This is a genomic window from Kocuria gwangalliensis, assembly GCF_039544365.1.
Taxonomy (GTDB): domain Bacteria; phylum Actinomycetota; class Actinomycetes; order Actinomycetales; family Micrococcaceae; genus Kocuria; species Kocuria gwangalliensis.
Genome location: NZ_BAABLN010000005.1, coordinates 1 through 55,306 on the forward strand (window position 1 = coordinate 1; position 55,306 = coordinate 55,306).

Sequence of the window (55,306 nt, forward strand, 5' to 3'; positions counted from 1 at the left end):
GCCATTCTTCCCGGTCAGACGGGCATTTCGTTCTTAATTACGTACCAGTACCAAGCATGCTCATCGGTGGATCAAGGCTTAGTCATCGACATCGCCGTCCCAGCCGTCGTCCAGGTCCTCGTCACCGGGGACCGGCACCGGGTGCGGGTTCTGCTGGACCTGCTGCGGGATCTCACCCACGTGGGGTACGGAAACGTCCGGGGATGCTGATGCCACCGGTTCGGACGGCTCGCCGGAACCGCCCAACGGCACGGTGACGGTCTCCTGCGGCAACCGCGGTGGTTCCGCGGTTGCCGCAAGGGACTGACTGGCGAGGGCCAACGCGATGGGGACGCACATGACGCCCAGCAGCATGAGAATTTTTCGAATCACACCCCCAGGCTCGTTGCACCGGGTGAGACCAGCGTTAAGAAGCCATTAGAGAATTCTCATGTAACGCAGGGGCTTTTGGGTCACGACGTCGATCACGGCCCACCGCTCGGGCCGCCACCAGCTGTCGATGAGGCCGGCACCGGACCGAGCGACGTCGTCGACCGTTACCGGGAGATCACCTTGGGCGCGGCCACGGACTTGAGGCCCTCCACCCCGAACTCCAGGCCGTAACCGGAGCTCTTGATGCCGCCGAACGGCACACGCGGATCCACGGCCCCGTGCTTGTTGATCCACACCGTACCGGCCTCGATCCGCTGCGCCACCTCGAACGCGGCGTCCGGATCGGAGGACCACACCGAGGCGCCCAATCCCACGTCCAGGCCGTTGGCCATGGCGATGGCCTCGTCCAGGTCCGAGTACTTGATGATCGGCAGTGCCGGACCGAATTGTTCCTGCGCCACCAGCGGATTGTCGTTGGGCAGGTCCGCGATCAACGTGGTCGGGTAGAAATATCCTGGCTGCTCGGCCTGCGGTTCGCCGCCGATCAGCACCCGGCCGCCGCCATTCTTGGCGTCTTCCACGAGGCCGGCCACGATGTCGTACTGCTGCTTGTTCTGCAGCGGGCCCAGCACGTTCTGCTCCTCGAGGCCGTTGCCCATGGGCATCTGCTGGGCCACCGCGACCAGGGCGTTGCACACGTCCTCGTAAACGTCCTCGTGGACGTAAAGGCGCTTGAGCGCCGCGCAGGTCTGGCCGGTGTTGATGAACGCACCCCAGAACAGGTCGCCCGCGATCTGCTGGGCGTCCACGTCGGGCAGCACGACGCCGGCGTCGTTGCCTCCCAGCTCCAGGGTCAAACGAGCGAGTCCGTCGGCCGCGGAACGCATGATGGCCTGGCCGGTCTTGGTGGAGCCGGTGAACATGATCTTGTCGATCCCGGTGTGCTCGGTCAGTGCCTGCCCGATCTCGCCACCGCCCGGGACCACGTGCAGCACGTTCTCCGGAAGCGCCTGATGGAGCACGTGAATGAGCCCCAGCACGGACAGCGGTGTGTACTCGGAGGGCTTGACCACCACGGTGTTACCCATGCGCAGGGACGCCGCAACCTGCCACACGGTGATCATCATGGGCCAGTTCCACGGGCCGATCGCACCCACCACTCCCAGAGGCACGTAATGCAGTTCGGCCTTGCCGGATTCATCATCCACGAGAACTTCCGGCTCCATGGGCGTGTCCGCATTGGCGCGCAACCATGCGGCGCACGCACCCACCTCGAAGGCCGCGTTCGGGCCGTTCTTGATCGGCTTGCCCTGCTCACGGGAGAGCAGCTCCGCGAGCGCCTCAGCATTGGCCTCCACCGCATCCGCCGCGCGATGCAGGTACTCGGACCGCTTGGCATGGCCCGACGCCGCCCACTCCGGTTGCGCAGCGCGGGCCGCCTCGATCGCCCGGTTCAGTTCCGCGACCGTGGACTCGTGGGCCTTGCCCACCAGCTCCCCCGTGGCGGGGTCGAGAATCTCGCGACCGGAGGGATCTGCAATGGCTGGCAACAGTTCTTGATACGTGCTCATGGGTGCTCCTTGGATGCCGGTGCTCCGCCAACGGCTGGCGAAGGCCTCGTTCTGCATCCATTGTGGCTTGTGTCACGCCGCTCATGTTGTCTGCCCGTGCAGCCGTCTTGCTCCTCGGTGCAGGCGGGGGCTCCCGGCCGGGTTCGGGCTGAATACGTCAGGACCCGGCCAGAATGCGCCGCCGGTAGGCGGACGGTGTTTCGCCGAACTCGGCCTTGAACGACTTGCTCACGTGCGCGGGATCCAACAAACCGTATCGGCCGCTCACCGCCTGTACGGTCTCGTCCGCGAGCGCGGGATCCGCAAGATCACCTCGAATGGCCTCCAACCGCTTCAGACGAATGGATGAGGAGACCGTCAGGTCCTGGGCCGCGAACCTGCTGTGCAGCTGCCGGACCGACACGTACAGCGCCTTGGCAATGGCGCCGGGTGTTAGCTCAGGATCCCCCAGGTGGTCGTCGATGTAGGCGGAGGCCTGCTGCACCAAGAGATCATCGGACTGCTCCGCGCTCAGTTCCAGGACGTCGGAGGACAGCACGCTCACGAGCATTCCAAGGGCACTGCGAACCAGGCGCATCGCGTGGGGTCCGTGCAGGACATCCATATTTTCCGCCAGATCACGGAACATGGGCGCGGCCACCCTGCCCAATCCGTGATCCTGCGTGACTCGCCGAGCGGTCACCAATTCAACCTGCGCCGGTGTCATGTGCACCACGGAGCGGGGAAACGTCATGACCATGGAATGTTGAGGTCCGCGGTACTCCAGCTCGTACGGCCGATACGCCACGTACAACCCCAGGTCACCGGGGCGCAATGTGCACTCGCGCCCGTCCTGTCGCAGCAGGCACTCACCGTCGAGCTGCAGGCTGAGTTTGAAGTACTCACCCTGGTCCTGTTCCACCAGCTGCGCCGTACGGATCACTCGATGAGCGTCGGTGGTCATGTCGAACAGGTGAACGTCATCGAGTTCCACGGCGCGCAGGTTCGCGCGGAAGCGTTCCTCGTCCGGGGCCCTGATCTCCAGTGCCGCGAATGAACGGCGAATCACCGTCCGCCACTGCTCCATGGTCAGATCAGTGTGCTGACCAGAATCTTTATGTGCCGTGTCGTTCGACATGCGCATTGTCCTCGCTCGCTTGCTGACCGGGTGACCGCATCCTACGGACAATCGGCCACGACAAACACCAGGTGCCAATCACCGCAAGCGGGACGGGGCGGCGTCGAAAACCCGGCGCCACTCATGCGTGAGCGACGCCGGGTTTTCTAGATTCCGTAAAATCAACAGGAGTCGCTCACAGGCCCTCCCCCGAAGGGGACACCAAGATTTTGACCGCCGTCTCATTGCGGTGAATGAGAGTGTCGAACCCTTCATCCACCAGACCTTCCAACCCGATCTTTCCGGTGATGAACGGTTTCAGATCGATCTTGCCGGACTCCACGAGCTCGATGGTGGCGGGGTGGGAATTCACGTATGCGATAGTGCCGCGCAGGTCAATCTCCTTCATCACCAGCTTGTGGATATCGAAGTTGGACCGCTCAGCCCAGATCGATACGACCACCAGCACTCCAGTGGGCCGAAGCGCGTCCATAAGGGTGTCCAACACGACCTGGACGGAGGTGCACTCGAATGCAATATCCGCGCCCTTGCCGTCGGTGATCTCCTGGACTTCCGCAGCCACGTCCACTTCGCGCGGATCCAACGCGTAGTCGGCAACGCCAGTCTCCAGTGCTTTCTCGCGGCGCAGCGGGGAGAGCTCCGATACCACCACGGTGATATTCAGCGCCTTGAGCACAGCGGCCGTCAACAAGCCAATGGGGCCGGCGCCACCCACTACAGCTACGTCACCGGCCTTCGCGCCGGAGCGTTCGACCGCGTGATACCCCACGGACAGGGGCTCAATCAAGGCTGCCTCATCCAAACTCACCGAATCGGAGATGGGGTGGACCCAGCGGCGCTTGACAGCGATGCGCTCTCCCAGGCCACCGCCACGTCCGGCGAGGCCGATGAAGTTCATGTTCGGGGACAGATGGTAGTCCTTGGAATCAGGGCCGGTGTCGACATCGTCACCAATGATGTAGGGCTCGACCACCACGTGCTGGCCGATCTCAAGATCCTCCACTCCTTCACCAAGCTCATCGATCACTCCGGAGAACTCGTGCCCGAGAGTAACTGGAGCAGTTTCACCTGAGATGGGATGCGGAGTGTCATGGGTAGGACAGAATACCGGCCCATCCTTGTACTCGTGCAGGTCAGTGCCGCAGATGCCGCACCAGGCCACCTTAATTCCTACTTCACCAGGAGCCACCGCAGGCTCGGGGATCTCCTCAATGCGAATGTCGCCTTGGTCGTAAAACCGTGCTGCTTTCATCATGGGCCTCCGGGGCGCTCATGGGATCGGGAACGGGGACTCGATCCCTGTGGTCTGACCATAAGCATGTTGGGCCCTAAAAATAAAGCGTTCTGCGAGCATTGACCGCATTTTCTGGCCCAGCCCCACAACGACGAGGCAATGAAGAAGTGGAGGACCAGGCCCATGCCGTTCACGAACGTGATGATGAAGGGTTTCATTGCCCCTGCCTCACATTCTCGTGGCCCGAGGGTCCCCACATCGAGCCGCCGCATCTACAGTGATAAAGAGCTTTGCTACTTCTGATCTTCCCGGAGGCTCCACATGCACGCTGACCCCAACGATATGCCCGCCATTCGCGACATGCTCCACGACATCTTGCGCAACGACCCCGCCCCGCAGCACCTGGGCATTCAGTTGGGGGACATCGACCAGGGGCGCGTGGTCATGACCATGCCGATCGCCGATCACATGGCCAACAGCCATGGCATGAGCCACGGCGGCTACCTGTTCACCCTGGCCGACACCGCCCTTGCCTACTGCTGCGCCACCGCCGGAACCCGGGTGGTCACACGCAACGCGGAAATCACCTTCGTGGCCCCCGCCCACTCGGGCGAAGCTGTCACCGCAACGGCCACGCGGCGGGTGAGTTTTGGCAGGAACCAAATTTGCGACGTCGTTCTGGAGGCCGACGGGCGAGTGGTCGCCTATTTCACGGGTCAGGGCACCACGCCCCCGACACCGCGCGGCGAGGAGTCCTAGGCGCCGGTGTCCGGGTCCACGCGGACGGCTTCCAGTTGGGCCCGGCGCGTGGACATCTTGTGGTCCACGTACAACAGGATCCCCACCGCAATGCCGCCCAGGGCAGCGACCAGCAGCAGTAGCGGCCAGTTCGCGCCGGGCGCTTCGAGCGTACGGTCGTCCCCACCTGCCACGGCCACAGTGCGCGCAGTGCGCCGAGCATCAGTCCGGCCAGGACCACCATGGTGGGGCGGTAGCGGAAGGCCAAGAACCACTGGAGGCCCTTGACGATGACCGCCATGCCCAGAACGGCACCGAGCATGAAAAGTCCCAGGTGCCCCAGGTTTAATTCGTCCACGGCCTGCAAGGTGGGCTGGTAGAGACCGATGGTCAACAAGATGAAAGATCCGGACAACCCCGGCAACAGCAGCGCGGAGACGGCGATGGCGGCCGCGAGCACGATGATCACGGGGTTGGGCTCCACCGTGGTGGGCGGGATCGAGACGATGAAGAACGCGAAGAGGAACCCCGCTAGGCCCATGAGCCAGTCGACGGCACGCCAGTTCCTCCCGGCCAGACGAATGGGAACGGCCACCGACACCAACACCATGCCGAAGAACAAGGCACGCATGACCTCCGGGTGAGCCTCGACCGCGCGAGACATGGGGCCCGCAATGATGAACACGGCCAGCACCATGCCCAGCATGACGGGAATGATCATTCGCCAGTGAACCCGGGCCAGGTTTTCTTTCACCCCGGCCACCCGGTCCGGGCCCACGATGGCCCGTTTGCCCGCACTGACCACGTGGGAGGCGGAGTCGATGAGCTCGTCGTAGATCCCCACGACCAGCGCGACCGTGCCGCCGGACACCCCGGGGATGGTCTCCACCGTGCCGATCAGAGCACCGCGGAGCAGGTTTCCCGGAATATTACGGTGTTCGGTGATCCGATGCGGTTCCGTGGTTAGTTGCGCGGTGGCACCCATGCAGTCGTGTTCCCCTCGTTGGCGGCTGAAGGGGCCACGGTACCCGGCCAACCCGTGCGGGGCCTCAGACCGTCAACGGTGGTGGGCAACCCGCAGTCTCAGTGGTTGTTCTCCGCTTCATCGCGGTAAACGACCCGGCCGTCACACACGGTGAGAACCGGTCGGAGGTCCTTGAGGTCCTCGGTCTCAACACTGAACGGATCGCGGTCCATGAGCACCAGGTCTGCCAGGAAACCTTCCGTGACGCGGCCCAACCGGTCTTCTTCAAAGGACGTGCGTGCGGCAACGGTGGTGAACGCGGCAATGGCTTCCGCCACGGAGATGTTCTGGACGGTATCCAGAAGCCTGCCGGAGGAGGTCCGCCTGGCCACGGCGGCATACATGCCCAGCCAGGGATTGGGTGTGGTCACGGGGAAGTCCGAATTGATGGGCGCTTGGATTCCGTGGTCGATGAATGTGCGCATGGGATAGGTGCGCGCAATCCGTTCGGGACCCAAGTTGTTGAGGTAGCTGTCGCCCAGCTCGTAGAGGAACGCCGTTGAGGCCGCGGCAATGATGTTGCCGTCCCGCAGCCGGTCCAGTTCGTCCTGATTGGGTAACCCGCAGTGTTCCACCCGGTGCCGCCTCGAACGGACCAGGGTGTCGTAGTGACCATGCCCCGCAGCTCGCCCGCCGGCCTCGATCAGATCCAACGCCTGGGTCACGGCGCGCTCACCGATCCCGTGCACGGCCACTCGCTGACCCGCAGCAATGGCCTGGGCCACGAGTGGTTCGATCTCCGAGGTGTCGTAGTAGAGGATTCCGCGCGAGCTGCTGCCCTCGAACGGCTCGGCGAGCGCGGCGGTGCGACCGCCCACGGAGCCGTCGAGCACGAACTTGAGCCCCTGGTACCGCAGCATGTCGTTGCCGAAACCGCTGCGCAGGCCGGTGCCCAGAACGGCGTCGTAGCTGCCCGGGAACTCACCCTGCGCGAGCGCGAAGTACCACGGCCGGAAGCGCACCGTTAGTGCGCCGTCGGCGAGCAGGGTTTGGTAGACGCCCATCTCGATGGGCCCGGAGCTCATGTCGTGGACCGTGGTGACGCCCTTGCCGGCGAGGTCATCCAGAGCGAGGCGCATTCCCTCGGTCATCCCTTCGGGGGTGTCCGTGGGGAGGTCGACCAGGGACATCGCTTTCTCCTGGAGCAGGCCCGTGGCACGGCCCGAGTCCGGCTCACGCACGATGCAACCACCGGACGGATCCGCGGTGTCATCGGTGATACCGACCCGTTCCAGCGCGGCGGTGTTCACCAGCGCCATGTGAGCGCACGTGCGGCGCAGAAACACGGGATTCTCGGGCGCCGCGCGATCCAGATCCTGCAGCGTGGGGCCGGGGCCTTCCATGCGGTGTTCGTCATAGCCCCAGCCCGCGAGCCACTCGCCGGGCTCAGCGCGTTCGGCCTCGTGAGAGATGGCGGACACGATGGTTTCGACCGTGGGCGTGACGGCCGGGCGGCAATCCACCTGCAGCAGGCTCCTGGCGTACATTCCCGGATGGCCATGCGATTCAATGAGCCCCGGCATGAGAAAGCGCCCATCCGCATCGATCACCGGGGCGCCCGGGGCGCTGCGCTCGCGCGCTTGCGCCGAGCTGCCCACAAAGGTGATCACCCCATCGCGCACGACGACGCCGCGCGGTGCGGTTTCGTACGCGCTGCCGGGATCGTACACCACGGCGTTGATGACGGTGAGGTTGCGGGTGGGACGCTCCAAATGTGTCTCCTCCGAAGGTTACGTGCGGTTGAGCAGTTCCCCGCCGATGTGATCGATGCCCTGGGCATCGTCTCGCCGAATGAGGATCCTCGCGATGATGGAGGACACCAGGGAGATCACGGCGATCGTGAACAACAGGATCGCGGGACCGAGCGACCCGCCACCCGTGGCGGAGAGGATGGTTTGGGCCAGGGCCGGCATGAAGCCGGCCACGATGCCCGCGAGGTTGGCCGAGAGCGCGATGGCCGAATAACGGATCTTGACCGGGAACAGCTGGGTCAACACGGTGCCCACGGTGGCGTAGGCGATCGAGGCGAAGCCCAGGCCCAGGATCAGCGCCACCGTGATCATGGCGGCGGAACGGGTATCCACGAGCCAGAAGATCGGGAAGGCCACGAGGGCGGCAATCACATAGCCGACCACCACCACGGCGGAGGAGCTGGTCTTGTCCGCGACCTTGCCGGCCACGAACATGCACACGATCTGCGCCACGGCACCCCAGGTGATGGCGTTCAGGATCACCGTGGACGGCAAATCCAATTCCATGACCACGTAGCTGATCATGAACGTGGTGAGCATGAAGAAACCGGCATTGCCGAACAGGTACGTGCCGATGCCCACGAGCAGGCGACCCGGGACGGTCCGGATAATTTCGACGACGGGTGCGCTTTCCTTCTCGGCGGCCGAGGCGGCCCTGACCGCTTCGGCTTCCTTGAAGTCATCGGTCTCGTCGACCTTCAACCGGATCCACACGCCCACGGCGACCAGCAGGATGGAGATCAGGTACGGGATACGCCAGGCACCCTCGAGGAACTGCTCACCGGATGCGGCCACCACGGCGGCCACGATCACACTGGAGAGAATGGTTCCGGTGGGTGAACCCAGCTGCACCACGGATCCGTAGAAGCCACGCTTGTTCTCAGGCGCGTTCTCCACGGCCAGCAGCGTGGCACCACCCCATTCACCACCGGCGGCCATGCCCTGCACGAAACGCAACACCCCGAGCAGGATGGGCGCAACCAGTCCCGCGGTCTCATAGGTGGGCAGCAGGCCAATCAGGGTGGAGGCCACTCCCATGGCCACGATGGTGATCATCAGAATGGTCCGACGGCCAATCCGGTCACCGAAGTGACCGGCGAGCAGCGCACCCACGGGGCGGGCGATGAAACCGACACCGAAGAGCAGGAACGAGCTAATGGTGGCCAGCGCCGGGTCGTCGCCGCCGAAGAACAGCGGGGCGAACACAATGGCGGACGTGGTGCCGAACAGGAAGAAGTCGTACCACTCGAGGGACGTCCCCACGTAGGCACCCATCAGGGCGCGGCGGGCCTTCTTGGGGTCATGGACTCGGGCCGCCGGGCGGTGCGCAGTGTGGTCCACGGGGCCACCGGCAGTGCTGGACATGAGAACCTCCGGGTCAGAACGTATTGGCCGGGTTCGATGGTGTTGACACATGACCCCGAACGAGTAGTCCTTCTGATGTGACCAGCCTCTCATACGATCACATCCGTCGGGGGCACACCCCTTGCTCCTGGTCGCAGCACCGGGGACAGTCCGGAATGGAGCGGAGCAACCAGTTTCTTCCAAACGGTTGTCATGTCCCGTCCCAAGTGGTCAAATGTGGGCATGAGTGAAAACAGCATCTGGAATGCCCTGGAAACCGCACGCGACAAGGCCAAGGAACGCGAGGATGAAGAAATGCAGCGCGTTGAAGATGCCGACAACAACGAACAGCAGCGCGCCGCGAGTTCTCGCGTGGCGGCCCGCCAAGCCGTGCGCGAAACACTGGACGACATCCTCGCCCAGCGCGAGGACTGAGACGTGGGCGGCCAGAGCGAGGCGGGCCGGGACTCGGGGCAACCGGCCGAGGAGCGCACCGTGGGAATGACCCCGGAGCAGGAACAGAAATTCCTGCGGGACGGCGGCGCACAACACCAGCCCGCGGACGGCGGGATCGGTGCCATGACCGATTCCCAGGGCCGCGACCCGGACACGCCCAACTAAGGTGGGCAACGAGCGCCGTACCCGTGACCCGCGCCCGCGTCACGGATGCGGCGTCAGCACGAACTCCCACAGCTTCTCCGCACCCACGGTGAGGTTGCGGGCAAACCCTTCCAGATCTTCGGAAGTGTCCCGGCGGTAGTTGATGCAGTACTCGTACCCTCCCGGCAGGCGCGTGTAGGTCATGCCGAAGCCCTCGGGTGTGGTGGGGGCAAAGGCGTAGCGCACGATCTGCTCCGGGCCGCCGATGGACGTGGTGGACAGGAAATCCCGGCGCATGGTGGCCAGCCCGGGGTTGGTGAAAAAGTCAGTGTCCACACCGTTGCGCTCGGACACGTACTGCAGACCCAGTAAGTGACGGTCGATGCCGTGCGCGGATTTACATGTCTTGATCCAGTCCCGGTGAGCGTCGAGGGCGGCCTGGAACCGTTCCAGGGTGGCCTCCCCTGCCTGCAGCGCCGCAATGAATTCCACGGCCTCAGAGGTCACCGGGCGCAGGCATTCCGTGCGGCCGGCCTGATATTCGCGCATGTCCACGGCCTCGTACACGCTGCGCACCCGGTTGTACGTGGCCAACTGGGCGTAAAGCATGATCAGTTGCTGAGCGGCGTCGTCGCTGATGCGGAACGGAAGTTCGGCCTTGTGCGGCCGCGGCACGAACACCCGGTGCACGCCGTGCAGGGCGGCCTCGCGGCGGTAGGCGGCGAGCTCGGTCAGCAGTGCCGAGCGCAGGGAGTCACTCAGCGCCCAGGTCAGCAGCTCCGGCTCCGGCCGTTCCAAGGCGACCGGCTCCTCCGGAATGGCTAGCTCCTGCATCCGAGCCACCGCGGCCAGGATGGTGGCGCCGTCCACCGTGCTGTGTTCCACGTGGATGGCCAGCCATTCGTCGGCCAGGCACACCTCGTAGGTCAGGGGTTTGTAGGCCCACGCGTGACCCACTTCGAAGGCCGAGCGCTCGAGGTGCTCAACGACCTCCGCCTGAGCGTCCAGCAGGTTGACCATGAAGATCATGCGGGTGATCCGGTCGTAGATGTCCGCGTTGTGGGGGTTCTCGGTCAGCTCTTCCAGCAGCGGCGCGGCCTTCTCACTGCCCAAGTAGGACAGCGTGCCGAACGGGGGCTCGGGCTCGGCGGTGGCCTCGGCGCCGTCGATGACCGAACGCAACGTTTCGGCCAGGGTACGCAGCGACAGCGGCTGCCCGTCCGCATCACTGATGGGCACAGCATGCAGTCGGCCGCGGTGGATCACGCCGATCTCGCGCTCAGCCGCGGACAGCTCCGGACGGATGATTTCATCGATCTCCGTGGCCGGGTGCCTCAGCCCGCCTTCCAAGCAGCGCCACTGCTCCATGCTGATGTCGTTGCCGCGCGGATCCACCTCCTGAGGGGTCTCACCGCGCACCTGCTGCAAATGCACCGACGCCGCTCGGTACACCAGTTCCGCCGCCCGCCCCAGGCCCGGAGCGCCAAAGTCACCGGTGATCTGGAAGCCCACGTTGGAGGTCAATGGCAGGGACGTGCGGGTCATCAGGTACCCGCTGAGCCAGTCCTGGGACAACCAGCTGTTGCCCGCGGCGTTCTGATCGCGGGCGAATTCTTCCAGGCCCGCCTGCACGCTGGGGCCGTGCTGCGTGCGGAAAACCTCGGTGGCCTCGACGGTCTCGCCGTAGGTGACATCGTCCACCAGGGGACGGACCGTGGTCAGGAAACGGTCGAGTGTTGCGTCCAGCTCGGGAACGGGCAGCGGCTTCACGGACATGCGGGATCCTCTCAACACGGCACACCGAAACGCACGGGCACGGCCGCCGTCGATGCGGTTTCACCCTCTATCTTGCCGGAGAGCACTGCGACACAGGCTAAAAATCCGCCCCGTGAACAGCGCGTCATAACTCACACGCGCTGTCCCCGGGGCGATGCGGTTACTCCCACGTGGCGGTGTCCGGGTTCACGCCGTGGACCCGAGCGTTCTCGGCCGCCGCGCGGTACAGCCAGTCCGCGAGCCCCGGTTCGAGCGTCTCGTAGTACTCCGTGAACCGCGGATCCTGGGTGTACATACCGGCCAGAAGCACATGCATCGAGTGGGTGCAGTCGTAGAACCGGGCAATGGATTCACGGTGCCGTTCGGCCAGCTGATTGGCCTGATCCGTCCCCGGTTCCACACCGTCCCGCGCGGCCTGAGCCAACTCCTGGTTGAGCCGGTCACCGTCCGCCTTGATCCGCCGCCAGTCCTCCTTGGACATCGTGGCGGCTCGCCGTTGCGACTGTTCCCACTGGTCGGTGTCGCCCCAGCGTTCCTCGGCCTCGCGCTGGTACTCGGGGTTCCAGTCCTGGCCGAAGATCTCGCTTTGTTCCTGTGGAGTGAGTTTCTTGTTCATGGCTTGCGCCTCCATCATGTGATCCACTGCGCAGACCATCTGCTGCAGGTGATCGATGCGTTCGGCCAGCAACTCTCGCTGCCTCTCGAGGTGGGTGGGCCCTTTAACGGACGGGTCGTCCAGAATCTCGCCCACCTCGGCCAGCGAAAACCCCAGCTCCCGGTAGACGAGCACGCGGTGGATCCGCGCGACGTCGTCCGCCGAATACAGGCGATATCCCGTGCTCGTGCGGCCGCTGGGGCTCACCAGGCCCACATGGTCCCAGTGATGCAGCGTCCGCACGCTCACGCCGATCAACGACGACGCCGCCCCCACCGTCAGCAGCTCGTCTCCCGTTGGTTCTTCGGTCACTTCGGGTCCGCGCGTCATGGCTTCAACATCTCTCACAACCCCCACTGTTCGCCCTGACGTCGCGTGAGGGTCAAGCCCTAATACTTGGCCAGCGCCCGGCCCAACCTATCGAGCCCCTCGTCGATGACCTCGGGTGAGTGGGTCACGAACGACAAGCGCATGGTCGAGCGGTCCGGATCGTGGGCGAAGAACGACGCGCCGGGCACGAACGCGACACCCTCGTCGAGCGCGATTTCCAGCAAGCGGGCGGTGTCGATTCCGTGGCCCAGCCGGACCCACAAGAACATGCCGCCGTCGGGCTGGGTGACCTCGGCGCCGTCGGGAAGAATGCGTTGCAGGCTCCGGTACATGGCCTTGGCTCGCAGGGCGTAGACGGGACGGACCTTGTTCAGATGGGCTTCGACGTCGGCCGTGGCGAGATAGCGCGCAACCGCCAGCTGGTCCGGGACCGGGGATTGCAGCCCGATCGCCTGCTTGGCCACGGTGAGCGTGAATTGGATGGGGCCTTCCGAGCGCATCCACCCGATACGCACGCCCGGGGCAATGACCTTGGAAACCGAGTTCAACAGGATGGTCTGCGCGGGCATTCCCGGCTGGCATGCAATGGGCGGCAGTGGGTCACCGTCGAAACACAATTCGCCGTACGGGTCGTCCTCCACAAGCGCGGCGCCGGTACGCAGCAGGACATCGGCAACCGCCGCGCGACGCTCCACCGACATGCACACGCCGGACGGGTTCTGGAACGAGGGAATCAGGTAGACGAACTTGGGTGAGTGCTCCGCGATGAGCTTCTCCAGCTCGTGCGGAATCACCCCGTTCGCGTCGGTGGGCACACCGATCAGGCGCGCACCGTTGAGCTCGAAGGCCTGGACCGCGGCCAGGTAGGTGGGGCGTTCGACCAGCACCACGTCACCCGGGTTCACGAGGGCCTGTGCAACCACGAACAATCCCTCTTGCGATCCCGTGGTCACCTGAATTTGTTCAGGGGTGGTTTCGAGATAGCGGCTGATCCGGAGGGCGGCCTGCTCCCGGAGCTCCACCTCGCCCTCGCTCGACGCGTACTGCAGTGCGCGCTGGGCGTGGTTTGCGAAGACCCAGTCGTAGGCCGCGCGGATGTCCTCGACCTCGAAGTACTCGGGGTCAGGCACGCCGCCGGCAAAGGAGATGACGCCCTCCTTGGACACCGCGTCCAGCAGGTCCCGCACCGGTGAGGAATCCACTCCGTCCAAACGGTCGGCCACGCGGAATCTGAACTCACCCTGTGCACTCATGGAAGTGAGTATTTCACGACGGCGCTCGGTCGCCTTGAGAAGCCGAAGTTACCTACCCCCGCCTCCCAGGGGCGCGCAATAATTATTCGACCAGCGCTGGCGGGGACCATGCCCGGATAAGGGACCGCATGTAACGTTCGAATGCTTCATCCGAATTCTGGCTGACCAGGGCCGGCCGAGTGGCCTCCATGGAGACCCACCCGTGCACACTTGCCCAGATGGAATACACCACTTCGTTGAGCGGGAAATCCCCCAGAACGCCTGCTTTCATGCACTCGTCCACGCGCCGAAGCAGAGTATCGATAGCGGCCCTGGAGGATAATCCGTCCGAAGGGTCCTCGGTGAAGTTCTCAAGATTGATATTCGGGCGTTTCCCGCCACGGCCCATCATGACGTTGTACAGAGCGGGAAAAGAAAGGGCCCATCCACGGTAAGCCCGGCCGAGATCCAACAGGTCGGCCAGTGGGTCGTCAGTGACCGGGACACTTTCCTGGGACTTGATGAAGCTGCGGACCGACTCATGGATGACGGCCCCGATCAGGGCGCCACGGCTCCCGAACATGGTGTAAATCGCCGTGGTAGAAAAACCATGCTTGGCCGCCAGCGGACGCAAGGACACGGACTCAACTCCGCCGGTCACGATTTGATCTGCGGTATCACGAATCAGCGCGGCGCGGGTTTCGTCGTCAAACTTCTTGGGTCTAGCCACCCCGTCATGCTACTGGTCAGAAGCATAATAACGGTGTTATATATAGTCAGACGTGTCTACGCACCCTCCGGCGCCTAGCTGCTGCGGAGTGTCTTGGGGGCACTCCGCAGCACGTCACATCAGCGACGTCCGGAGAAGATCGACTGCTCCTGGTTGGCGTGTGCTCTGGACGCGGCTGCATTTGCCTTGATCGTTATAGGAACTGAACCCACAAGTACCGCGCCGTAGCCCAGCGCAAAGACGATCATGGTGACGGCTGGCGGATTTTCTTGTTGCCACACGAATCCCGAAAGTACGAGTGCCGCTCCAAAAATGAGCGACGCAATCCCCACCGTGCGCATGAGCGGCGCCGCGGCACGATGCGCAGCGTCCCAAGCAGCATCGGAAGCTTGAGTCTTTCTGGTGCGAATTCCGATCGCACCATTGCGCCCGATCAGCCCGAGCGCACCCTGTTTGGCGATCATGAGATGAAAACCTCCGATCATGAAAAGACCCAGGCCTCCCAGAATACCCATGAGATTCATGGACTTACCCGCTTTCTGCTCGGACCGGGTCTCTGCAAGATCAGTGCTCTGCCGCTCGGCCTCTCCGGTTACGGCGCACACGACGCACAACCCACCAGATCAGGAAGGCCAGAACGGCGATAACCACGATGCGGGAGAAGACGCCGGCGTACTGCTCCGCAATATGCCAATTCTCGCCGAGGAAGTACCCCGCGACCACGAAAATAGTGTTCCAGATCAAAGACCCCGCCGCACTCAGTACAACGAAGAGCGGGAAAGACATGCGTTCGATACCGGCGGGGATGGAAATCAATGACCTGAAGATCGGCACCATCCTGCCAAAGAACACGGTGGCTTTACCGTGCCGCTCGAACCAGGCTTCGGTGCGATCCAGATCCTCGAGATCGACCAGGGGCATCTTGTCCACAATGACGCGCAGCCGACGGCGGCCCAGTGCAACACCGATCCAGTACAGGGCAATGGCGCCGACAACCGAGCCCAGGGTGGTCCAGAAAATCGCTCCCGCCAGGGAGAAGTTGCCCTGACTCGCGGTGAATCCGGCCAGCGGAAGGATGACCTCGGAGGGCAGCGGAGGGAACAGGTTCTCAAGCGCTACCAGCAAACCGGCACCCGGGGCGCCGATGGCCTCCATGACGTCGACCACCCACCCCGCAAGACCATCAAGTTCAGTACCACCGGCTGCTTGGGCAGGCAGAAGGACAGAGGCAAAGGGCATTGTGGATTCACTTTGTGTGGGGTTCGGGAACGCTCCCATGATACGCGAGGGTGCTAGGAGCTTCCCCGAAATGCCTGGCGGACAAGTGCGGACGATCGAGCAGGCACAATGGGTTCATGAGACTTTGGTCATTGGATCCCGCGCTGCTGGACCGCCGCGCGTTGGTCGCCGGCTGGCGGGAAACCCTTCTGGCCCAGAAGGTCCTACGAGGTGAGACCAAGGGATATACCCGCCACCCTCAGCTTGAGCGCTTCCGGGACCGGTCGGATCCTCTCCAGTCAGTTGCGGATTATCTGCACGCAATTGCGGACGAGGCAGATCGACGCGGGTACTCCTTTGACCGCGGCCGCGTCTCACGTGCTCGTTCCGCCGACCCGGACATCATCTCTGTGACTTCTGGGCAACTCGACTACGAGCTCACCTTTCTGCGAAACAAAGTCGAGGGCCGTGACCCTGAGTGGGGTCGCGCGCACCTGGACGACACCACGATTGCCGAGCCGCATCCGCTCTTTGCCGTGGTCGATGGACCCGTTGAGAGGTGGGAGCGCGTCAAGCCACGGGACGAATAGTGCCGCAGTGAGCGAACTCCGCCGGCCTCGCCGGGACAACCGTTGATGACCCACGTAAAGTCGCAGGTAATCCCTTTCCCCGGCTTGGAGACTCATGAAGTGCAGCGTGGTCATCCCCACACGCAACGATTCCGGGCACCTACATCGGTGCCTGCGTGCCTTGAGCCGTCAGACCCGCCTTCCGGATCAAATCATCGTGGTGGATAACGGCTCCACGGACGACATCGCCGCAGTCCTCGGTGAATTCCCCGAGGTCACGTGTTTCCGCGAAGACATCCCCGGTGTGGCATACGCGGTCCGCTCGGGGTACGACGCCGCTCGGCATCCCGTGATCCTGCGCTGCGACGCGGACAGCATTCCCTCACCGCAGTGGGTTGAGCGCATGATGACAACCATGGAGCGCTGCGCCTCCTCCACTGGGGCAAACCAAGTGGTCGCAGTGTCAGGGATCGCTCGGTTCGGACCCCGGTACCCCGCGCTGGGGAGATTGGCGGGGGCCCTGTACTCGTATACGTACCGTCTCGTGGCTGGGTTAGCACTGGGCCACGTGGCGCTGTGGGGGTCCAACATGGCCATGACCGCTGCGTGGTGGCATTCGGTTCGGGACCGAGTCCATTTGTCGGCGGACATCCATGACGACTACGACCTCAGTTTCCAGCTGGGCCCGAACCAGACAATCCGGTTGGATCATCGCAACGTGATGTTGGTGTCCTGGCGGGCGGCCGCCTCACCCTCCCGAATCGTGCGACAACTTCGCATGGCGCGCAGCACCATGAAAACCAACTGGGCGATCCAAAAACCATGGGCTCGGATGCGAGACCGGTGGAGCGCCTCGAGTGGCTGATCGGCGACCCGTGGGCGAATATGGCGCCTCAAGTATGTGCTTCTCGGCCCTGCTCTTTGCCCTGCTGTACAGCATTCAAGAGCGGTGGATCGATGTTGCCGTCCTGCTCCTGGCCGGGCTCGGCCAGGTGGTGGCCTTTCTCTGCTTCCGTAACGGGTACGCGCGGGGCGTGTCCAGTTTGGTGATGCTGATTGCCGGGGTGAGTGCCGCGGAACAGCTCTACATCAGAATCTCGTGGTGGGATCTTTTGATCCACTTCATCTGCATGTACGTGCTGGTATTGATCGTCTGGAATCTCGTGCTCCACCGCGCCCCGAGTCGGGGTGCCCTCCCCACTCGCTGGAGGATTCTGATGGGCTCAGGCATTGGCCTGGTGCTGGCTTTGGTGTGGGAGCTCATGGAGCTCGTTGGGTTCCTGTTCGTGACCCCGGACATCCATATTCCCCCGCTCGACACCCTCAGTGACGTGGCCGTTGGGGTCCTGGGTGCTTCCCTGGCGGGACTTCACAGGAAATCTCTTTAAGAAAGAAGGCGGCAACCGTGAAACCTCACCCGGTGCAGCGATCGCCGCTTTGAACCCCGGAAAGTAAAAACGTGGGGCACCCTCGGTGGGTGCCCCACGCAGCGTCGTCGTCCTGGAACAAACTATGCGGAGATCTCGACGAGCACTTTGCCCTTGGAGCGCCTGGACTCCAGCTGTTCGAAGGCGTCCCTGAACTGGTCGAATGGATATCGACTGTCGATTGTGGCCCGCAGTTCACCCTGATCCACCAGCGAGGCCAGCTTGGTCAGGCCCGCGCCGTCCGGGTGCATGAGAAAGAATTCGTACGTTACCCCGGCCTTCTTGGCCAAACGGCGCATCCTAAAGCTCAGTAGCTCCTCGACGCCTCGCACCAGCGCGGCCTTGGACCTGGAAAGGTCTGTGTCTCCGGCCAGACTTCCGGGGGTGGGCGGACCAGCAATGCTCACCACGGCTCCCCCGCGCTCCACAGCGGCCATCAGATCAGTCACGGTGTCACCGCCCACCAGGTCCAGGACCTTGGTGAAACGCTCGACGCCGTCGGATATTTTCCGTTCACGATAGTTGATAACGTGGTCCGCCCCGGCCTCGCGCACCAGCTTTTCACCCGCCGACGACGCCGTGGTTGTTACGTGCGCGCCCTTCAGCTTGGCCAGTTGGATGGCCAGAAGCCCCACACCGCCGGCCCCACCGGTGATCAGCAGGTGTTCGCCCGCCTGAAGGCCGAGGTGCTCCGGACCCAGGGCCTGCTGGGCAGTCAGGCCCGCCAACGGGATGGCTGCGGCATCCGACAGTGGGATGTTCTGGGGTGCTCGTGCCACGAAATCCTGGTCCACCGCGACGTAATCGGCCAGAGCACTCAATTGTTCCGAACCGGTGCGGGTCATGACATGGTCACCCGGTTGAAATTCGCGGACGAGCGAACCAACAGATTCGACCACTCCGCTCAATTCGTTGCCTGCGATCTTTGGGAACGTGTAGGGGTGCGCCAGCCTGAAAGTTCCCTGCCGCTGCAGTGCGTCCACGGGATTCAACCCGGCGGTGACCGCGCGGATCAGAACCTGATTCGCTTCCGGGACCGGTTGCGGCAAGTCTTGTAGTTTCATGACATCTGGGCCGCCGTACTTGGAAAAACTGATCGCGCGCATGACTTCTCCACTCAATGGTTAGGGGTTAAGACCCTATATGGGTGCGCAAGGGCTGGTGAGGGCTTGCGCTGAGCGCATATGGAACCCGCGTGCGAATCATGACAACTGTCAGTAGCGCCGCCCGCCAGTGGTTGGGACACTCAAGTCATGAAACGGCAAACTCTGGCTTTCATTGCCCTGGTCATCACCATTCTCTACGGGGCGGGCTTTGCAGCCTTTGACACCTCCCAGGCCTATGCGGCCCTGGGCGGTGCCATTGTGGCCATCTCGTGGATTGCGGTGGGCGTGTTCGGTCGGGACACTCCACGAGAATCCCACCGTCCATTCGACAACTGACCGATCCCTACTTCGCGCCCGTGTCCGAAAACCGCTAGTCCCACGTCCGGAAGCATGTCACTGTGGTGACATGAACTTTCAGGACATGAGCTTTGACCAGCGGTACCGCGCCGTTCAATCGCGCGATCGCCGCTTTGACGGTCAGTTCGTCCTGGGCGTGAAAACAACCGGGATCTACTGCCGTCCCAGTTGCCCGGCGCGCACCCCTAAACCCGAAAACGTGCAGTTCTTCCGGGCGAGCGCCGCCGCCCATGCCGCGGGGTTCCGGGCATGCAAACGCTGCTTACCCGAGGCTGTCCCCGGCTCACCGGAGTGGAACCTTCACGGGGACGTGGCCGGTCGGGCGATGCGACTGATCAACGATGGTGTGATCGACCAGCAGGGCGTTTCGGGCCTAGCGCAGCAACTCGGTTATTCGACCCGCCACCTCACCCGCATCCTCCGCGAGGAAACGGGCGCCGGACCGCTCGCGCTCGCCCGGGCCCACCGCGCCCAAACGGCCCGGGTGCTCCTCACGCAAACGGCCCTGCCGATTTCGGAGATCGCGTTCTCGGCAGGGTTCAGTAGTATCCGCCAGTTCAACGACACTATCCGCGAGGTGTACGACCTCTCTCCACAGCAGGTCCGGGCGCACGGTCACCGCACTGCACAGACCGACACCGCCATGGTGGACATCGGCTTGAGCTATCGGGAGCCCATCGACCTGCCGGGCCTGTTTGCCTGGTTTGCAGCGCGCGCCATTTCCGGCCTCGAACACGCGGATGCTTGGTCCTACGCGCGGGCCGTCAACCTGCCCGGCGGGCCCGCGTGGTTCAGGGTTTACACCCCGCCCGATTCGCGCAGCGACCTACGCCTACAAGCCCGGGTCACCGAGATGCAGGACCTTCCCATTCTCATGGCTCGCGTTCGCCGGCTCTTCGATCTCGACGCCGATCCGGTCGCCGTGGACACGGTCCTCACCTCCCTGCCCGCCATCCGTCCGCTCGTGGCAGCGGTGCCTGGGATTCGTGTGGCCGGCTGCATGGACCCGCATGAACTCTTGGTCCGCACCATGATCGGCCAGCAGATCTCGGTCCCTGCCGCGCGCACAATCCTCACCCGAATCACCACCGGATTGGGCGAGCCCGCGCCCGAGTTCGCGCTCGGGCTCACCCACATGTTTCCCACCATGGAGGCCATTGCGGAGCGGGGCAGCACCGTCTTGCGGGGCCCGAAAGCCCGCCGGAACGCCGTCGGCAATGCGGCCGGAACCATGGCCACGGGACAGCTGCGCCTCGGGCTCGGCGACGATCCCACCGAACAGCGCAAGGCCTTACTCGCGTTGAAAGGCGTGGGCCCCTGGACCGCCGACTATGTGCGCATGCGCGTCACCGGCGATCCGGACGTGTTCCTGATCGACGACGGCGCCCTGCGCGCCGGAGCTCGCCGGGCCGGTTTGCCCGCGGACACGTCCGACCTACTCGCCTGGTCGACCCACTCCTCGCCGTGGCGCAGTTATCTGACCACCCACCTGTGGAGGGCGCCCACCGTGCCCGCACAGCCGCCCGAAGGAGACCCCTCGTGACCGCCACATTCCAGACACTGAACACGCCGGACGGGCCGTTCACCGTGATCACCAACGAGGCGGGGAAGGTCATTGCCTCCGGGTGGACCCCGTCCGTGGAAGACACCGCCTCGCGGATCCGTCCTGTCCATCGCCCGGACGACATTGCGGAAGGGCCCGGGGATGCGGCGTCCGCCGTGGAGGCCTTCTACGCGGGGGATGTGCACGCCGTCGAGACTGTGGAGGTAGAACTGCACGGCACCGACGGTCAGCTCGCCGGGTGGAAAGCGCTGCGCCGGATCGAGCCCGGACAGCCACTGAATTACTCACAGTTCGCGCGTGCCCTGGGGAGTCCGTCAGCCGTGCGCGCGGCGGCGTCCATTTGCGCGCGCAATCCCGTAGCCCTGTTCGTGCCCTGCCACCGCGTGCTACGCACGGACGGTTCTCTGGGCGGCTTCGCATGGGGGCTCGACATCAAACAGAGCCTGTTGGACCGTGAGGCAAACGCCTGACGTACTCCGTTATGGCTCAGACGGCGCGCTTCCCGCAGCCCGCAGCAGTTTCTCCCCCAGCGCCGCTACCGCAACGCGAACCTCTGAGTCCTCGATCACCGTGAACTCGCAGGGCAGCAGGATCAGCCACTCCGAGGCCTGCTGGGGACTGTCCGCGCCGGTGATGAATTCGCAGACCCCAGGTTCGATTTCTCGCAGTTCGCTGCTTCCCCAGCGCATGTACTCCGGCGCGTCCTCCGCCGCCGATTCTGCGTGAATGACCACGCGATGCTTATATGCTCCCAATGGCATGGGCTCGCGCAGAGACTCCAGCGCCTCATCTGCATCCGCCCTGCGGTGAAAATTCCAGTCACCCACCCGCACGTCGGCCATGCGATCGAGGCGGAAGGACCGCCAAGCCTCGCGAGCGACGTCGTAGGCGGCCAAGTACCAAACGCGCCCGCGACACGAGACCTGGTGCGGCTCGACCCACCGCTCCGTGAGGGCCCCGTGCCGGTCCACGTAGCTGAAACGAAGCCTGCGCCGCCGCCTGGCAGCGTCCGCGCAATCCGCCAGGACCTGGGGATCCACCGAGGTCGACACCCTGGACACATCTGTGGATGCACGCAGTTCGCGTGCTTTCAGCCGTGCAGCTGGAGGCAAAATGTCGTCAATCTTGGCGAGCGCCCTGGACACGACCTCAGCGTTGGCCACGTGACCCGTGGCCCCGGTGAGCGCGAGATTGACCGCGAGCGCTTCCTCCTTATCGAGCGATAGCGCGGGCAGCGCCTGGCCGCGACGTAACGCGTAACCGCCGCCCTGACCGGGCTCGGCATCCACGGTGTAGCCAAGATTCCGCACGCGGTCGACGTCGCGGCGCAACGTTCGCGGCGTAACGCCCAATTCTGCGGCGAGCTCGGGCCCGGACCACACGGTGCGATGGCCGAGCAAGCTCAGCAGTTTCAGGGCACGCGAGGTCGGATCCGTCACGCACTCAGTGTGACTGCGGACAGGATCTGACCGCAATGGGGTCCACGATGCTCCCACCAATAGTTGAAGCACTCGAGAGAGGCAAGATCATGGGTTTCCTGGTTCCCCAGGCACACGGCGAAAAGGACGTTCTGATCACCAATGTCCTTCATCAGCTCGCGCAGGTGCGCACCAGCGTCTACGGACTCAGCAACGAGCAGGCGCATTCCGCGCCAACGGCGTCGTCGCTGAATCTCACGGGTTTGTTGCGGCACTGCGCGCTGGTGGCCGCGGGGTGGTCCACTATGGCCGCACAGCAGATCAACATGCCGGATGTCCCGGGGGACATTGGTGAAGACATGGATATGGAGGATTGCGTGGCCCACCCCGCCACGGTGGATGAGACACTCGAGTTCTTCGATCGCTGCGTGACGTACGCATCCGGGCAAATGGAGTCCATTGCCGATCTGAGCGCTCCCATGCCCATTCCGGACGCACCGTGGTTCCCGCCCGAGCTCGAATTCTGGGAGGCGCGCTGGGCATTGACCCACGTCATTGGTGAACTCGCGCGCCACGCTGGGCACGCGGACGTCATCCGCGAGTCGATCGACGGCAAAGGTTCCTACGAGTTGAACGATTTGGTGGACGGGTTGGACCCGAATCGGGAGTGGTGATGCGTGTTGGTAGAGCCACCGGCCGGACGTCTTTTCATAATTCGGAAATCATAATTAACATTCCGGAAAGATAGAGTGTTGTCCGGCAAAGTCCCACACGGCTACGCTCAACAGCACAACCGCCACGGCGAGTCCTTTGACAAGGCTGTCTACCGGGCACGAATCAAGTCACAGCGCGAGCCGCAAGGCGGGTACGTGGACCCGTGCATTCCGGGTCTCGTACGCTTTGCGGGCTGCCTCCGCACCGACAAGCCGAACCCCGTGATCCGGAGAGCCTCGTGAAAAACCGACATGCGTCAGCCGCTACCACCGCCCCGCAGCGCCCCGAGGACGAGTACCTGGGCATCGGGCGGTCACTGGCCTATGGCCTCCAGCACGTCTTGACGATGTACGGCGGTGTGGTTGCGGTGCCACTGATTATCGGAACCGCCGCCGGTCTGGACGCCGCCGGAACAGGCATCCTGGTGGCGGCCGCGCTATTCATCGGTGGCCTGGCCACCATCCTGCAGAGCATCGGTGTTCCCTTCCTGGGTGCCCAACTGCCACTGGTGCAGGGTGTGTCCTTCACGGGCGTAGCCACCACGCTGGCCGTCCTGCAGGGCACACCCGGCGAAGAAGGCCTCCGCATCATCTTCGGGGCGGTGCTGGTCGCTTCCGCGCTCGGTTTCATCCTGGCGCCGTTCTTCGCGAAGATCATTCGGTTCTTCCCACCGGTCGTCTCCGGAGTGGTCATCACAACCATTGGTCTAACGCTGATGCCCGTGGCCGCGGGATGGTCCCTGGGGTCCGAAGGCGATCCGTCTCACGGCTCCGTGGCCAACGTCGGTCTGGCCGCGTTCACTCTCTTGGTGGTCCTGGTGCTCTCCAAAGTGGGTTCGGCCGGGATCTCACGCTTGTCTATCCTGCTGGCCATCGTGATCGGCACGGCCGTGGCGGCCCTGCTGGGCCGCGCACACTTCTCCGGCGTGGGTGAAGGACCCGTGATCGGCTTGCCAACCCCCTTCGAATCCGGCGCGCCGCTGTTCGTTGCATCGGCCGTCCTGGGCATGCTCATCGTGATCATCGTTACGATGACCGAAACCACCGCGGACATCGTGGCCGTGGGGGAAATCGCCCAAACCGGTGTGGACTCCAAACGCATCGCCAACGGTCTGCGCGCGGACATGCTGTCATCCACGGTGGCCCCGCTGTTCAACACCTTCACACAAACGGCCTTCGCGCAGAACGTGGGTCTGGTGGCGATCACGGGCATCCGCAGCCGCTTCGTCGTGGCCGGGGCCGGGGTGATCATGGTGGTGCTGGGGCTGCTGCCCGTGCTCGGACGCGTGGTGGCGGCCGTCCCCTCGCCCGTGCTGGGAGGTGCGGGCATCGTGCTGTTCGGGACCGTGGCGGCGTCGGGAATCCGCACCCTGACCGGCGTGGATTACCGGTCGGGTCTCAACCTGATGATCGTGGCCGTCTCGCTGGCCATGGGCCTGATCCCGGTGGTCTCGCCCACTTTCTATGATCAGTTCCCGTCCTGGGTCCAGGTGGTTCTGGGATCCGGAATCAGTGCCGCCGCGCTCACCGCCGTATTGCTCAACATCCTGTTCAACGAGCTCACCTTCGGGTCACGCCCCGGCGCGTCCACCTTTGCCGCGTACCCGCCGCGCGTGTTGCCCAAATCCGTACTCCAGGGACTCCGAGAAGGGGACACCCTGGTCAATGGGCGCCTGATCAGCGCGGACGGCCATGAAATCGCCGCGGTCGATGACCACCTGGCGGACGAGGTCCGTCGTCGCGTGGAGACCGGCGAACTCACGGACACCGGTCAAATCCGCAGGATTTACAAAAACGACTCCCGGTGATTTTGCGACCACCGCGCCGCACAACGATTGAAAGTGAGCATCATGACTCCGACATCCAACGCATCGGCCCCGGATGAGGCGACCATTCAAAAATACCTGCGGACCGCCATTGAAGCGGCCGCGCAGAACGCCTCCGTTGACGGCGGGCCCTTCGGGGCGGTGGTCGTCACCGCGGACGGCCAGCATTTCACGGCCGTCAACCGCGTGACCGCCGACCACGACCCCACCGCCCACGCCGAAGTCTGCGCCATCCGGGCCGCGTGCAAGGCGCTGGGCACGCACGATCTGTCCGGCGCGGTGCTCTACACCAGTTGCGAACCATGCCCCATGTGCCTCTCATCCTCCCTGTGGGCGCGCCTGGACGCGGTCTACTTCGCGGCCGATCGTCACGACGCCGCGGAGGGCGGTTTCGACGACGCCGTGTTCTACGAGTTCTTCACGGCCACCCCCGCCGAACGCGACAGGTTGGTTCCCGTCCGCCACATCGCAGTGGATAACCGCAAGGCGCCGTTCGAAGCGTGGGCGGCAAACCCGGTGCGGGCCGAGTACTGACCATCGCCCTCTTGATCGTGGCGGTGTCTGAGCATGGGCGGACACTAGAGGTCCACACATAGCTTCTTTTGGAGGTTTGACCCCATGTTCATCTTCAACACAGCCACCACGGCCAATGGATTCCTGGCCGATTCCCATGACTCACTTGAATGGCTGTTCCAGGTCAAGAGCGAGGCTCCGGACATGGAGCCTTTCACCCGGACCGTCTCCGTGTTCGTAATGGGTTCGTCAACCTATGAATGGTTGCTCAACACCGAGAACATGCTCAAGCACCCCGAGAAATGGACCGGATTCTTCGGGGAGCGACCCAGCTACGTATTCACGAGCCGTGATCTTCCCGCGCCTCCCGGTGCGGATGTCCGGTTCCTGAACAGCTCCGTCCCCGAGGCGCTTCCCACGATCACGGAAACCGCCGGCCACGGCACTGTATGGGTCATGGGCGGTGGGGACCTGGTCGGCCAGTTCTTGGACGCCGGCGCTCTCGATCGCATCATCATGACGCTCGCGCCGGCATTCCTCGACAGTGGAAAACCACTCCTTCCGCGCACCGTGTATCCCAACCGTTTAACCCTCAAGGGTGCGCGGACAGTCGGCCAGTTCGTGGAAATCACGTACGACGTCGTGGGGTCGAGTCCCGGCGCATAGCCACCGCTCGCCCTACGCAGAAGATGTTCGTGTATCACCTCATGGATGACGACCCTCACGGTTTCGATCCCGCGGACTATGTGATGCCACAAGATGTTGCCCGGTACTTCACGCACCCAGGTTGGCACATCCTGGTCGACGATGTCCGCGAGCGCCACGTGTCCGGTGCCGCCGGGGCACATCATTCACTGGACCGGTGATTGTGGCTCGCAAGCCGGAATAGATTTTGAACTCGACTCCAACAGCAAGCCGCCACACCGGTCCCGCCAAGAACCACGAGAGTGCTCATGGCGGGACCATGGCAGCGTCGACCAGAATTAGTTCTCCGTGGCCGGGTCCACGTCCTTGTTGTCCGTCATGGCACCAACGCCCTCGTCTGCGGGCTCGGCGTCTGCCTCAGTCCGGCTGCTCAGTTCTTCTCGTTCTTCCTCGGGGCTCATCTTGATTGAATCTTCACCCGGCTTGCCGTTGTTCTGTGCCTGCATGGTGCCTACCTTTCAGTGTCCGTATCCCTGGGAGAGATCCTCTTCCCCCGTTTGACCTTCGTAGAATTCCCGCTGCTCCTCCGAGTCAGCCTGGGCTGCAGCCTTATCCCGTTGCTCCTGGGCATCAACCTGGTTGACCGAATCCGGGTCCTCGTTGCGTCCTACCTCACTCATGGATACTCCTCCAGCTAGCGTTTTGACGTCTGTGAACCGTGTATCCCAACTGAGGATCCTCTCCCATAAGGGTGCTGTCAATCACTTAGCGGCAGGAACACGTGGTGACTCGGAGAAACAGGAAGGTGCACTCTCATCTGGACCCCTTGGCAAGAACGCGGTGCCGATCTACGATTCAAAGTGTTGAGATTTTTTTAATATCAGCACCCATACCAATGCCGGAGTCACCCACTCCGACAACCGGGTGGACCCCCGTCCGGGGGCTACCGCAACACCAAGCAGATCGAGGCAAATTCATGATCATGAAAACGCTGCACGACGTCGGGATTCGCTCAGAGCACGCATACGCCGCAGGTTTGGGAACCATTGGCCTGTCTTTCCTCTCGTGGGGGATTTCCCGCGTGAAGCCCGATGACTCCAAGGCCCAGTCGGATCGATGGGGTATTTTCATCGGCCATTGGACGCCCACCTTCATGACGGTCGGGCTCGCCCTGGCTCAGTACGAGCAGAGCCAGTCCAAGAAGTAATCAACAACGCCAGATTCTCCTAGCGCCATGAGATGGCCCTCGCCCCGGTTCACATCGGAGTGGGGGCCATCCTCCGTCTTGTGATGTTCCACAGCGCAAGCATCCAGATCACGACCACCAGGGCGGGGTCGAGCCAGGAAGCTCGGGGCCATGCGGCGTCGTCAAGAATTGCGGGATCCATGATGTCCTGAGTGAGAACCGCGGCGCTGAGGAATACCGAGAAGGCAAAGGTGACTCCGAGACCCGCAAGGCGCATGGGCGTGGTCAGCCCTGGGGTATGGACTTTCCACACCTCAGCGCAAGAAACACAATGAACACCAGCGCCCCGGCAGCCTGGGTGAGGTGGCCATGAGATGTGCATGACTTCCGGTTGTGGCTGTGGACGCCCCGCACGCGGATCGGCTCCGCATGTACCAATCGGGCCACTTGCTCCGGTGGCAGCACACGTTCGAGAACCGCGAACAGTGCTGTCAGGATCGCCACGGTGAGCATCGCTGCCACGACGGCTTTCGCCGCCGTGATCACGATCAAAGCCCCGATGACGGGCGTAGGTTCGGTGGCCAGGTACACCGCCGCGTTCACCACGGCTGCGCCAACCAGCACCGTGGGAAGCATCCACCGCGTGAGCCCGGTGAAGGCGGGATACAGCTGGGGGCCAATGAGATATTGCGGAGAATCGGATAGTGCACTCATCACGAATCATCCCTAACGGATGCGCGGGGTCGGCCCCTTGCGAACGGAGCTGACCGCTTGGTCGAATTTTAGACCTATCGGTCTAATTGAACAATGGTTGGTCTCTTCGGGTGAATGTGACATGGATCGTCCCGCTCTCGGCCACCTGCGACGCCACGCTGTGGGTGAGTTCCAGTCCCTGAAGTCCGTCATACAGCTGAGTTCCTCTACCGAGGACGATCGGTGCGACCATGAGGTGCAACTGGTCCACCAGGCCGGCGCGCAGGAATTCCCGGGCGGTGCGGATTCCCCCGCCAATACGTACGTCCAGCCCGTGTGCGGCCTCGGTCGCTTCGGCGAGAACGTCCTGAACGGTCACATTCCGGAAGTGGAAAGTTGTGCCTCCCGCCATTGGAATGGGAGATCGGGGCACGGAATGAGTGAGTACATACACCGGTGTGCCGAAGGGTGGCTCGTCTCCCCACCAACCCTTCCAGTCCGGATCCTCAGGAAATGAGTGCAGGCCGAACATGGCGGCACCCATGATCTCGGAACCGATGCCCTTGACGTTTTCGGCTGCGTAATAGTCATCAAGGCCACCGGTACCCGCGCCGCTGGTATCGCCGAAAACTAACCTGCGGAACGTGCGAGTTTTGGAATAGGCCTCCGTGAGACGCTCCCAGTCCACACCCATCGGATTCTCGGGCGAACTACCGGTGGTCGAGGCGTATCCATCCAGCGAAATGAACAAGCTCATACGAACACGAGTCATAACGGGTCTCCTTTGATATGTCATGGATCGACCGGCTGCCCGCTCACACGAGCATCAGAAGCATTCCGGCCCCGAGGGTCAGATCCAGGGCGGCGCACCATTCGGCGAGCGACCGCGACACGACCGCGTACGGCGGCGAACACCGTCAGTTCGAGGGCGACATTCTCGGACAGCAACCGGATGGCAACAATGACGACTACGAGGGCCCCCAGAACGGGCCGGGGCGCCATTGGCGTCTCTGAACGCTGAGCGGTGACGGTATGCGTGTTCATGCTTGGAGGTTAGGAGCGTGCGCACGGTATCCGACCGGTAGCTCTTATATCCCGTCCGGAATCCTGGGATACTCGTCCTACCGCTTCGGACGGGGGAATCTGATGGCCGCTCGAAAGACCGCAGTAATCGCCTACGACCACACCGAACTTCTGGACGTCGCCTGCATCACCACACCCTTGTACCTGGCCAACCTCATCGGACGGTTGAGTGATCCGTATCAGGTGCAGGTCGTCAGCCTTCACGGGGCACCCATCAGGTGCGATACCGGCCTGACGTTGCAGGCGCACGGCGCCGTCGAGCATCTGCTGGGCCCCCTCGACACTCTGATCGTGGCCGGTGGCGTGGGGCATTTGCGCGCCGCTGACAGTGAGCCGCTGCTGCGGCACGTGCGGAGGCTGGCGGATGCAAGCCGTCGGGTCGCCTCAGTCTGCACGGGCGCCACCATCCTGGCCGCGGCCGGCCTCTTGGACGGCAAGCGCGCTACCACCCACTGGCGATTCGCCGCCGACCTGGTCCGCAAGTTTCCGCGGGTCACGGTGGATCCCGATCCCATTTTCATCCGCGACGGCTCGGTGGCCACCGCGGCCGGGGTCACCAGCGCGCTGGATCTGACGCTGGCCTTCATCGAGGAGGACCACGGCGTGGGGCTCGCGAGCCAGGTCTCCCGTGACCTTGTCACCTACCTGCAGCGGCCGGGTAACCAGGCGCAAATGAGCATGTTCACGGTCACGTCCGGCGAGGGCAGTGAGATCGTCCACGCGGCGGTCGCCTTCATCACCGCTCATCTGGACGACGATCTCACCATCACTGCCGTCGCCGATCACGTGGGTGTGAGCCCACGGCACCTTGCCCGACTTTTCGATGCGCGCCTGGGCGATTCGCCGGCCCGTTTTGTGCGTCGGATACGTAACGACGCCGCCGCAAGACTTCTCGACGCCAGCGCCCTACCCCTTTCCGACATCGCGCGCCGCTGCGGTTTCGGGTCCGTGGAAGCACTCCGCCAGAGTTTCGTGAGTCAGTACGAGACCTCGCCCAGTGCGTATCGGGATCGGGTCGGCCGTCCAGTCTCGCAAAGCGGATGGAGCGCTGAGACGAATGACCCAGGATTCTGGACGAGCCAGCGGGCTACCGCCCGGTCACCGGATGCACGGATCTAATCTTCAGACATGAGCATCCACAACAACACCGCACCGCGCATTCTTCTGATCCCCGGGGCCTGGATGGGTGAGTGGATCTGGGAACCCACGGTCGACCAGCTCCGTGCTCAAGGGTTGGAGGCAGCGTCCCTCACCCTGGGTGGCCTGGAACCCGGGGCCGTGGCGCACCATGTCAGTTCCGTCCGGCTCGAAAGACATGTCACCCAGGTCGCCGATGTCATTCTCGAATGGCCGGACCGGCCCGTGGTTCTGGTGGGCCATTCCTATTCCGGGATAGTTGTCGGCCAAGTCGCGGACCGCCTGCCGGACCGCGTGATCTCGTCCCTTCATTTCGACAGTTTCCTACCGATCAACGGACGCAGCCTGATCGACGACTGGGGTTCGGACCCGGCCGAGCGCGCCCGGGAACGATCCGATATCGAGAACGGTCACGGTCACCCCTTCCACTGGGCACCGCCACCCCCGCAAGCGCTGGAGCTCGAACCGGGGCTCACTCCGCAGGACAGGAAGTTCCTCCTGAAAAGATTCACCCCGCACCCCGGACACACCGTGCTCGACCCCGTTCGCCTGGACCGTCCCGTCACCCAGCAGAAAGCGCTTTTCGTAGCCTCTGCCGCGACCAACATCCCGGCCGTCCTGCGAACACCGGACGCGGCCACGTGGGACATCCGCATCATGGACTCCGGCCATTGGCCGATGCTCGAACGCCCCCGGGACGTCATCGAGCTGATCACCGAACTTGTCCAGTCGCTCGACTGACCACCCGCTACCCCTACGCTGTCCCCATGACCCACATCCGCTCCGCCCGCCACCGTTTCCACGGCCACATTGCCGGGGCCGGCACCTCCGGCGGCACCCGCCTGGTACTCGGCTGCTGGACCCGCACACCCCACGGTCCGTTCGCGGACGTCATGGTCGCCCACCCGGACGGCCGCCGCGAGCTGCTCGCCCCGGATGAGTGGGTCGCGGACTTCGTGGCGAACACCTACACGTTCGACGACGTCCGCATCGTCCCCGTGGACGTCCAGCGCACCGGCACCACCAAGAACTCCACATGGACCATCAAAGCTGGCCCCCTCACCTGGAACTTCATCGTGGGCCCGCGGCATCCCCTGGGATACGCCTTACGGGCCGTACCCACCCCGCTCAGCCGCACGTTGATGTTCACGCGAGCGAGCGACCTCGTCGCCAGTCGAATCATGCCCGGCGTACGCACGGTGGGAACCGCGGGCAACGACCGGCTCGAGTGGTACTCGGCGAGTGACCTCCACGGGTTGAGCGAGTCGACCGCGGCCTGGGACGGCGCAACTCTGGGCACTTTGACGGAGGTGACGCCGCCGCCGGACTTCGGGTTCAGCTCAACGCCACGGAAACCGAGCCTCACGGCTTTGACGAGCACTGTGCGCGTCCACGTCCGCCCTGGGAATAATCCGCACATTCCCTAAGCAGCCTGCCAAATCGCAGCCGGAACCTGGTAGACAAAAGGTACTGATCCTTTTCAGTCCTAGGAGGTCTGTTTTGTCCACGAACGAGAACAACATTCCGCAGGTCCCCGGTGTCCCCGGCGTCGAACCGGCATCCGTTGAAGAACCCACGACTCCCCGCCCGCCGCTTCCCCCCAAGGCCGATCAGTCCGGCCCGGAAACGGTCACACCCACCGGCGCGAAGACCGGTGTGCCGAAGACCGCGAATGCCCAGCAGGGTGAGTACCTCACCACCGCTCACGGCGCTCGTTTGACCAACTCCGACCAGTCCTTGAAGGCCGGGGCCCGCGGCCCGATCCTGCTGCAGGATCACCACTTCCGCGAGAAGATCTCCCACTTCGACCACGAGCGCATCCCCGAGCGCGTGGTGCACGCCCGCGGTGCCGGCGCCCACGGAACGTTCCGCGGCTACGGCACAGCATCCAAGATCAGCCAGGCCGGTCTGTTCGCCAAGGACAAGGAAACTCCGGTTTTCGTGCGCTTTTCCACGGTTCTCGGCTCCCGCGGCTCGGGCGACCTGGCCCGTGACACCCGCGGTTTCGCCACCAAGTTCTACACGGACGAGGGCAACTGGGACCTGGTGGGCAACAACATGCCCGTGTTTTTCATCCAGGACGCCATTAAGTTCCCGGACGTCGTGCACGCCGCCAAACCCCAACCGGATCGCGAGATCCCGCAGGCTCAGTCCGCCCACGACACGTTCTGGGATTTCGTGTCCCTCCACACCGAGGCCCAGCACCACACGCTGTGGAACATGTCCGACCGCGGCATCCCGCGCTCCTTCCGCATGATGGAGGGCTTCGGTGTGCACACCTTCCGCCTCATCGCCGAGGGCGGGGAAACCGTGCTGGTGAAGTTCCACTGGAAGCCGCGCTTGGGCGTGCACTCCGTGACCTGGGAAGAAGCTCAGCTCATCAACGGCGCGGACCCCGATTTCCACCGCCGCGATCTGGCTGATGCCATCGAGGCCGGCGCCTTCCCGCAGTGGGAATTGGGCGTGCAGGTGTTCGAGGACAACGATGACCAGACCTTCCAGGGCATCGACCTGCTGGATCCCACCAAGATCGTGCCCGAGGAACTCGTTCCGGTGGAACCGATCGGCCTGATGACGCTGGACAAGAACCCCACGAACTACTTCGCCGAGACCGAACAGATCGCGTTCAACCCGAACAACCTGGTCCCCGGCATCGACGTCACCAACGACCCGCTGCTGCAGGGCCGCTTGTTCTCCTACTTGGACACCCAGATCACCCGTTTGGGCGGCCCCAACTGGAACCAGTTACCCATCAACCGTTCGCACGCCCCGGTCAACGACATGCTGCGCGACGGCATGCACCAGACCGCGGTGCACGGTGGCGTGGCCCCTTACCGTCCCAATTCGCTGGACGGCGGTAACCCGTTCGAGACTCCCGCGGACGCCCGCCCGTTCATTGACTACCCGCAGCCGGTGGCCGCATCCGTCAAGGAACGCAAGCGCCCGCAGTCCTTCGAGGATCACTTCAGCCACCCGCGTCTGTTCTGGCTGTCGCTGTCGGAAGTCGAGCGTGAGCACACCGCGCAGGCCTACGCTTTCGAACTCGGCAAATGCTGGGACGAGAACATTCGCGTGCGCCAGCTCCGTCACCTGGCCTCGATCGATCCGGACCTGGGTCGCAACGTGGCCACGATGCTCGGTCTGCCCGAGCCGGAGCCCACCGAAGCTCCGGCCAAGGACGTCGAGCCCTCCGCCGCGTTCACCCAGGTGGGCAAGACGTGGCCCACCGAGGGCCGCCAGATCGGCATTGTTGTGGGTCCGGACGTTGACGTGGCCGCGCTCAAGAGCCTCATCATTGCCGTGGACGAGGCGGACATGGTGCCGCTGGTCATTGCGCCCACCGGTGGCGAGGTCGGGGGCGGTGTAGTTGCCCAGCGCACCTACCTGACCGCGCGTTCCATCGAGTTCGACGCCGTTCTGGTCGCCTCCAACGCGGCCCCCGGCAACGACGCCCACCACGGTTTGGACGCCAAGGCCGCCGCAGCCGGGCCCGAAGGTCTCGACCCCCGCGTTGCCCTGCTCCTGCAGGAAGTGTGGCGTCAGGCCAAGGCACTGGGCGCTTGGGGCTCCGGCGCCGAGGTGTTGACCACGCTCAAGCTCGATGACAGTGCCGGCGTTGAAACGGGCAGCGATCCCGTGGAGGTCTTCAAGACCATCATGGCGCTGCTCAGCCAGCACCGCGCCTGGGACCGTTTCCCGACCACGGGTCGCTTCGCCTAAGCCACCCCACCGTAAACGCCTGCCGCCCCACTGACTTTCAGTGGGGCGGCAGGCGTTTATACGCCCGGGGGTGAGATGACTACGGGAGTCCGTGAGCGGCGTCGTCGCAGCTGGCGCGGCCATGTGCAGCCGGGACCACGCACCCCGGGGCCATGCAAGTCAAGTGGTTGTCACGGTTCTACATGCGAGGACGCACTTCTCAATAAATATTGAGTGTGCTGACGTGGAGTTTTTAGATGGACCCAACTCATTTTCTTATCGTCAGGAGCTACCGTGCGGACACTTATCTTGCTCGCCCTTGTTGGATTCGGGGCGCAGCTCGTGGACGGGTCCTTGGGCATGGCCTACGGCGTGACCTCGTCCACGCTGCTCCTCGCCGTGGGCTTGGCCCCCGCCTCGGTCTCGGCCACGGTGCACCTGGCCGAGGTGGGCACCACACTCGCCTCGGGTGTGTCCCACTGGAAGTTCGGAAACATCGACTGGCGCGTGGTCGCGTTCATGGCCCTGCCCGGCGGCATTGCGGCGTTCTTCGGGGCGCACGTGCTGACCCTTTCGGGCGAAGCAGCGGCCCCGGTGATGTCCGTGGTGCTGTTGGCTCTGGGGATCTTTGTGGTGTGGCGCTTCCTGACCATTCCGGACCGGCGCCCGGACTTCAAGGGCAAGATTCCCGGCTTCCTGCTGATTCCGTTGGCCGCGGTCGCGGGGTTCATGGACGCGATCGGTGGCGGTGGTTGGGGCCCGGTGGGCACCCCCACTCTGCTGGCTTCGGGCAAGATCGCGCCGCGCAAGGTCATTGGTTCGATCGACACGTCCGAGTTCGTGGTGAGCCTGGGCGCCTCCGCGGGCTTCCTGTTGGCACTGGGTAGCCAGGGCATCAACTTCGGTTTTGTGATCGCGTTGCTGATCGGCGGCGTGTTCGCCGCGCCGATCGCCGCATGGCTCGTCCGTCTGATCGCCCCGCGCGTGCTTGCAATTGCCGCCGGCGGCCTGATTATCTTCACCAACGTGCGCACGATTTTGCGGTTCGACGCCGTGGAAGCAATCGTTCCCGGGCCGGGCACCTATTACACGATCCTGGGTGCGCTGGCCGCACTGTGGATCGCCGGCGTGGTGTGGGTGGTCCGCCGCGAGTTGGCCGACCGGAAGGCCGAGCGCTCGCTCGGCGAGCCGGAGAAGGTGCTGGTCAAGTAGTAAGGCCTACGACGCCGCCGCTCGGCCGGGTTCACGGGGCATTACCCCGGATACCCGGCCGGGCGGGACGTTCGGAGACTGCGCGGCTTTCCCGCTACAGCGTGAGACCGAACCCGTAGGTGTACAGGTTTCCGTCGCGGTCGCGGTAGGCGTACTCGTCACCCAGGAACTTCCCGGGCACGTCGCGCGGTGAATCGGCGATGGCTTGAGCGGACACCGGCATGGCCATGGGAAGTCGACCGGCCGGACCACCGTCCTCCCCGGACAGCGAGCGCAGCAGGTGCTCGGGTTTGATTTCGAACGTGATGGCCACGGCGCGGGCGTCGGGTTCGAGCTCGGCCAGCAGCCACGGGTTGGTCGCATTGACCACCAGCAGTGTGGGGACGGTCTTCTCGATCTCCCGCACGCGGTCCACGTCCACGCCGTTGTCGCGGGGATCCAGGGACAGTGAGACGCCTTCGCGGTCGTCTTCGAAGAGGGCGATCTCGGGACGAGCCCAGATGAGGGCGAAGTCCGCATCCTCGGGTGCGCCGGCGATCTCGGCAGTCGGCCAGACCGACGCAATGGCCTCCTCCAGTTGACCCTGCACCTGCTCGATTTTGGTGCGGCCCGTGACCAGGGGATAGACCTTGCTGGAGAGGCACCAGAGCGGCGTCGGCGTCGTTGCGAAGAAGCGTGACCGACCGACGTTGCGCGCGCTCGCCCAGGGCCGAGACCTCGGGGGCTCCGATGACCTCGATCGCGTGATCGGCGCTGACGTACGGGTTCTCGAACAGGCCCAGCGAGAAGATCTCGGTGAGCAGGCGTGCGACGGGTTGGTCGAGATCGGAGGCGGCCAAGTGGCCCCTCTCGACGGCGGCGATCAGCTGGGCGGGGTTGGCCATGTCCGAGAAAATATCGGTGCCGGCGTGCACGGCAGCGGCGAACCGCTCGGCCTCGCTGAGCTCCTCGACACCCCACATCATGGCGTCGATGACACCGGAATCGGAATTTACGTAGCCGGCATGGCCCATCTTCTCGCGCAGCAACTGCTGGATGAAGGTGCGGTTGTAGGCGAACGCAACTTCTTCGAATTGGGTGGTGGGTTCCTGCCACAGGTCCCGGGTGAGCTGGGGCGCGGAGTTGTTCATGGGTCGCGCGTAGTAGGGCATGATCGAGGCTGCGCCGGCGTTCAGGGCGGCTTGGAACGGGGGCAGGTGGTAGCGCTCGAGTGCGTTCTCGGTGGGGTACTCGTTGGTCTGGCCCCATTCGAAGTGCGGATCATGTCCATCCAGGCGCACGCCGCCGCCCGGGAAGTGCTTAATGGTGGTGGCCACGGATTCGTCGCTGAGGGTCTCGCCCTGCAGGCCACGCACCACGGCGCCGATGTAGTCCGAGACCAGCTCCGGGTCCTCACCGAACGTGCCGTTGAAACGGGACCAGCGCGGCTCGGACGCGAGGTCCGCCATGTAACCGTAGAGCTTATGGATACCGCCGGCGCGCCATTCCTTGGCGATTTCGCGGCCGAACTTCTCAATGAGTTCGGGGTTGTTCAGAGCTGCCAGGCCGAGCTCACCGGGCCATTCGGAGAAGATCCCCGTTGATTCGTTCACCCCGAACTGGGACACGAGCGCCACGTGGTTGCGGGGGTTGGATGCAAAGATGGCCGGGATACCCAGACGCGAGTTTTCCGCCAGTTCCTGGACGGCGTTGGTCCACTCAGCCAGCTCGTGGGGAGTGAGATTGTCACGGACCACGAAGTCGCGCTGGCCACGTACATTAATGGCTTTGTCGGTTGCCGAGGTCACCAGGACGGGTTCTGCGAAGGGAACTCCGGTGATGGGGTTGGCGTCTCGCCAGACGTCCTCTTGGTTGAGGATCTGTCCCTTGACCGGGTGGGGGAGGAACGCGGAGTACCCCGGATAATGCGAGCCGATGATCATCAGCCCGGCCTTTTCCTCGGTGGTCATCCGGGAGACGAGGTCGCGCGCACGTTCGGTCGCGGGGAGGCGCCAGTCCTCGAAGGGCGAGAGCATGTCGTCGCCGTCAAGATCGCGGAACGTGAGTCCGTCCTGCACGATGTAGCTGCCGGTCGTGCTGCCGAGTTCGGGTTGAGTAGTCATGTTTGCGGCCCCTTCGTCGCGTCCAACGCCGTGCCACGGCTGCGGCGCTGACCATCCCTAGAACTGAGACAGCTCCGACCACGGCGATCTAATGGTCACTGTATTCGCGGGGCCCGCGCGACGCCCGCGGTTGGCAATAGTTGCCAGGGGCCGCGTAACAACCGCGGGCACGACGGCGCTGGGTCGGGTTTGCGGCGGCACCCATTGACTTGGACCTTGGTTCAACCGTTTGGGTGACGGCATGAGCACAGACCCATTCAACATAGGACCCGTGACGATTCCTCCAATGGCCTTGGGAACCATGTACTTCGGTACGCATGTCCCCCGCGGCCAGGCTTTCGCCTGCTTGGACCATGCCTATGAGGTGGACGTATTGGTAGCGCGCGTTACCGAGCGTGCCGCTAGTGGCGCCTCGGGCGGACGTCGGTTCGTGTTGTAGTTGTCGCGCAACGTTCGGAGAGGTTGCGGCCGTTCGGGTGGGGTTTCTCGAAGTGATCGGTGAGCCAAAAGAGCATGGCGTAGTTCTTTTCGTCGCCGAGGATTTCGGGCGTCCTATAGAGGTGCACGGTGATGTGGTGCCAGGTCGGGACGGGGTCGCCAGGGGCATACCAGCTCGAGATGACGTAGTCGTGCGGGCCCCACACCAACTGGGTTCACACCAGAGCGACCACAGCCAGGACGGCCTGTGCCGGCAGCGTCTTGTCGTTCGACACTTGGTGTGCCCTCGGGCGCCCAACGTGGGTCTGCAAGTTGGTCAGGGACCGGTTGCTTCTTCGATCAGGGCGATGATCGTCTCGGTGGCTCCGGTCGCGTCCACAACGCTCCAGCCCCGGGCTCGGGCGAGTTCCAGGTATGCGGCCCGGCTGCTGCGCAGAAAGTCCCGCGACTCGAGATCCTCTCCGCGAGTGAGGATTCGTTCGTGGGCGGTCTCGACCGGAACGTCGAGAACGACCACGGCGTCCGGGTGCAGCAACGTGGCCGACGCCCACGGCAGGACGCAGCCCGGTGGCAGGCCTCGGACCTTTCGTAGCACCAGTTGGCACACCAGGTGACGGTCGATGACCACCAGCCCGTCCCGGCGCCCGGCCCGGGCCTGGGACACCAGGACGTTGATGGTGCGCACCACTGTCTCCACCCGGTCCGCCCAGGACACAGGAAGTTCTAGCCCCACCCGTGCCGAGGTGCGCGCCAGCCAGCGGCGACCGGACCGGTTGCGCAGCACCACCGCCGGCCGGCCTGACTTCCGCTCCGCTGCGGCCAGTGCCGCGGCCGTGGTTGTCTTCCCGGCTCCGTCGATGCCCAGCAACACGATTCGTCGGACGCGGCGAACCCGGGCGTCACTGGCCCGCTGCCCCCGTCTTGCCCGCTCGGTATGACTACCGTCTTCGCCTGCAGAGGACGCGGCGTGGTCGGGGCCTCGTGGCACTGGCCACCGGGGGCCCATCACCGGCTGAGGTTCCCCGGGTGCCGGGGGGCGGACCGCAGTGGCATCTTGGGCCGGATGGCCATCTGGTGTACTGCGAGGACGATCAAAGTCATGAACACCAGCTCACCGCTGGTCTCAAGCAACGCCAACGCGGTGCCCGCCAGAGGTGGGACGTGGGGTTCCACGATGACGTGCAACTGATCGACACCCACGCCGAACATTGCCAGAAATGCGACCAGTCCGGCCAGCAGCCAGAAGTCTCCCCCTGCGTACCTCGGGGCCCGGAGGTGGCCGATTACCAGGACGATGCCCAGCACAAAGGCCATTGCCGCCCAGACCAGGAGTTCCCCGAGGTCCTGGGGCCAAAGACCTGCGACTGCGGGCAGACCAAGAGCTGAGACGAGCACGGCTCCGCCACGTTCGTGGATCTGCAGCAGGTCATCGACGGTGATGGCGAGGATGACCAGTGCCCAGACGCCGTACACCGCGGCGTGCCTGGTGATCCACAGGAAGAGCAACATGATCGTCGCGGCGACGAGTTGAACGTGGCCCAGGATCTCGATGTGCGATTCGTCGTAGTCACCGTTCCACGCGGGGCGGGAGAATATCGGATGAGACGGTTCGTGCGGCTCGTCCACGAACAAATGGATCAGATTGCCCAGGAGTAACAGCAGATTCAGGATGAGGAGTGTGGTGCGCGCCATCCATACCTGTTGCGTGGGATCCAACGCCTCGGGTTCCCGAACCTGCTGCTGGGGATCCCCGCCGTCATCGGTGGGACCGGCCCCGTCGCGCGGGCTGTTGTGGACGGGGGTGATGGCGGTTTTTCTCGAGGACGGGGTCGACAAGCGTATCGCCTCCATAGTAGTTCAGGGGGATCTGCCACGGCTGTCCCCTCGAGGGCGGCGGCGAGTCCGCCAGTCGGCTCATGACTTCGAGCAGGTCTGACCACGCCGTTCTCGGTCAGTGACCGCGACCCGGTCCACTCACAGCTCACCGTGGGCCGGTGTTGCGCGTCGTGGGCGCGCCGGGCGCAGTTCCACCCATGTCCGTGCACGGAAGTAGCACGGGGGATGGAGTGTCGGATCAACCGTGGTGTTGAACGCCGATCCTAGCAACATCGATGGACCATGATGGCAACCACTACCAAGTTCGGGTGCCTTCATCGATATGTCCTGGTTAGACCACTATCGCGGCCTGATCCACAAAGAAGATGTCTACAAAACTTAGCGCAGCCCACCCCAGCTACCAGCTCGAACCTGGATCGGTGGATCGAGGCCAAGTGCGGGTCAGGTATCTACGCGCTGGCCTATTCAGCGGGTTGAACCTCGCTCTCGACAACCCACTTGTGATTCGTCATTTTCATCCCGCCCGCCTCCACATCCACCATGTAAACGGTCTCATCGGTGGAGCTCTCGATCGTGGCCTCCGCCCCCTGCATCCCGGCCATGTGGTCGGCAGTCAGGACGACCTTTGTGCCATCCGGCAGGGGCGGCTCGCCCGGGTTCTGGAGTTCCTCGTGGACGACCCACTTGTGATCGACCACGGGGTCACCACCGGAGGTCGGCGTGTACGTCACCGAGTAAGCGGTCGTGTCGAAGGCGCCCGTGATGGTGGCCTCGCTCCCCTGCATACCCGGCATGTGATCGGCAGTCAGGATTACCGTAGAACCGACCGGGTACGTCGGATCGGTTGCTTCCACAATTCCCTCCGGCGCGGGACCGCCATCCGGATTGTGCTGGTGCCCGGCGTCGCCCATCCCCTCGTGTTCCTCGTGAGCGTTGGATGTAGACGGTGACGCGGTCGCCTCTCCGCTAGCAGATGCGGTCGCGGATGCTGCCGAAGTTACGAGGCCATCTTCCCCTCCTGTGTCCGCGCCGCACGCCGTCAATGCCAAGGCAGCGGCAAGCGTCAGGCCCCCCAGGGTGGAGGGGCGTCTCATAATGAATCCTTCCGTTGTTGATCGGGGCCTACGCGCCGAGCCACTCATCGATGGTCGTGGTGGTGACGTGAGCATCCGCAGGAATCAATCCGCCGTTCGCGATACCGCGGCCCAGATACGGGGCCTCACGAATGGCCTTGGGCTGCACGCCGTCGATCGAACCCTGGGCGGCGAGGATTCGCCGGGCGAAGTTCGCCGCGGAATCGACCTGGGGTCCCCTGACGGCCACGATCTCATTGCGAGCGGGACGAGGTTCGGTCACGACATCCGCCATGAATGCCGCCACATCGCTCATTGCGGCCGGAGCCATCAACATGCTCGGCAGGATCGTCAGTGGCCCCTTGGTCACCCGGTGAACGAGCACCGGGATCAGCTCGAACCACTGCGATGAGCGCACCGTGGTGGAGGCGATGTCGGCTTCTTGGTAAAAGTTCTCCTGAGCGGCCTTGCCCTGGTAGTAGCCATATCGGTGGTTCACCTCGGGATTGGCAGCTCCCGCAATGGAGAGACACACAATCCGTCCGACGCCGCGCGCTTGCGCCGCGTGGACAACGTTTCGAGCCGCGCGGGTGAAAAACTCAATGGACTTCTGAGCACCGAGGGAATCGATGTGCAAGGCATCAACCACGGTGTCCACGCCGTCCAGGCCCCGTTCCAATCCCTCCGGAGACATCACATCCACGCCGTGGCTGCGGCTGATCCGCACCACATCATGGCCCTGCTGTTCCAGTTTCGCAGAGACGGCCGAGCCAAAGTTTCCGCTGGCACCCAGCACCGCAATGTTGCTCATGCATCTACACTAGCCACGCAGAGAGGCCCCAGATAGGCCCCGCGCTCGACTTCCTGACGTTGGTCCTGGCCTCGGGCCGTTCTCAGTCCCCCGTCAGCCCGTCGATGGATTCCCTGATCAGATCCACGTGCCCGTTGTGGCGGGCGTACTCCTCGATCATGTGGGTCATGATCCAGCGGAGGTTGGGGGTTTCGCCATGGTGTGTGGCCTTGCTGCGGGCGTCCAGGCCATCTTCCATGAAGGCGCGTCCGGCATTGTCCCGGGCGTGGGAGACGCTCTTCCGCCAGTTCTCCACGAGCTCGGTCGGGTCGTCCTGGAGGGCGGTATCGAAGTCCCAGTCCGGTGAGGTCTTCCAGTCCACGGACGCCCAAGGTTCGAGGTCTTCTTCGGCCCAGAGGACCTCCCGGAACCATTGATCCTCCACCAGCGTGAGGTGCTTGATGAGACCGGCCAAGGTCATGGTGCTGGGGCCCAACGTTTGGGCCAGCTGAGCCTGACTCAGCCCGGAGGTCTTCCACGCGAACGTGGCCCGGTGGAAATCCAGGAATCCCCGTAGTGTCTCCCACTCGTCACCGGTAATGGGCGGTTCTGGGCGGCCGTGCTCATCCGTTTCAGTAGTCATGCCATTGAATGCTATCCGGGTGTCCCACGGGTGGCTCGGTCCGAGGCAGTTCGTTGATGACAAGCTGCCTCATCAGGGTTCATGGAAAGCTGTCATTCATGATCCCGTCCGACATCACTTTCCGCCACGTTCCAGCTGGCAGCATTACGCTGCGGAATGCGCGAACCGGGACCGCGCGCGACGTCGTACTTCGGACGTTCCAACTCGCCGCAACCCCGATAACTGTCGAGCAATTCGGTGGCACGGCGGGCATTTTGACAGCTGACCGGCCTGCCGCACCCGTGACGTGGCTCGATGCGATCAGGTGGTGCAATGCGGCGTCGCCGACCGAGGGCCTCTCGCCCGCGTACACGATTGCTGATGACTGGGTGTTCTGGAACCCTGCCGCGGACGGGTACCGGTTGCCGACCGAGGCCGAATGGGAATTCGCGTGCCGCGCCGGAACAGCCGGTCCAACCTACGGTCCACTGTCTGAGATCGCCTGGACCGAGGCGGACGGCGTCGAATCGGCCCAATCCGTGGCAACCAAGCAACCCAATGACTTTGACCTTTACGACATGATCGGGAACGTGTGGGAATGGTGCTGGGACCTGGCGGACCCGGCACGGTACGGACGTTACCGAAGCCTTCGGGGCGGGGGTTGGGCTGATCCTACGTGGAGCTGTCGTGTATCTGTTCGACGGGGAAGCGCACCGGACGCAGTCATCGACGACGTCGGTTTTCGACCGGCGCGCGGCACCGTGGGTGATCCCGGCGCCACGGAAGCGCAGGGCTGGTCCGACAAGGAAGATCGCGCTCGCGCGAATCCCCGAGGACTCGTTCCGTTCGGCTGGACGCCACTCAAGGACTTCCCGACGAACTCGATCTGATCGGGTCGACGGACACCGGAATGGCCGCACCATCGCGCTCGCGCAGGCGGCGAAATTCTTGGGCGAACAGTTGTTCGAATTGAATTCACCGCCGAACCGACGCCGTGTTCGCACCAATGAACCGGGCGCCGCGCGCCGTCGGCCTGAGACTGCCACATTAAGCTCACGGCACTGACACGAGTTCATGTATTGCGCGTAGCGTGGGTACATGGGTGACGTAGTGAAGTTTCCGGTACCTGGATCCCCGTCAGAGCTACTCTGGCGCGAGTCCGTGGGTGCTGTGCTGCGAGAGGAACGCCTCGACCGGGGCGAACGCATTGCGGATGTCGCCGGTCGAGCCGGGGTCGCGCCGCAGTACCTGTCCGAAATCGAGCGCGGGCGGAAGGACCCCTCGTCCGAGATCTTCGGTGCGGTAGCGGGCGCTCTGGACCTGACCGTTGGCGAGGTTGCGCGTCGTGCCGCGTCCACTGTCGATCGCGGCTCATTGTGCCTTGCGGCCTGATCTATCTCAATGACGAGGGCGCTGTCCGACAATCTCGTCGATGACTCCGTATTTCAATGCTTTCTCGGCAGTGAGGATGAGGTCGCGTTCCGTGTCCTTGCGAATCTGTTCCCGAGTTTTCTGCGTGTGCCGCGCAAGGATTTCTTCGAGCATCGTGCGCACACGTTCAATTTCATCGGCTTCGAGAATGAGGTCGGGGATCGCTCCGCGTCCCTCCGCTGCCGGAGCGTGAATAACTACACGCCCGTGAGGCAGTATCGATCTCCCGCCGGGTGTTCCCCCGGCAAGGATGACCGCGGCGGTGGATCCGGCTTCTCCCACACACGTTGTGTACACGTCGCACCGCACGTAATTCATGGCATCGTAAATCGCCAACATGGCGGGGATCGAACCGCCCGGTGAATTGATGTAGAGCTGAATGGGCTGGTCGGGCTTATCAGCTTCCAGGTGGACGAGCTGCGCGATGATGGCGTTGGCCACGCCGTCGTCGATCGCCGTGCCCAGATAGACAATTCTTTCTTCGAGAAGCCTCGAGTACACGTCGACCGTGCGGTCGCCCTGAGGGGTGTGGGTGGTGACGTAGGGGATGGTGTAGGTGCTCATGAGTCTGCTCCTACCCCGGTAGATACGAGGTCCGGCATGATGTCGTCCAATGTCGTCACTACGTGGTCGATGAACCCGTACTCACGTGCCTCTCGGGCGTCAAACCAGCGGTCACGCCGCGAGTCGCGCTCGATCACGTCGCGGTCTTGTCCGGTGTCCTGGGCGACCAGTGAAAGCACGGTGTCGCGGGTATGGCGGAGGTCGTCAGCCTGGATGGCGATGTCCATGGCCGTGCCGGCTATCCCCGATGAGCCTTGGTGGAGCAACACTTTGGAATGTTCCATTGCGTAGCGCTTACCGGGAGTGCCGGAGGATAAGAGGAATTGCCCCGCGCTGTAAGCCATTCCGATGTTGATCGTGGCAACGTCGCAAGGAATGACGCGCATGCAGTCGCGAATCGCGAGCATTCCGGACACCGAGCCACCTGGCGAGTTAATGAGCAATGTGGTGTCGGCTCGGGAATCCTGGGCCGCCAGCAGGATGAGCCCATTACAAAGACGGTTCGAGTTCCACCCTTCCAACGGCTCCCCCAGTAGCAGGATCCGACGCTCGAACAGCTTCCGGTACATTTCTTCGTCAAGTGTGCTCCCGGTCGGAGCAGCAATAGTTTCAGTCATGCGTCAAGCTTGACCGTCAACGCGCCGGCCTCAGCCCTATGCTGCCGTGAGCAGCGCTGCTCACGGCAGCGCCGGAGGCCTTTAACTGGAGTGCTGAACATCTGTGGCAGTGGTTCGCGCCCCAACCGGCGGGTTTCCCTACGATCCTCTGCCAAATATGTCGTCGAGCTCGCGCTGTATCGAGCCCGTTCGGATGATGCGGATGGGCCCTTGCTCGCTTCGGCGGAATTCTTCACCGTGGCCGCGTACATGGCACTGGTCCCCATATTTCTCGGCAGGGCAGGCCTGGGTGTTCTCGCCGTCGCCCTGGACGTCCTGGGTGTAGCGCCGACCAATACCGACGACGCCGCTCCGGTCACCCCATCGAGCAAGGGCCTACCAGTAGCCGCACCGCGGCTCTGACCCCCGACCAGAAACTATGGAACCCGCCGGCACGATTCTGCATAGTTGACAATGAGCGTACAATTTTTTGTACGGAGGTATTCCATGAAGACTATGAATTATTCGGAATCACGGGCTCGCTATGCGGAGGTCTTGGATTCAGTAGTCGACGACCGGGAAGCGGTCATTGTGACTCGCTCTGGCCATGAGCCGGTCGTGATTGTGTCTTTGGCTGAGTACAACTCTCTCAAGGAGACGGCCTACTTGATGCGTTCCCCAGAAAATGCACGACGACTTTTTGATTCGATGGAGGAGCTGGAAGCTGGCCGCGGTACATCACACGACCTTGTGGATGAGAACTGATCGTGAGACTTGTCTGGTCCGAGTCGGCCTGGGAAGAGTACCTATGGTGGCAGCGTCAAGACCGAAAGATCCTCAAACGGATCAACCTCCTCATCCGCGACATTACTCGAAACGGCAATGAGGGAATTGGGAAGCCCGAAGCCTTGCGCTATTACTTCGCGGGATATTGGTCGCGCAGAATCACAGAAGAACATCGTCTCGTATATAAAGTGACGAGCGACGAAGTTTTGATTGCTACATGTATGCACCACTACGGATAGCTTGAGCCGCCTTGGGATCTGATGACCGTCTACGCTACTCCTCACCGGCTCCTCGGTTGAGGAGAACATAGAAGAGCAAACCGGCAGCGATCAAGATTGCAAAAATGATCGATGAAACTATGTCATTGATGACTCCTGAGACCCTCAATAGGAGGGTTCCGATTCCCAGAATGACCAGTGATAGGGCCGGGATAAAAGGTCTGAGAACGACCGGGATGCCATGCTCGGCACCTGAACTCGCCGTCCGTTGATTGGGTTCCATACCTCATGCCATCAGCCGTTGGCCCCTTGCGCAAGAGTCAATGTCGAGTTCTTCCATGAGCGCGCCCGAATTCCCTATCCGGTCGAAGCTCTGACCACGGGCGCCCACAACGGCGTGAGGTCGGCCATTGACCGACAGGACGGGATCAGGCCACCAGCCCGTAGATAATGCCGCTCACGGCCACGAGGCCGGCAACCGTGACGAACACGTTGGAAAGCTTGCCGCGGTAGGGTTCCAACGCCGGGAGCTTGCGGATGGCATACATGGGCATCAGGTAGAGAATAATTGCGATGATCGGACCCGCAATGGACTCGATGAGCGAGAGAATGCTGGGGTTCAGGATGGCGGCCAGCCAGGTGGTCAAAAAGATGAACACGGCAATGGCGATGTTCAGGTTCTTGTCGCTGACGCGAGAGCCGTCACGGTCCACCATGGAGCGCACGATACCCGCGGCGCCCTCGGCTGCACCCAAGTAGTGACCGAAGAAGGATGACGCAATGGCGGCCAGCGCCACCGCCGGGCCAAGGTAGGCGATGAACGGACTGCCGTGCTCATTGGCCAGGTAGGACAGTACCGGCAGGTTCTGATCCTTGGCGGCCTGTAGGCCAGTGGGGCCGAGGGCCAGCACGCAGGACCACACGAAGCCCATGGTGAAGATCACCAGCAACAAGGTGCTGCGCTTCAGCACCGCCGACGCCCGCTCCGACGCCCCGGCGCCGTATTCGCGCTTCAAAGCAACGGAGAACTGCGAGATCGCGGGAGAGTGGTTGAAGGCGAACACCAGCACCGGGATGATTATCCAAATGGACATCGCCAACTCGCCGAACGAGGGCACACCGCCGAAACCCTTGAGGTTCCAGCCGGGGATGAGATACAGGCTCACGCCGAGCAGGATCAGGATCAGCGGGTAGACCAGCCATTGCGTGACGATCAACATGATGCGCTGGCTGGCCAGCATCACCAGCATCATCAGCGCGATCAACAACCCGGAGAGCAACCACCGCGGCACGGACGGCAGTCCCAGCTGGTTGACCATGAGGCTGTCCACGGTGTTGGTGATACCCACCCCGTAGATCAGGACAATGGGGAAGATGGCCAGGAAGTACAGCACGGTGATCACCCGGCCCACCCCCTCGCCGAATGTCTTGCGGGCTACCACGGTGATGTCCTCGCCCGGGACCGGGGATGCGCAGACGAAACGCGAAAGCGCCCGGTGGGACAAATAGGTCATGGGGCCGATGAGGAGGGTCACGATCAACAGTGGCCACAGACCCCCCAGACCGGCATTGATGGGCAGGAACAGGACTCCCGCGCCCACGGCTGTCCCGAAGAGGGAGATGGTCCAGTTCGTCTCAAAGCGTTTGTTGGCTACGCGGCCGGCTCTGTGTATGTCTTCGCGTCGGTCCGTGGCTGTTGTGGCTGAGGAACCGGCGGTGCTTGTCGCCTTGTGGGCTATGTTCGACACGTTGATCTCCGTGCTGTGGGTGCGTGGTGAGCGTGGATGTACTCGTTCTCGTGAACTGGGTCACAACGGTACGTGCGTACGACAGATTTTTCAACAATCCGAAGTAATCTCTTGCGCCGCCCGGACAGTACTGGCCCGCCCGATGGCGCCCGGACGCAGGCGACATCAGGCGTGGCCCGAGCTGCCCCGCACCCCACCCATTGGCCCTCGCCGCCTTACCCGGGGCATATCGACAATCCCTCCCCCTAGCAGTCCTCATGTTGATGAAGTTTCCAGCACAGGGTGGAAGCATCGCACTGCGTTTAACCGAAGTGCACCATCTCCAACATCACCACGGGGGAACTTTCATGGCACCCACCCAAACACCTACCGAAACCCGACAGATCGTCCTGGCCGCGCGCCCGCATGGAACGCCCACGGACGAGAACTTCCGTCTCGAAACTGCCGTACTGCCCACCTTGCAGTCCGGCCAGGTTCTCGTGCAGAACGAGGTCATGTCCGTGGACCCCTACATGCGCGGCCGCATGAACGACACCAAGTCCTACATTCCACCGTTCCAGATCGACGAGCCGCTCGAAGGCGCTGCCGTCGGGACCGTGATCGCATCCGAGTCCGACAGCATCACGGTGGGCGATCATGTCCTGCACTCCCTCGGGTGGCGCGAATTCGCGGTGGTCGACGACGCCGCCGCGACCGTCGTCGATGTCGACGCCGCCGCCGCGTCCAAGTACCTGGGCATCCTCGGCATGCCCGGCCTCACCGCCTACGTGGGGCTCACGGAAATCGCGAAGTTCAAGAAGGGCGACGTCGTGTTCGTCTCGGGCGCCGCCGGCGCCGTCGGCTCGGCCGTGGGCCAGATCGCCAAGGCGCTGGGGGCGTCCAAGGTTATTGGTTCGGCCGGTTCGGCCGAGAAGATTGCCCGCGTGAAGGAATTGGGTTTCGATGAGGCCTTCAACTACAAAGAGGGCGACGTCAACGAGTTACTGCAGAAGGCCGCCCCCGACGGAATCGACGTGTACTACGACAATGTGGGCGGTGATCACCTTCAAGCGGCGATCGGGGCGCTGCGTAAGTATGGGCGCGTGGCGATGTGCGGGGCTATCTCCCAGTACAACGCAACAAAACCGGAGCCCGGCCCGACCAACCTGTTCATGGCGGTCGGCAAAGAGCTGAATTTGCGCGGGTTCATTGTGGGCAACCACTACGACCTGGCCCCCGAGTTCCTTGAGCAGGCCGTCCAATGGTTGCAGGATGGCACCCTGCAGGCCGACGAGACGTTCCGCGACGGCCTGGAAAACGCTCCGCAGGCGTTCATCGACCTGCTCGGTGGCGCGAACACCGGGAAGATGATCGTGCGGTTGTAAACCGACGTTCACCGTGTGCCCCGTCCGTTCCAGGGCGGGGTGCACCTTTTTCTCAGGTCACTTTCAAGCATTCTCAACGGGCTCTAAGTAACCACTCCGTACATTCATGGTCGATACATGAAGCCGCAGAAAGCAGGACTGACCATGAGCCCGATCTTTGGTAAACGCAGCAACCGATCGTACCCGGCCGCCTCCGAGGGAGACCATGGGACGCCTCAAGACCAGAAAACTTTTGAGGGTCGCCCGCTGGACCGGCAGAACGAGGACGTGGAGGACCAAGGTCTCGCCTTCGACCTCGGCACCCTGGTCTCACGACGCCGCGCGTTAGGGGTCTTCGGCGCGGGTGCCAGTGTGTTTGCCCTGGCCGCCTGCTCTTCGAACGCGACGAGCACGAGCAGCCCGTCGGCGTCGGCGTCGTCAGCGGCGTCGTCGGCGAGCGCGACCCCCAGCCCCACGGCGACCTATAACGAGGAAATGCCGGGAGAAACCGCCGGCCCCTACCCCGGGGACGGCTCCAATGGACAGGACGCACTGGAGATCTCAGGGATCGAACGCAGCGACATCACCGCAAACGTCGATGGCGGCACCACCGCGGACGGGGTGCCCATGACGTTGACCATGAACATCGTGGACATGGTCAACAGCAACGGTCCGCTCACCGGCGCGGCCGTGTACGTGTGGCACTGCGACGCGCAGGGAAACTACTCGATGTACTCCGAGGGCCTGGAGGACGCCACCTACCTGCGTGGTGTGCAGGTGGTCGGCGACGACGGCACGGTCACATTCAAAACAATCTTCCCCGGCTGCTACATGGGCCGCTGGGCGCACATCCACTTCGAGGTGTTCCCGGACATCGACTCGATCACGGATGCCGCCAACGCAATCCTCACCTCGCAGATCGCCCTGCCGGAGGACGCGTGTAACACGGTCTACGCGCGCTCCGAGTACAGCGGTTCCGCGGAGGCACTCGCCGCCGTGACTCTCGAGTCCGACAACGTGTTCTCCGACGGATGGGACCTGCAGATGGCCGATGTCACCGGGAACGAGAACAGCGGTTACACCGCGCACATCGATGTCCCCATCGACACGAGCACGGAGCCGTAGGCGGGAGGAGGAATGGGAGCGCCCCCCGCCTGATCCCGAGCCCGCAGCCATCGAGGTCATCGGAGCGCCCGAGAAGGACGACGCCGCCCGCGAAAGTCGCGGGCGGCGTCGCCGTCTATTTCGGGAGAGGTGAGATCAGCCCTTCTTGAGGGTGATCTGCCAGCTGGCCTCGCCCTTCTCGACGAAGTCGGTGACCTCGTGACCGTCGGTGGCGGCCCAGTGCGGGATGGCCTCGGTGGCCTGGGTGCAGTCGAAGTCGATGACCAGGTGGTCGCCGGACTGCAGGGTCTTCATGACGTCCTTGGCCTCGATCAGCGGGAACGGGCAGACCGCGCCCAGCGAGTCGAGGGCGTAGTAGCCCTCGCCCAGATCCTTGAGCTTCTTGGACGGCGCCAGGGTCGGGTCCTTGACCATCAGCGCGGACGGCGCCGCGGCGAAACCGGAGAACGCATGAGTGTTCCGCGGGCTCTTGGACGGGGTCGCGTCAATGGAGTTGCCGGACGGGTTCTCGTTGGAGATGTTGTGGTCCAGGCTCTCGGACGTGGAGTAGGTCTCGGTGTCCTGAGCTGCGGCGGCGGGCTGCGCAGCGGAAGGCTTGAGCCACAGCTTGGTGCCCGCGCCAACACCCAGGGCGATGAACAGCAGAGCGATCCAACCCTGGAAGCTGAACAGGCTGGTCTCGACCATGCCGTTACCCACGGTGCAGCCACCGGCCAGCGCCGCGCCAATACCCATCAGCACACCGCCGACGACGGCGCGCACGGTGGTCTTGGCATCGGCCACACGGATACGGAATTCGCCGGTGGCCTTGGCCGCAATGAAAGAACCGATCAACAGACCGAGCACCAGCAGGGTGCCCCAGTTCATGAACTTTGCATCGCCGGTGGTGATGAAGTCCACGGTGTGAGCGGACGGGGTGGTGATGCCCAGACCACCGTTGCGACCGGCGGCTGCGGACAGCGGCCAGGCGATGACGCCCAGCAGGCCGATCATTCACGCGGCGTTGTACACGTGCAGCGGGCGCTTCCAGGCCGGACGATTGTTGAGGCGCGCCGGCTTGGGGCTGCCGGCTTCACGGATCATGAAGCGGCGAACCATGATGCCGGTGAACACAGCCAGTGCGATCGCGAAGATCCACGGAGAGATCCCGAGTGCCGCCGGGATGGTGGTCAAACCGGTGTCCCAGCTGGTCATCCAGGAATTGAAGCCGTCCAGCATGCCGCCCTTCATGGCGGACGCGGACAGCGCATACATGGCCAGCGCCACCCACGAACCCACCAGGCCTTCGCCCGAGCGGTACCAGGTGCCGGAGGCGCAACCGCCGGCCAGGATGATGCCGATACCGAACATGAAACCACCGATGATCACGGCCGCCGGGGCGAACGTGCTGTACTCGGGGGCAATCACGCCCAGACTCGTGAGAGCCGCGAGCCCAATGGCGTGAACGGAAATCACGATGAGCAGCGCCGCGAACGTGCGCCACGACTTCTGCAGGAAGATGTCCCGCAGCATGCCGGTGACACAGAACCGACCGCGCTGCATCAGATGCCCAGCACGGCGCCGACAATCAGACCGGTAAGAATCATGTAGTGAACCTGATTTTCAGTAGATGAGGAGGGTCAGAACGCGCAGTCTCGTTCCGAGGATCGCCATCAAGTAAACAGGGGGCGCTCCGGTCGGGTCGAGGGGGTTGCAACAAACCGTCATATTCAGGTTTCCCCCAACGCCTGGGGGTAGTGGGGATCACGCGGGAATCTCGCTCGTGTCGACATCGAAGTACCGGGACAGGACCCGTGCGATGCCCTCGTCGTTGTTGGAGGTGGTCACCAGGTCGGCCGCTGCCTTGGCCTCGGGGATGCCATTGCCCATGGCAACGCCCAGGCCTGCGGTGCGCAGCATCTCGATGTCATTGCCGTTGTCCCCGAACGCCATGACGCGGGACAACGGGATGTCCTGGGCCTGGCAGTAGTCGGTGATGGCGGAGCCCTTGTTAACCCCGGCGGCGGTAGCTTCCAAATACAACGGTGAGGAGTACGCGAGCTCGACTTGCTCGCCGTAATCCCGGGTGAGCTCGTCCAGCAGCGGATCGGTCACGTCCCGCTCACCCACGAAGAGCACTTTGGTGGGTTCCACGGCCAGCTCCGACAAGTCCGCCACGTCGCGGATGGTCAGGTCATTGCCCGCGGCCTCGTGCTGCGCGTGGGTGTCGGCCGAGTCCTCGACCAGCAGCTGATCGTCATGCGGGATCATGACCATGACATGGTGCTTCTTAGCCGTGGCGATCAGCGCCCGGGTGACGTCCAGCGCCATGGGGTGACGTGCGATTTCGCGGTTCGTGGCCTGATCCACCACGATCGAGCCGTTCATCCCCGCGAGCACCAGGTCCTGGCCCAGGGTCAGTTCACTCGCCAGCAGTTTCAACCCGGGAATGGGGCGCCCCGAAGCCAACATGATGCGCGTTCCGGCCGCGCGCATGGCCTCGAAGGCACGCCGAGTTCCCTGTTCGAGGTCCCTGGCGCTGTTCAGCAAGGTGCCGTCCATGTCGAAGGCGACGAGTTGGTAATCGGGGGACATGATTCGTTCTCCTGTTGGGTTTAAGTCGATTGGCTCGCGCCGGGCGGACGGGGAGTCCGCTCACGCTGACCCGGCTCAACCCTAGTCAGCTCGACCCCGTACTCAGAACGTCAGGACCAGCCGCCCCCGCACGCCGCCCTCCTGCAAACGCCGGTGGGCTTCCGTCGCCTGGGCGGCGGGCAACGTGTCGGCCACCTCCAGGGTCACGACGCCGCTCTCCACCAGTTCGCGCAGTGCGTCCAGTTTCTCGCCGTGGTGGTATTCGTCGCCCACCCACACGCGGTGGAAGGTCAGGTCACTGTCCTCTGGTCCTTGCCAGAAGCGCACCGTGGCGAATCCTCCCCCGGAGCGAACTGCCGGTATGGCAATCTCATTCATCACCGCGGCATCAACCAGTCCATCCACACCGTCCGGGTAGATCTCGCGCACCTTGTCCGCGAAATCATCGCCTCGCTCCACCACGTGATCGGCGCCGAAGGCGACCACGCGCTCGCGGTCCTTCGCGGCGGCGTCGGCGATCACCGTGAGCCCCTGGAGCTTGGCCAGTTGAATAACGTAACCGCCCAGGGTTCCTGCCGCTCCGGTGACGGCCAGCACCTGACCGGGTTCGAGCGCCAATTTCTCCAACGCCTGCGTGGCGGTGAGCCCGTTCATGGGCAACGTGCTGGCTTCTTCCAGCGATCGACCTTGCGGGATCCGGGCCAGGGAGTCCGCATCCGCGACAAGGTATTGCGCGTACGCGCCACCGTGGCCCCGCAGCGGGATGGCGATCGCCATGACCCGATCACCGACCGACCACGGGGACGTGTCCAGATCAGCGGTGGGCTCGCCGACCTCGTCGATCACGCCCGCCGCATCCATCCCCGGTACGTGCGGGGCGGGCAGTTGCGCGGGAGCGCCGTTACCCTGACGCGTCTCCGTGTCCGTGGGGTTGACCGCCGCGGCCTTCACCGCGATCCGAACTTCTCCGGGCCCGGCATGAGGCTCCGGGACATCGTGGACGTCGAGAGCCTCGGGCCCTCCGAATTCTGTAAATCCAATGACTCGCATACTTACGTTAACGACTCAGGTCGGCAGGAATTCCTGCGGGACACCTCGTGTGCCACGGGTCTACGCTCGAACCATGGGTATCCAACGAATGGACAACGTGGCCATCGTGGTCAGGGACCTGGACGGCGCCGTCGACTTCTTCACCGAACTGGGCATGGAGCTGGAGGGGCGCACGCCCATCGAGGGGCTCTTTGCGGATCAAACCGTGGGCCTCCATGGGATCCGCAACGAGATCGCCATGATGCGCACTCCGGACGGGCACGGCCGGGTGGAGCTGACCACCTACCACTCCCCCGACGTGATCACACCGGACCCGCTCGCGCCAGCACCCAACACCGTGGGGCTGCACCGCATCATGTTCGCGGTCGACGACATCGACGACACCATCACCCGCCTACGCGCCCACGGAGCCGAGCTCCTCGGTGAGGTCAGCAACTATGAAAATGTCTACCGCCTCTGCTATCTCCGCGGACCGGAGGGCATCATTGTGGCGCTGGCGGAGCAGATCGGCTGACTGTTACTGCCGCGCTCGGGTGGGCGACGGCGCCCCGGGCCGGATGACGCCGTGAGCTTGAACCTGTCTCAGATCTCGCGTCCGCCGACATTCCAGTCCGTAAAAATGCACTTCAGCGGCCTGATCAGGCATTAGTCGGGACTGGAATGTTCAGCGATGGCGACTCATGCCAGGTCCGTACCCGTTTCTCGCATACCCAGCGCCCATACCTCTTCAGCGCCCACGGTAGAGCGCCCGCGCCGCGAAACTTCCTGGGCCTGCGGCTTACCCTTCCACTTCATGAACCCGTCCGGGCCGATGTAGCTCAGCGGCGGATGGTTTCCGACAGCCGCCTCGGCAAGGGGTAGAGCACCATCTGCGGCGGGCTGAGAGAACGGTGACGTGACCTTCACGATCGCCCGGTCCAAGAATCCACTCCCCGTGACATTCTGAAGTCCCGTGGCCGCCCAACCCGGATGCGCAAGTGTCACCAGCACCTGAGAGCCGATCCGCTCCTGCAATGCCCGGGCCCACAGCATGTCGCACAGCTTGGACTGCGAGTAGGCGGTCAACGGGTTCCATCGGCGCCTGCGGAAATGCGGATCAGCCACGTCAACTCGCCCCACCTTGTACGAGTCCGACCCCGTAATCACAATGCGCTCCCGCACCCGATCGGCGATCAAGTTGGTCAGTGCAAACGGGCCCAGAAAGTTGGTGCCGAGCAGCATCTCGAAACCGTCCGCCGTCTCGCGCCGCTTCGGCGACACAGCGCCGGCGTTATTCACGAGCACGTCGATATCGGTGGTCAACGAGCTGGCGAACCGACTCACGGACTCCAGATCCGCAAGATCCATGCTCGGAGTCTCGATACTTCCCGAGCATCCACCAGCAGCCGCGACTAACGACGCCGCTCTCTCCCGATTCCGCGCCGGAGCCACTACCGTTCCCCCAGCAGCAGCCACCGCGAGCGCCAGCTCCTTACCAATCCCACTGGTCGCTCCGGTGATGAGCCACGTGCGCTCAGATTGGCCGGGGAGTTCGAGTGCAGTCAGAGGTCTTGGATCCATGTCTTAAAGGTAGGCGCGCCAAGCCGCATCCTGGCTATTGGTCATGTCCCGTCGGAGGCGGTTAGCGCCGGCGTTGACGAGATGGCCTCACGGTTTTGGTTCGAGTAATCGAAAACCCCGGCGAACGCTTTCCCTGTATGCCGCGGGAAGATTGGGCGGGAGGTCGTCCACATCGAACCACTGCAATGTGACGTGTTCTTCGCTTATTACCAGCTGCCCCGCAGAAGAAACTTCAGCTGCGTACACCACGAGGGCGACCTTCTTATTCGGTACTGGCTCGAAGAGCGTTGCATCCGCAAGGTGAAGGGCGTCGACCACCAACCCCGTTTCCTCGCGGACTTCGCGGCGAGCTGTCTCTTGGAGCGACCCATCATCGGCCGACGGCCAGCCACCGACCAATTCCCACTCATCGCGGGAGTTCAGTGCGAGTAGTGTCCTGGCGCCGTCGAAAATCGTGACCTTCACGCTGACGTGAACGAAGTACCAACCCGTCTCGGCATCGATCATGTGCGCTCCTCCAAGCGTTGCCGCAGGCGATGTAAACCTTGTTCGATGAACTGCAGATATCCGTTCCGTTTTAATACCTGCAGAGTCAGCTCACCCGCCTCGA

General features: G+C 63.7%; 64 protein-coding genes and 1 pseudogene (1 of these 65 cut by a window edge). 28 read left to right on the top strand and 37 right to left on the bottom strand.

Annotation, left to right across the window (positions count from 1 at the left end; all coding sequences use genetic code 11):
• Positions 1–78 precede the first annotated feature (78 nt).
• From ABEA06_RS02420 to ABEA06_RS02435, 4 genes are all read right to left on the bottom strand, one after another.
• Positions 79–372 (bottom strand): hypothetical protein, encoded by a 294-nt coding sequence (locus ABEA06_RS02420; protein ID WP_345310449.1) that lies wholly within the window; start codon positions 370–372, stop codon positions 79–81.
• Positions 373–536: 164 nt separating this feature from the next.
• The gene (locus ABEA06_RS02425; protein ID WP_345310450.1) at positions 537–1,943 is read right to left on the bottom strand and encodes an aldehyde dehydrogenase family protein; all 1,407 of its coding nucleotides are present in this window, start codon (positions 1,941–1,943) and stop codon (positions 537–539) included.
• 157 nt (positions 1,944–2,100) lie between these two features.
• Positions 2,101–3,060 (bottom strand): AraC-like ligand-binding domain-containing protein, encoded by a 960-nt coding sequence (locus ABEA06_RS02430; protein ID WP_345310451.1) that lies wholly within the window; start codon positions 3,058–3,060, stop codon positions 2,101–2,103.
• 175 nt (positions 3,061–3,235) lie between these two features.
• Positions 3,236–4,312, bottom strand: coding sequence for a 2,3-butanediol dehydrogenase (locus tag ABEA06_RS02435; RefSeq protein ID WP_345310520.1), 1,077 nt, complete (start codon positions 4,310–4,312; stop codon positions 3,236–3,238).
• Between the two features lie 303 nt (positions 4,313–4,615).
• On the opposite strand from ABEA06_RS02435, the gene ABEA06_RS02440 reads away from it, so the two are divergent.
• Positions 4,616–5,053 (top strand): PaaI family thioesterase, encoded by a 438-nt coding sequence (locus ABEA06_RS02440; protein ID WP_095797035.1) that lies wholly within the window; start codon positions 4,616–4,618, stop codon positions 5,051–5,053.
• Here ABEA06_RS02440 and ABEA06_RS02445 read toward each other — a convergent pair.
• The 3 genes from ABEA06_RS02445 to ABEA06_RS02455 form a co-directional block, all read right to left on the bottom strand.
• On the bottom strand, positions 5,004–6,017 hold the full coding sequence (locus ABEA06_RS02445) for a DUF368 domain-containing protein (RefSeq protein ID WP_345310452.1): 1,014 nt from the start codon (positions 6,015–6,017) through the stop codon (positions 5,004–5,006). The genes ABEA06_RS02440 and ABEA06_RS02445 overlap by 50 nt on opposite strands.
• Before the next feature lie 98 nt (positions 6,018–6,115).
• Positions 6,116–7,768: an amidohydrolase gene (locus tag ABEA06_RS02450; protein ID WP_345310453.1), complete on the bottom strand. Its 1,653-nt coding sequence runs from the start codon at positions 7,766–7,768 to the stop codon at positions 6,116–6,118.
• 18 nt (positions 7,769–7,786) lie between these two features.
• Positions 7,787–9,172: an MFS transporter gene (locus ABEA06_RS02455; protein ID WP_345310454.1), complete on the bottom strand. Its 1,386-nt coding sequence runs from the start codon at positions 9,170–9,172 to the stop codon at positions 7,787–7,789.
• 222 nt (positions 9,173–9,394) lie between these two features.
• On the opposite strand from ABEA06_RS02455, the gene ABEA06_RS02460 reads away from it, so the two are divergent.
• Complete coding sequence (locus ABEA06_RS02460; RefSeq protein WP_345310455.1) at positions 9,395–9,586, top strand: hypothetical protein; 192 nt, start codon at positions 9,395–9,397, stop codon at positions 9,584–9,586.
• A gap of 3 nt (positions 9,587–9,589) precedes the next feature.
• Positions 9,590–9,772 carry a hypothetical protein gene (locus tag ABEA06_RS02465; RefSeq protein ID WP_345310456.1) on the top strand — a complete coding sequence of 61 codons (183 nt, stop codon included), beginning with the start codon at positions 9,590–9,592 and terminating at the stop codon, positions 9,770–9,772.
• 39 nt (positions 9,773–9,811) lie between these two features.
• On the opposite strand, the gene ABEA06_RS02470 is transcribed toward ABEA06_RS02465, so the two are convergent.
• From ABEA06_RS02470 to ABEA06_RS02495, 6 genes are all read right to left on the bottom strand, one after another.
• Positions 9,812–11,527 carry a choline/carnitine O-acyltransferase gene (locus ABEA06_RS02470; protein ID WP_345310457.1) on the bottom strand — a complete coding sequence of 572 codons (1,716 nt, stop codon included), beginning with the start codon at positions 11,525–11,527 and terminating at the stop codon, positions 9,812–9,814.
• A 160-nt stretch (positions 11,528–11,687) separates the two neighbouring features.
• Entirely contained in the window at positions 11,688–12,530 is an 843-nt protein-coding gene (locus ABEA06_RS02475; RefSeq protein WP_345310458.1) for a MerR family transcriptional regulator, read from the bottom strand.
• A 41-nt stretch (positions 12,531–12,571) separates the two neighbouring features.
• Positions 12,572–13,765 (bottom strand): aminotransferase-like domain-containing protein, encoded by a 1,194-nt coding sequence (locus ABEA06_RS02480; RefSeq protein ID WP_345310459.1) that lies wholly within the window; start codon positions 13,763–13,765, stop codon positions 12,572–12,574.
• Between the two features lie 82 nt (positions 13,766–13,847).
• Positions 13,848–14,474, bottom strand: coding sequence for a TetR-like C-terminal domain-containing protein (locus ABEA06_RS02485; protein ID WP_345310460.1), 627 nt, complete (start codon positions 14,472–14,474; stop codon positions 13,848–13,850).
• Between the two features lie 119 nt (positions 14,475–14,593).
• On the bottom strand, positions 14,594–14,998 hold the full coding sequence (locus tag ABEA06_RS02490) for an SdpI family protein (protein WP_345310461.1): 405 nt from the start codon (positions 14,996–14,998) through the stop codon (positions 14,594–14,596).
• A gap of 40 nt (positions 14,999–15,038) precedes the next feature.
• Positions 15,039–15,713, bottom strand: a complete 675-nt coding sequence (locus tag ABEA06_RS02495) for a DedA family protein (RefSeq protein WP_345310462.1) — start codon at positions 15,711–15,713, stop codon at positions 15,039–15,041.
• A 116-nt stretch (positions 15,714–15,829) separates the two neighbouring features.
• On the opposite strand from ABEA06_RS02495, the gene ABEA06_RS02500 reads away from it, so the two are divergent.
• The 3 genes from ABEA06_RS02500 (at position 15,830) to ABEA06_RS02510 (ending at position 17,649) form a co-directional block, all read left to right on the top strand.
• Positions 15,830–16,282 (top strand): pyrimidine dimer DNA glycosylase/endonuclease V, encoded by a 453-nt coding sequence (locus ABEA06_RS02500; RefSeq protein ID WP_345310463.1) that lies wholly within the window; start codon positions 15,830–15,832, stop codon positions 16,280–16,282.
• 94 nt (positions 16,283–16,376) lie between these two features.
• Positions 16,377–17,126, top strand: a complete 750-nt coding sequence (locus tag ABEA06_RS02505; RefSeq protein WP_312396820.1) for a glycosyltransferase family A protein — start codon at positions 16,377–16,379, stop codon at positions 17,124–17,126.
• Entirely contained in the window at positions 17,119–17,649 is a 531-nt protein-coding gene (locus tag ABEA06_RS02510) for a hypothetical protein (protein WP_345310464.1), read from the top strand. The genes ABEA06_RS02505 and ABEA06_RS02510 overlap by 8 nt, the downstream gene beginning before the upstream one ends.
• A 122-nt stretch (positions 17,650–17,771) precedes the next feature.
• Here ABEA06_RS02510 and ABEA06_RS02515 read toward each other — a convergent pair whose 3' ends face one another.
• Entirely contained in the window at positions 17,772–18,794 is a 1,023-nt protein-coding gene (locus tag ABEA06_RS02515; protein ID WP_345310465.1) for an NADP-dependent oxidoreductase, read from the bottom strand.
• Between the two features lie 147 nt (positions 18,795–18,941).
• Here ABEA06_RS02515 and ABEA06_RS02520 point away from each other — a divergent pair, with 147 nt between their 5' ends.
• The 3 genes from ABEA06_RS02520 (at position 18,942) to ABEA06_RS02530 (ending at position 21,185) form a co-directional block, all read left to right on the top strand.
• Positions 18,942–19,130 (top strand): hypothetical protein, encoded by a 189-nt coding sequence (locus ABEA06_RS02520; RefSeq protein ID WP_345310466.1) that lies wholly within the window; start codon positions 18,942–18,944, stop codon positions 19,128–19,130.
• Between the two features lie 70 nt (positions 19,131–19,200).
• A complete protein-coding gene (locus tag ABEA06_RS02525; protein ID WP_345310467.1) occupies positions 19,201–20,694 on the top strand; it encodes an AlkA N-terminal domain-containing protein in 1,494 nt (497 codons plus the stop codon).
• Positions 20,691–21,185, top strand: a complete 495-nt coding sequence (locus ABEA06_RS02530; protein WP_303383185.1) for a methylated-DNA--[protein]-cysteine S-methyltransferase — start codon at positions 20,691–20,693, stop codon at positions 21,183–21,185. Before ABEA06_RS02525 ends, ABEA06_RS02530 begins: the two co-directional genes overlap by 4 nt.
• Before the next feature lie 9 nt (positions 21,186–21,194).
• On the opposite strand, the gene ABEA06_RS02535 is transcribed toward ABEA06_RS02530, so the two are convergent.
• Complete coding sequence (locus tag ABEA06_RS02535) at positions 21,195–22,154, bottom strand: helix-turn-helix transcriptional regulator (protein WP_345310468.1); 960 nt, start codon at positions 22,152–22,154, stop codon at positions 21,195–21,197.
• Between the two features lie 35 nt (positions 22,155–22,189).
• Between ABEA06_RS02535 and ABEA06_RS02540 the strand changes: the two genes are divergently transcribed.
• From ABEA06_RS02540 to ABEA06_RS02560, 5 genes are all read left to right on the top strand, one after another.
• Positions 22,190–22,807 (top strand): mycothiol transferase, encoded by a 618-nt coding sequence (locus ABEA06_RS02540; RefSeq protein ID WP_345310469.1) that lies wholly within the window; start codon positions 22,190–22,192, stop codon positions 22,805–22,807.
• A 278-nt stretch (positions 22,808–23,085) separates the two neighbouring features.
• Positions 23,086–24,654 carry a nucleobase:cation symporter-2 family protein gene (locus ABEA06_RS02545; RefSeq protein ID WP_345310470.1) on the top strand — a complete coding sequence of 523 codons (1,569 nt, stop codon included), beginning with the start codon at positions 23,086–23,088 and terminating at the stop codon, positions 24,652–24,654.
• Between the two features lie 42 nt (positions 24,655–24,696).
• The gene (locus tag ABEA06_RS02550; RefSeq protein WP_345310471.1) at positions 24,697–25,206 is read left to right on the top strand and encodes a nucleoside deaminase; all 510 of its coding nucleotides are present in this window, start codon (positions 24,697–24,699) and stop codon (positions 25,204–25,206) included.
• An 84-nt stretch (positions 25,207–25,290) separates the two neighbouring features.
• Entirely contained in the window at positions 25,291–25,851 is a 561-nt protein-coding gene (locus ABEA06_RS02555) for a dihydrofolate reductase family protein (protein ID WP_345310472.1), read from the top strand.
• Positions 25,852–25,892: 41 nt separating this feature from the next.
• Positions 25,893–26,051 (top strand): hypothetical protein, encoded by a 159-nt coding sequence (locus tag ABEA06_RS02560; RefSeq protein WP_345310473.1) that lies wholly within the window; start codon positions 25,893–25,895, stop codon positions 26,049–26,051.
• Between the two features lie 117 nt (positions 26,052–26,168).
• Here the strand turns inward: ABEA06_RS02560 and ABEA06_RS02565 are convergent, their stop codons facing one another.
• Positions 26,169–26,336, bottom strand: a complete 168-nt coding sequence (locus ABEA06_RS02565; RefSeq protein WP_303383178.1) for a hypothetical protein — start codon at positions 26,334–26,336, stop codon at positions 26,169–26,171.
• A gap of 12 nt (positions 26,337–26,348) precedes the next feature.
• Entirely contained in the window at positions 26,349–26,510 is a 162-nt protein-coding gene (locus ABEA06_RS02570; RefSeq protein WP_303383177.1) for a hypothetical protein, read from the bottom strand.
• A gap of 302 nt (positions 26,511–26,812) precedes the next feature.
• Between ABEA06_RS02570 and ABEA06_RS02575 the strand changes: the two genes are divergently transcribed.
• A complete protein-coding gene (locus tag ABEA06_RS02575) occupies positions 26,813–27,037 on the top strand; it encodes a hypothetical protein (RefSeq protein ID WP_303383176.1) in 225 nt (74 codons plus the stop codon).
• A gap of 49 nt (positions 27,038–27,086) precedes the next feature.
• Here ABEA06_RS02575 and ABEA06_RS02580 read toward each other — a convergent pair whose 3' ends face one another.
• The 3 genes from ABEA06_RS02580 to ABEA06_RS02590 form a co-directional block, all read right to left on the bottom strand.
• Positions 27,087–27,293: a hypothetical protein gene (locus tag ABEA06_RS02580; RefSeq protein WP_345310474.1), complete on the bottom strand. Its 207-nt coding sequence runs from the start codon at positions 27,291–27,293 to the stop codon at positions 27,087–27,089.
• Positions 27,294–27,301: 8 nt separating this feature from the next.
• Positions 27,302–27,730 (bottom strand): hypothetical protein, encoded by a 429-nt coding sequence (locus tag ABEA06_RS02585; protein WP_345310475.1) that lies wholly within the window; start codon positions 27,728–27,730, stop codon positions 27,302–27,304.
• Between the two features lie 82 nt (positions 27,731–27,812).
• On the bottom strand, positions 27,813–28,481 hold the full coding sequence (locus ABEA06_RS02590; protein ID WP_345310476.1) for a dihydrofolate reductase family protein: 669 nt from the start codon (positions 28,479–28,481) through the stop codon (positions 27,813–27,815).
• Between the two features lie 374 nt (positions 28,482–28,855).
• On the opposite strand from ABEA06_RS02590, the gene ABEA06_RS02595 reads away from it, so the two are divergent.
• The 5 genes from ABEA06_RS02595 (at position 28,856) to ABEA06_RS02615 (ending at position 34,840) form a co-directional block, all read left to right on the top strand.
• Entirely contained in the window at positions 28,856–29,911 is a 1,056-nt protein-coding gene (locus ABEA06_RS02595) for a GlxA family transcriptional regulator (RefSeq protein WP_345310477.1), read from the top strand.
• A 9-nt stretch (positions 29,912–29,920) separates the two neighbouring features.
• On the top strand, positions 29,921–30,670 hold the full coding sequence (locus ABEA06_RS02600) for an alpha/beta fold hydrolase (RefSeq protein ID WP_345310478.1): 750 nt from the start codon (positions 29,921–29,923) through the stop codon (positions 30,668–30,670).
• A gap of 26 nt (positions 30,671–30,696) precedes the next feature.
• Complete coding sequence (locus tag ABEA06_RS02605; protein WP_345310479.1) at positions 30,697–31,356, top strand: hypothetical protein; 660 nt, start codon at positions 30,697–30,699, stop codon at positions 31,354–31,356.
• 73 nt (positions 31,357–31,429) lie between these two features.
• Complete coding sequence (locus ABEA06_RS02610; protein WP_345310480.1) at positions 31,430–33,649, top strand: catalase; 2,220 nt, start codon at positions 31,430–31,432, stop codon at positions 33,647–33,649.
• 273 nt (positions 33,650–33,922) lie between these two features.
• Positions 33,923–34,840: a sulfite exporter TauE/SafE family protein gene (locus tag ABEA06_RS02615; RefSeq protein ID WP_312397198.1), complete on the top strand. Its 918-nt coding sequence runs from the start codon at positions 33,923–33,925 to the stop codon at positions 34,838–34,840.
• A gap of 158 nt (positions 34,841–34,998) precedes the next feature.
• Here the strand turns inward: ABEA06_RS02615 and ABEA06_RS02620 are convergent, their stop codons facing one another.
• From ABEA06_RS02620 to ABEA06_RS02650, 7 genes are all read right to left on the bottom strand, one after another.
• Positions 34,999–36,942 carry a glycoside hydrolase family 3 protein gene (locus ABEA06_RS02620; RefSeq protein WP_345310481.1) on the bottom strand — a complete coding sequence of 648 codons (1,944 nt, stop codon included), beginning with the start codon at positions 36,940–36,942 and terminating at the stop codon, positions 34,999–35,001.
• A 401-nt stretch (positions 36,943–37,343) separates the two neighbouring features.
• Entirely contained in the window at positions 37,344–37,586 is a 243-nt protein-coding gene (locus tag ABEA06_RS02625) for an FMN-binding negative transcriptional regulator (protein WP_303383649.1), read from the bottom strand.
• A 110-nt stretch (positions 37,587–37,696) separates the two neighbouring features.
• The gene (locus ABEA06_RS02630; RefSeq protein ID WP_303383647.1) at positions 37,697–38,251 is read right to left on the bottom strand and encodes an AAA family ATPase; all 555 of its coding nucleotides are present in this window, start codon (positions 38,249–38,251) and stop codon (positions 37,697–37,699) included.
• A gap of 134 nt (positions 38,252–38,385) precedes the next feature.
• Positions 38,386–39,216 (bottom strand): hypothetical protein, encoded by an 831-nt coding sequence (locus ABEA06_RS02635; RefSeq protein WP_345310482.1) that lies wholly within the window; start codon positions 39,214–39,216, stop codon positions 38,386–38,388.
• 461 nt (positions 39,217–39,677) lie between these two features.
• Positions 39,678–40,310, bottom strand: a complete 633-nt coding sequence (locus tag ABEA06_RS02640) for a YdhK family protein (protein ID WP_345310483.1) — start codon at positions 40,308–40,310, stop codon at positions 39,678–39,680.
• Positions 40,311–40,338: 28 nt separating this feature from the next.
• The gene (locus ABEA06_RS02645; protein ID WP_345310484.1) at positions 40,339–41,100 is read right to left on the bottom strand and encodes an SDR family oxidoreductase; all 762 of its coding nucleotides are present in this window, start codon (positions 41,098–41,100) and stop codon (positions 40,339–40,341) included.
• 82 nt (positions 41,101–41,182) lie between these two features.
• Positions 41,183–41,722: a DinB family protein gene (locus tag ABEA06_RS02650; protein ID WP_345310485.1), complete on the bottom strand. Its 540-nt coding sequence runs from the start codon at positions 41,720–41,722 to the stop codon at positions 41,183–41,185.
• Positions 41,723–41,820: 98 nt separating this feature from the next.
• Between ABEA06_RS02650 and ABEA06_RS02655 the strand changes: the two genes are divergently transcribed.
• Positions 41,821–42,591 (top strand): formylglycine-generating enzyme family protein, encoded by a 771-nt coding sequence (locus ABEA06_RS02655; RefSeq protein WP_345310486.1) that lies wholly within the window; start codon positions 41,821–41,823, stop codon positions 42,589–42,591.
• Positions 42,592–42,799: 208 nt separating this feature from the next.
• A complete protein-coding gene (locus tag ABEA06_RS02660) occupies positions 42,800–43,093 on the top strand; it encodes a helix-turn-helix domain-containing protein (RefSeq protein WP_303383603.1) in 294 nt (97 codons plus the stop codon).
• Between the two features lie 6 nt (positions 43,094–43,099).
• Here ABEA06_RS02660 and ABEA06_RS02665 read toward each other — a convergent pair whose 3' ends face one another.
• Complete coding sequence (locus tag ABEA06_RS02665; protein WP_303383602.1) at positions 43,100–43,696, bottom strand: ClpP family protease; 597 nt, start codon at positions 43,694–43,696, stop codon at positions 43,100–43,102.
• On the bottom strand, positions 43,693–44,313 hold the full coding sequence (locus ABEA06_RS02670) for a ClpP family protease (RefSeq protein WP_303383601.1): 621 nt from the start codon (positions 44,311–44,313) through the stop codon (positions 43,693–43,695). The genes ABEA06_RS02665 and ABEA06_RS02670 overlap by 4 nt, the downstream gene beginning before the upstream one ends.
• 210 nt (positions 44,314–44,523) lie before the next feature.
• Between ABEA06_RS02670 and ABEA06_RS02675 the strand changes: the two genes are divergently transcribed.
• The 3 genes from ABEA06_RS02675 (at position 44,524) to ABEA06_RS02685 (ending at position 45,317) form a co-directional block, all read left to right on the top strand.
• Entirely contained in the window at positions 44,524–44,715 is a 192-nt protein-coding gene (locus tag ABEA06_RS02675) for a hypothetical protein (protein WP_303383600.1), read from the top strand.
• 84 nt (positions 44,716–44,799) lie between these two features.
• Positions 44,800–45,057: a type II toxin-antitoxin system Phd/YefM family antitoxin gene (locus ABEA06_RS02680; protein WP_345310487.1), complete on the top strand. Its 258-nt coding sequence runs from the start codon at positions 44,800–44,802 to the stop codon at positions 45,055–45,057.
• A gap of 2 nt (positions 45,058–45,059) precedes the next feature.
• Positions 45,060–45,317: a Txe/YoeB family addiction module toxin gene (locus ABEA06_RS02685; protein ID WP_345310488.1), complete on the top strand. Its 258-nt coding sequence runs from the start codon at positions 45,060–45,062 to the stop codon at positions 45,315–45,317.
• Positions 45,318–45,724: 407 nt separating this feature from the next.
• Here ABEA06_RS02685 and ABEA06_RS02690 read toward each other — a convergent pair whose 3' ends face one another.
• Positions 45,725–47,035, bottom strand: a complete 1,311-nt coding sequence (locus ABEA06_RS02690; RefSeq protein ID WP_425559485.1) for an SLC5/6 family protein — start codon at positions 47,033–47,035, stop codon at positions 45,725–45,727.
• Positions 47,036–47,391: 356 nt separating this feature from the next.
• Here ABEA06_RS02690 and ABEA06_RS02695 point away from each other — a divergent pair, with 356 nt between their 5' ends.
• A complete protein-coding gene (locus ABEA06_RS02695; RefSeq protein WP_345310489.1) occupies positions 47,392–48,408 on the top strand; it encodes an NADP-dependent oxidoreductase in 1,017 nt (338 codons plus the stop codon).
• A 144-nt stretch (positions 48,409–48,552) separates the two neighbouring features.
• A complete protein-coding gene (locus ABEA06_RS02700) occupies positions 48,553–49,512 on the top strand; it encodes an intradiol ring-cleavage dioxygenase (RefSeq protein WP_345310490.1) in 960 nt (319 codons plus the stop codon).
• 135 nt (positions 49,513–49,647) lie between these two features.
• On the opposite strand, the gene ABEA06_RS14525 is transcribed toward ABEA06_RS02700, so the two are convergent.
• The 4 genes and pseudogenes from ABEA06_RS14525 to ABEA06_RS02720 all read right to left on the bottom strand — a co-directional run bounded on the left by ABEA06_RS14525 (position 49,648) and on the right by ABEA06_RS02720 (position 53,136).
• Positions 49,648–49,881: a sulfurtransferase TusA family protein gene (locus ABEA06_RS14525; protein ID WP_303383545.1), complete on the bottom strand. Its 234-nt coding sequence runs from the start codon at positions 49,879–49,881 to the stop codon at positions 49,648–49,650.
• Between the two features lie 312 nt (positions 49,882–50,193).
• A pseudogene (locus ABEA06_RS02710) lies at positions 50,194–51,054 on the bottom strand (YeeE/YedE family protein); the annotation flags it as partial.
• A gap of 201 nt (positions 51,055–51,255) precedes the next feature.
• Positions 51,256–52,086 carry a Cof-type HAD-IIB family hydrolase gene (locus tag ABEA06_RS02715; protein ID WP_345310491.1) on the bottom strand — a complete coding sequence of 277 codons (831 nt, stop codon included), beginning with the start codon at positions 52,084–52,086 and terminating at the stop codon, positions 51,256–51,258.
• A gap of 102 nt (positions 52,087–52,188) precedes the next feature.
• Positions 52,189–53,136 (bottom strand): quinone oxidoreductase family protein, encoded by a 948-nt coding sequence (locus ABEA06_RS02720; protein ID WP_303383822.1) that lies wholly within the window; start codon positions 53,134–53,136, stop codon positions 52,189–52,191.
• Between the two features lie 73 nt (positions 53,137–53,209).
• Here ABEA06_RS02720 and ABEA06_RS02725 point away from each other — a divergent pair, with 73 nt between their 5' ends.
• Positions 53,210–53,650 carry a VOC family protein gene (locus ABEA06_RS02725; protein ID WP_345310492.1) on the top strand — a complete coding sequence of 147 codons (441 nt, stop codon included), beginning with the start codon at positions 53,210–53,212 and terminating at the stop codon, positions 53,648–53,650.
• Positions 53,651–53,814: 164 nt separating this feature from the next.
• On the opposite strand, the gene ABEA06_RS02730 is transcribed toward ABEA06_RS02725, so the two are convergent.
• The 3 genes from ABEA06_RS02730 to ABEA06_RS02740 all read right to left on the bottom strand — a co-directional run.
• Positions 53,815–54,696 (bottom strand): SDR family NAD(P)-dependent oxidoreductase, encoded by an 882-nt coding sequence (locus tag ABEA06_RS02730; protein ID WP_345310493.1) that lies wholly within the window; start codon positions 54,694–54,696, stop codon positions 53,815–53,817.
• Positions 54,697–54,783: 87 nt separating this feature from the next.
• On the bottom strand, positions 54,784–55,203 hold the full coding sequence (locus tag ABEA06_RS02735) for an NUDIX domain-containing protein (protein WP_345310494.1): 420 nt from the start codon (positions 55,201–55,203) through the stop codon (positions 54,784–54,786).
• Positions 55,200–55,306 carry the end of a hypothetical protein gene (locus ABEA06_RS02740; RefSeq protein ID WP_345310495.1) on the bottom strand. It continues 337 nt past the right edge of the window, so 107 of the gene's 444 nt are visible here — the last part of the coding sequence; the start codon falls outside the window, past its right edge; it ends in the stop codon at positions 55,200–55,202. The genes ABEA06_RS02735 and ABEA06_RS02740 overlap by 4 nt, the downstream gene beginning before the upstream one ends.

Bases quoted from the DNA above. Each gene is read 5' to 3' on its own strand.
- ABEA06_RS02430 (WP_345310451.1), bottom strand. From the start codon at position 3,060: ATGTCGAACGACACGGCACATAAAGATTCTGGTCAGCACACTGATCTG.
- ABEA06_RS02515 (WP_345310465.1), bottom strand. From the start codon at position 18,794: ATGCGCGCGATCAGTTTTTCCAAGTACGGCGGCCCAGATGTCATGAAA.
- ABEA06_RS02520 (WP_345310466.1), top strand. From the start codon at position 18,942: ATGAAACGGCAAACTCTGGCTTTCATTGCCCTGGTCATCACCATTCTC.
- ABEA06_RS02640 (WP_345310483.1), bottom strand. From the start codon at position 40,310: ATGAGACGCCCCTCCACCCTGGGGGGCCTGACGCTTGCCGCTGCCTTG.
- ABEA06_RS02575 (WP_303383176.1), top strand. From the start codon at position 26,813: ATGAAAACGCTGCACGACGTCGGGATTCGCTCAGAGCACGCATACGCC.
- ABEA06_RS02700 (WP_345310490.1), top strand. From the start codon at position 48,553: ATGAGCCCGATCTTTGGTAAACGCAGCAACCGATCGTACCCGGCCGCC.
- ABEA06_RS02550 (WP_345310471.1), top strand. From the start codon at position 24,697: ATGACTCCGACATCCAACGCATCGGCCCCGGATGAGGCGACCATTCAA.
- ABEA06_RS02555 (WP_345310472.1), top strand. From the start codon at position 25,291: ATGTTCATCTTCAACACAGCCACCACGGCCAATGGATTCCTGGCCGAT.
- ABEA06_RS02480 (WP_345310459.1), bottom strand. From the start codon at position 13,765: ATGAGTGCACAGGGTGAGTTCAGATTCCGCGTGGCCGACCGTTTGGAC.
- ABEA06_RS02470 (WP_345310457.1), bottom strand. From the start codon at position 11,527: ATGTCCGTGAAGCCGCTGCCCGTTCCCGAGCTGGACGCAACACTCGAC.
- ABEA06_RS02595 (WP_345310477.1), top strand. From the start codon at position 28,856: ATGGCCGCTCGAAAGACCGCAGTAATCGCCTACGACCACACCGAACTT.
- ABEA06_RS02720 (WP_303383822.1), bottom strand. From the start codon at position 53,136: ATGCGAGTCATTGGATTTACAGAATTCGGAGGGCCCGAGGCTCTCGAC.
- ABEA06_RS02605 (WP_345310479.1), top strand. From the start codon at position 30,697: ATGACCCACATCCGCTCCGCCCGCCACCGTTTCCACGGCCACATTGCC.
- ABEA06_RS02455 (WP_345310454.1), bottom strand. From the start codon at position 9,172: ATGTCCAGCACTGCCGGTGGCCCCGTGGACCACACTGCGCACCGCCCG.
- ABEA06_RS02500 (WP_345310463.1), top strand. From the start codon at position 15,830: ATGAGACTTTGGTCATTGGATCCCGCGCTGCTGGACCGCCGCGCGTTG.
- ABEA06_RS02650 (WP_345310485.1), bottom strand. From the start codon at position 41,722: ATGACTACTGAAACGGATGAGCACGGCCGCCCAGAACCGCCCATTACC.
- ABEA06_RS02695 (WP_345310489.1), top strand. From the start codon at position 47,392: ATGGCACCCACCCAAACACCTACCGAAACCCGACAGATCGTCCTGGCC.
- ABEA06_RS02570 (WP_303383177.1), bottom strand. From the start codon at position 26,510: ATGAGTGAGGTAGGACGCAACGAGGACCCGGATTCGGTCAACCAGGTT.
- ABEA06_RS02715 (WP_345310491.1), bottom strand. From the start codon at position 52,086: ATGTCCCCCGATTACCAACTCGTCGCCTTCGACATGGACGGCACCTTG.
- ABEA06_RS02725 (WP_345310492.1), top strand. From the start codon at position 53,210: ATGGGTATCCAACGAATGGACAACGTGGCCATCGTGGTCAGGGACCTG.
- ABEA06_RS02655 (WP_345310486.1), top strand. From the start codon at position 41,821: ATGATCCCGTCCGACATCACTTTCCGCCACGTTCCAGCTGGCAGCATT.
- ABEA06_RS02580 (WP_345310474.1), bottom strand. From the start codon at position 27,293: ATGCGCCTTGCGGGTCTCGGAGTCACCTTTGCCTTCTCGGTATTCCTC.
- ABEA06_RS02680 (WP_345310487.1), top strand. From the start codon at position 44,800: ATGAAGACTATGAATTATTCGGAATCACGGGCTCGCTATGCGGAGGTC.
- ABEA06_RS02590 (WP_345310476.1), bottom strand. From the start codon at position 28,481: ATGACTCGTGTTCGTATGAGCTTGTTCATTTCGCTGGATGGATACGCC.
- ABEA06_RS02735 (WP_345310494.1), bottom strand. From the start codon at position 55,203: ATGATCGATGCCGAGACGGGTTGGTACTTCGTTCACGTCAGCGTGAAG.
- ABEA06_RS02445 (WP_345310452.1), bottom strand. From the start codon at position 6,017: ATGGGTGCCACCGCGCAACTAACCACGGAACCGCATCGGATCACCGAA.
- ABEA06_RS02585 (WP_345310475.1), bottom strand. From the start codon at position 27,730: ATGAGTGCACTATCCGATTCTCCGCAATATCTCATTGGCCCCCAGCTG.
- ABEA06_RS02565 (WP_303383178.1), bottom strand. From the start codon at position 26,336: ATGCAGGCACAGAACAACGGCAAGCCGGGTGAAGATTCAATCAAGATG.
- ABEA06_RS02490 (WP_345310461.1), bottom strand. From the start codon at position 14,998: ATGAATCTCATGGGTATTCTGGGAGGCCTGGGTCTTTTCATGATCGGA.
- ABEA06_RS02670 (WP_303383601.1), bottom strand. From the start codon at position 44,313: ATGACTGAAACTATTGCTGCTCCGACCGGGAGCACACTTGACGAAGAA.
- ABEA06_RS02560 (WP_345310473.1), top strand. From the start codon at position 25,893: ATGGATGACGACCCTCACGGTTTCGATCCCGCGGACTATGTGATGCCA.
- ABEA06_RS02425 (WP_345310450.1), bottom strand. From the start codon at position 1,943: ATGAGCACGTATCAAGAACTGTTGCCAGCCATTGCAGATCCCTCCGGT.
- ABEA06_RS02460 (WP_345310455.1), top strand. From the start codon at position 9,395: ATGAGTGAAAACAGCATCTGGAATGCCCTGGAAACCGCACGCGACAAG.
- ABEA06_RS02525 (WP_345310467.1), top strand. From the start codon at position 19,201: ATGAACTTTCAGGACATGAGCTTTGACCAGCGGTACCGCGCCGTTCAA.
- ABEA06_RS02645 (WP_345310484.1), bottom strand. From the start codon at position 41,100: ATGAGCAACATTGCGGTGCTGGGTGCCAGCGGAAACTTTGGCTCGGCC.
- ABEA06_RS02660 (WP_303383603.1), top strand. From the start codon at position 42,800: ATGGGTGACGTAGTGAAGTTTCCGGTACCTGGATCCCCGTCAGAGCTA.
- ABEA06_RS02505 (WP_312396820.1), top strand. From the start codon at position 16,377: ATGAAGTGCAGCGTGGTCATCCCCACACGCAACGATTCCGGGCACCTA.
- ABEA06_RS02665 (WP_303383602.1), bottom strand. From the start codon at position 43,696: ATGAGCACCTACACCATCCCCTACGTCACCACCCACACCCCTCAGGGC.
- ABEA06_RS02495 (WP_345310462.1), bottom strand. From the start codon at position 15,713: ATGCCCTTTGCCTCTGTCCTTCTGCCTGCCCAAGCAGCCGGTGGTACT.
- ABEA06_RS02540 (WP_345310469.1), top strand. From the start codon at position 22,190: ATGGGGTCCACGATGCTCCCACCAATAGTTGAAGCACTCGAGAGAGGC.
- ABEA06_RS02435 (WP_345310520.1), bottom strand. From the start codon at position 4,312: ATGAAAGCAGCACGGTTTTACGACCAAGGCGACATTCGCATTGAGGAG.
- ABEA06_RS02440 (WP_095797035.1), top strand. From the start codon at position 4,616: ATGCACGCTGACCCCAACGATATGCCCGCCATTCGCGACATGCTCCAC.
- ABEA06_RS02620 (WP_345310481.1), bottom strand. From the start codon at position 36,942: ATGACTACTCAACCCGAACTCGGCAGCACGACCGGCAGCTACATCGTG.
- ABEA06_RS02600 (WP_345310478.1), top strand. From the start codon at position 29,921: ATGAGCATCCACAACAACACCGCACCGCGCATTCTTCTGATCCCCGGG.
- ABEA06_RS02730 (WP_345310493.1), bottom strand. From the start codon at position 54,696: ATGGATCCAAGACCTCTGACTGCACTCGAACTCCCCGGCCAATCTGAG.